The 43,044-nt window shown below is 64.0% G+C and carries 57 protein-coding genes and 1 tRNA gene; 11 read left to right on the top strand and 47 right to left on the bottom strand.

Annotation, left to right across the window (positions count from 1 at the left end; translation table 11 throughout):
* Window positions 1–28: 28 nt before the first annotated feature.
* Window positions 29–1,051 carry a diguanylate cyclase domain-containing protein gene (locus RSW2DRAFT_RS15390; protein WP_332250919.1) on the top strand — a complete coding sequence of 341 codons (1,023 nt, stop codon included), beginning with the start codon at window positions 29–31 and terminating at the stop codon, window positions 1,049–1,051.
* Window positions 1,052–1,169: 118 nt separating this feature from the next.
* Here the strand turns inward: RSW2DRAFT_RS15390 and RSW2DRAFT_RS15395 are convergent.
* From RSW2DRAFT_RS15395 to RSW2DRAFT_RS15405, 3 genes are all read right to left on the bottom strand, one after another.
* A tRNA-Arg gene (locus RSW2DRAFT_RS15395) sits at window positions 1,170–1,246 on the bottom strand.
* Window positions 1,247–1,323: 77 nt separating this feature from the next.
* Complete coding sequence (locus RSW2DRAFT_RS15400; protein ID WP_008032604.1) at window positions 1,324–2,754, bottom strand: sensor histidine kinase; 1,431 nt, start codon at window positions 2,752–2,754, stop codon at window positions 1,324–1,326.
* 158 nt (window positions 2,755–2,912) lie between these two features.
* Window positions 2,913–3,629 (bottom strand): TVP38/TMEM64 family protein, encoded by a 717-nt coding sequence (locus tag RSW2DRAFT_RS15405; protein WP_040672423.1) that lies wholly within the window; start codon window positions 3,627–3,629, stop codon window positions 2,913–2,915.
* 260 nt (window positions 3,630–3,889) lie between these two features.
* Here RSW2DRAFT_RS15405 and rpmH point away from each other — a divergent pair, with 260 nt between their 5' ends.
* From rpmH to yidD, 3 genes are read left to right on the top strand one after another with little or no spacing between them, the layout of a single operon-like run.
* Window positions 3,890–4,024 carry a 50S ribosomal protein L34 gene (gene rpmH, locus RSW2DRAFT_RS15410; RefSeq protein WP_008032609.1) on the top strand — a complete coding sequence of 45 codons (135 nt, stop codon included), beginning with the start codon at window positions 3,890–3,892 and terminating at the stop codon, window positions 4,022–4,024.
* A 27-nt stretch (window positions 4,025–4,051) separates the two neighbouring features.
* A complete protein-coding gene (rnpA, locus tag RSW2DRAFT_RS15415; RefSeq protein WP_008032611.1) occupies window positions 4,052–4,486 on the top strand; it encodes a ribonuclease P protein component in 435 nt (144 codons plus the stop codon).
* Complete coding sequence (gene yidD / locus RSW2DRAFT_RS15420) at window positions 4,483–4,737, top strand: membrane protein insertion efficiency factor YidD (protein WP_008032613.1); 255 nt, start codon at window positions 4,483–4,485, stop codon at window positions 4,735–4,737. Before rnpA ends, yidD begins: the two co-directional genes overlap by 4 nt.
* On the opposite strand, the gene RSW2DRAFT_RS15425 is transcribed toward yidD, so the two are convergent.
* Window positions 4,719–5,669: an alpha/beta hydrolase gene (locus RSW2DRAFT_RS15425; RefSeq protein WP_008032615.1), complete on the bottom strand. Its 951-nt coding sequence runs from the start codon at window positions 5,667–5,669 to the stop codon at window positions 4,719–4,721. The genes yidD and RSW2DRAFT_RS15425 overlap by 19 nt on opposite strands.
* A 120-nt stretch (window positions 5,670–5,789) precedes the next feature.
* Here RSW2DRAFT_RS15425 and ttcA point away from each other — a divergent pair, with 120 nt between their 5' ends.
* The 4 genes from ttcA (at window position 5,790) to yihA (ending at window position 11,048) form a co-directional block, all read left to right on the top strand.
* The gene (gene ttcA, locus RSW2DRAFT_RS15430; RefSeq protein ID WP_008032618.1) at window positions 5,790–6,653 is read left to right on the top strand and encodes a tRNA 2-thiocytidine(32) synthetase TtcA; all 864 of its coding nucleotides are present in this window, start codon (window positions 5,790–5,792) and stop codon (window positions 6,651–6,653) included.
* A gap of 78 nt (window positions 6,654–6,731) precedes the next feature.
* Window positions 6,732–8,279: a putative bifunctional diguanylate cyclase/phosphodiesterase gene (locus RSW2DRAFT_RS15435; protein ID WP_008032620.1), complete on the top strand. Its 1,548-nt coding sequence runs from the start codon at window positions 6,732–6,734 to the stop codon at window positions 8,277–8,279.
* Window positions 8,280–8,460: 181 nt separating this feature from the next.
* Window positions 8,461–10,401 (top strand): membrane protein insertase YidC, encoded by a 1,941-nt coding sequence (yidC, locus tag RSW2DRAFT_RS15440; RefSeq protein WP_008032623.1) that lies wholly within the window; start codon window positions 8,461–8,463, stop codon window positions 10,399–10,401.
* On the top strand, window positions 10,398–11,048 hold the full coding sequence (gene yihA, locus RSW2DRAFT_RS15445) for a ribosome biogenesis GTP-binding protein YihA/YsxC (RefSeq protein ID WP_008032625.1): 651 nt from the start codon (window positions 10,398–10,400) through the stop codon (window positions 11,046–11,048). The genes yidC and yihA overlap by 4 nt, the downstream gene beginning before the upstream one ends.
* A gap of 55 nt (window positions 11,049–11,103) precedes the next feature.
* Here yihA and RSW2DRAFT_RS15450 read toward each other — a convergent pair whose 3' ends face one another.
* Complete coding sequence (locus tag RSW2DRAFT_RS15450; RefSeq protein ID WP_008032628.1) at window positions 11,104–11,835, bottom strand: SDR family NAD(P)-dependent oxidoreductase; 732 nt, start codon at window positions 11,833–11,835, stop codon at window positions 11,104–11,106.
* A 127-nt stretch (window positions 11,836–11,962) separates the two neighbouring features.
* On the opposite strand from RSW2DRAFT_RS15450, the gene argB reads away from it, so the two are divergent.
* From argB to RSW2DRAFT_RS15465, 3 genes are read left to right on the top strand one after another with little or no spacing between them, the layout of a single operon-like run.
* Complete coding sequence (gene argB / locus RSW2DRAFT_RS15455) at window positions 11,963–12,859, top strand: acetylglutamate kinase (RefSeq protein WP_008032630.1); 897 nt, start codon at window positions 11,963–11,965, stop codon at window positions 12,857–12,859.
* Window positions 12,856–13,500, top strand: a complete 645-nt coding sequence (locus RSW2DRAFT_RS15460) for a hypothetical protein (protein ID WP_008032632.1) — start codon at window positions 12,856–12,858, stop codon at window positions 13,498–13,500. Before argB ends, RSW2DRAFT_RS15460 begins: the two co-directional genes overlap by 4 nt.
* Complete coding sequence (locus tag RSW2DRAFT_RS15465; RefSeq protein ID WP_008032635.1) at window positions 13,497–14,003, top strand: SixA phosphatase family protein; 507 nt, start codon at window positions 13,497–13,499, stop codon at window positions 14,001–14,003. Before RSW2DRAFT_RS15460 ends, RSW2DRAFT_RS15465 begins: the two co-directional genes overlap by 4 nt.
* 131 nt (window positions 14,004–14,134) lie before the next feature.
* Here the strand turns inward: RSW2DRAFT_RS15465 and RSW2DRAFT_RS15470 are convergent, their stop codons facing one another.
* From RSW2DRAFT_RS15470 to RSW2DRAFT_RS15675, 42 genes are all read right to left on the bottom strand, one after another.
* A complete protein-coding gene (locus RSW2DRAFT_RS15470; protein ID WP_008032636.1) occupies window positions 14,135–14,503 on the bottom strand; it encodes a 2Fe-2S iron-sulfur cluster-binding protein in 369 nt (122 codons plus the stop codon).
* A 231-nt stretch (window positions 14,504–14,734) separates the two neighbouring features.
* Complete coding sequence (locus RSW2DRAFT_RS15475; protein ID WP_008032638.1) at window positions 14,735–15,514, bottom strand: amino acid ABC transporter ATP-binding protein; 780 nt, start codon at window positions 15,512–15,514, stop codon at window positions 14,735–14,737.
* A 10-nt stretch (window positions 15,515–15,524) separates the two neighbouring features.
* A complete protein-coding gene (locus RSW2DRAFT_RS15480; RefSeq protein ID WP_008032640.1) occupies window positions 15,525–16,829 on the bottom strand; it encodes an amino acid ABC transporter permease in 1,305 nt (434 codons plus the stop codon).
* 1 nt (window position 16,830) lies between these two features.
* Entirely contained in the window at window positions 16,831–18,108 is a 1,278-nt protein-coding gene (locus tag RSW2DRAFT_RS15485) for an amino acid ABC transporter permease (protein ID WP_008032643.1), read from the bottom strand.
* Between the two features lie 138 nt (window positions 18,109–18,246).
* Window positions 18,247–19,266 (bottom strand): amino acid ABC transporter substrate-binding protein, encoded by a 1,020-nt coding sequence (locus RSW2DRAFT_RS15490; RefSeq protein WP_008032645.1) that lies wholly within the window; start codon window positions 19,264–19,266, stop codon window positions 18,247–18,249.
* A gap of 231 nt (window positions 19,267–19,497) precedes the next feature.
* On the bottom strand, window positions 19,498–20,208 hold the full coding sequence (locus RSW2DRAFT_RS15495; protein WP_008032646.1) for an ATP12 family chaperone protein: 711 nt from the start codon (window positions 20,206–20,208) through the stop codon (window positions 19,498–19,500).
* Window positions 20,205–21,254: an RluA family pseudouridine synthase gene (locus tag RSW2DRAFT_RS15500; RefSeq protein ID WP_008032649.1), complete on the bottom strand. Its 1,050-nt coding sequence runs from the start codon at window positions 21,252–21,254 to the stop codon at window positions 20,205–20,207. Before RSW2DRAFT_RS15500 ends, RSW2DRAFT_RS15495 begins: the two co-directional genes overlap by 4 nt.
* Window positions 21,251–21,628 (bottom strand): fluoride efflux transporter CrcB, encoded by a 378-nt coding sequence (gene crcB, locus RSW2DRAFT_RS15505; RefSeq protein ID WP_008032650.1) that lies wholly within the window; start codon window positions 21,626–21,628, stop codon window positions 21,251–21,253. The genes RSW2DRAFT_RS15500 and crcB overlap by 4 nt, the downstream gene beginning before the upstream one ends.
* A gap of 45 nt (window positions 21,629–21,673) precedes the next feature.
* Window positions 21,674–22,984: a replication-associated recombination protein A gene (locus tag RSW2DRAFT_RS15510; RefSeq protein ID WP_008032652.1), complete on the bottom strand. Its 1,311-nt coding sequence runs from the start codon at window positions 22,982–22,984 to the stop codon at window positions 21,674–21,676.
* 111 nt (window positions 22,985–23,095) lie between these two features.
* The gene (locus tag RSW2DRAFT_RS15515; protein WP_008032653.1) at window positions 23,096–24,493 is read right to left on the bottom strand and encodes a trypsin-like peptidase domain-containing protein; all 1,398 of its coding nucleotides are present in this window, start codon (window positions 24,491–24,493) and stop codon (window positions 23,096–23,098) included.
* A gap of 69 nt (window positions 24,494–24,562) precedes the next feature.
* Window positions 24,563–25,153 (bottom strand): acyl-homoserine-lactone synthase, encoded by a 591-nt coding sequence (locus tag RSW2DRAFT_RS15520; RefSeq protein WP_008032654.1) that lies wholly within the window; start codon window positions 25,151–25,153, stop codon window positions 24,563–24,565.
* A gap of 51 nt (window positions 25,154–25,204) precedes the next feature.
* Window positions 25,205–25,816, bottom strand: coding sequence for a helix-turn-helix transcriptional regulator (locus RSW2DRAFT_RS15525; RefSeq protein WP_008032655.1), 612 nt, complete (start codon window positions 25,814–25,816; stop codon window positions 25,205–25,207).
* Window positions 25,817–25,999: 183 nt separating this feature from the next.
* Complete coding sequence (gene rplQ, locus RSW2DRAFT_RS15530) at window positions 26,000–26,419, bottom strand: 50S ribosomal protein L17 (RefSeq protein ID WP_008032656.1); 420 nt, start codon at window positions 26,417–26,419, stop codon at window positions 26,000–26,002.
* A gap of 126 nt (window positions 26,420–26,545) precedes the next feature.
* The gene (locus RSW2DRAFT_RS15535) at window positions 26,546–27,562 is read right to left on the bottom strand and encodes a DNA-directed RNA polymerase subunit alpha (protein WP_008032657.1); all 1,017 of its coding nucleotides are present in this window, start codon (window positions 27,560–27,562) and stop codon (window positions 26,546–26,548) included.
* 114 nt (window positions 27,563–27,676) lie between these two features.
* A complete protein-coding gene (rpsK, locus tag RSW2DRAFT_RS15540; protein ID WP_008032659.1) occupies window positions 27,677–28,066 on the bottom strand; it encodes a 30S ribosomal protein S11 in 390 nt (129 codons plus the stop codon).
* Between the two features lie 12 nt (window positions 28,067–28,078).
* Window positions 28,079–28,447, bottom strand: a complete 369-nt coding sequence (rpsM, locus tag RSW2DRAFT_RS15545; RefSeq protein WP_008032660.1) for a 30S ribosomal protein S13 — start codon at window positions 28,445–28,447, stop codon at window positions 28,079–28,081.
* Window positions 28,448–28,631: 184 nt separating this feature from the next.
* The gene (locus RSW2DRAFT_RS15550; RefSeq protein WP_008032663.1) at window positions 28,632–29,285 is read right to left on the bottom strand and encodes an adenylate kinase; all 654 of its coding nucleotides are present in this window, start codon (window positions 29,283–29,285) and stop codon (window positions 28,632–28,634) included.
* 11 nt (window positions 29,286–29,296) lie between these two features.
* Complete coding sequence (gene secY / locus RSW2DRAFT_RS15555; protein ID WP_008032665.1) at window positions 29,297–30,655, bottom strand: preprotein translocase subunit SecY; 1,359 nt, start codon at window positions 30,653–30,655, stop codon at window positions 29,297–29,299.
* Between the two features lie 100 nt (window positions 30,656–30,755).
* A complete protein-coding gene (gene rplO, locus RSW2DRAFT_RS15560) occupies window positions 30,756–31,253 on the bottom strand; it encodes a 50S ribosomal protein L15 (RefSeq protein ID WP_008032667.1) in 498 nt (165 codons plus the stop codon).
* Window positions 31,254–31,346: 93 nt separating this feature from the next.
* Window positions 31,347–31,547, bottom strand: coding sequence for a 50S ribosomal protein L30 (rpmD, locus tag RSW2DRAFT_RS15565; protein WP_008032668.1), 201 nt, complete (start codon window positions 31,545–31,547; stop codon window positions 31,347–31,349).
* Between the two features lie 2 nt (window positions 31,548–31,549).
* The gene (gene rpsE, locus RSW2DRAFT_RS15570; protein ID WP_008032671.1) at window positions 31,550–32,116 is read right to left on the bottom strand and encodes a 30S ribosomal protein S5; all 567 of its coding nucleotides are present in this window, start codon (window positions 32,114–32,116) and stop codon (window positions 31,550–31,552) included.
* Between the two features lie 10 nt (window positions 32,117–32,126).
* On the bottom strand, window positions 32,127–32,486 hold the full coding sequence (rplR, locus tag RSW2DRAFT_RS15575) for a 50S ribosomal protein L18 (protein ID WP_008032673.1): 360 nt from the start codon (window positions 32,484–32,486) through the stop codon (window positions 32,127–32,129).
* Window positions 32,487–32,498: 12 nt separating this feature from the next.
* Window positions 32,499–33,032 carry a 50S ribosomal protein L6 gene (gene rplF, locus RSW2DRAFT_RS15580; protein WP_008032676.1) on the bottom strand — a complete coding sequence of 178 codons (534 nt, stop codon included), beginning with the start codon at window positions 33,030–33,032 and terminating at the stop codon, window positions 32,499–32,501.
* 10 nt (window positions 33,033–33,042) lie between these two features.
* Window positions 33,043–33,441, bottom strand: coding sequence for a 30S ribosomal protein S8 (rpsH, locus tag RSW2DRAFT_RS15585; RefSeq protein WP_008032679.1), 399 nt, complete (start codon window positions 33,439–33,441; stop codon window positions 33,043–33,045).
* Window positions 33,442–33,453: 12 nt separating this feature from the next.
* A complete protein-coding gene (gene rpsN, locus RSW2DRAFT_RS15590) occupies window positions 33,454–33,759 on the bottom strand; it encodes a 30S ribosomal protein S14 (RefSeq protein WP_008032681.1) in 306 nt (101 codons plus the stop codon).
* Window positions 33,760–33,779: 20 nt separating this feature from the next.
* The gene (gene rplE, locus RSW2DRAFT_RS15595; RefSeq protein ID WP_008032684.1) at window positions 33,780–34,340 is read right to left on the bottom strand and encodes a 50S ribosomal protein L5; all 561 of its coding nucleotides are present in this window, start codon (window positions 34,338–34,340) and stop codon (window positions 33,780–33,782) included.
* Complete coding sequence (gene rplX / locus RSW2DRAFT_RS15600; RefSeq protein WP_008032686.1) at window positions 34,340–34,645, bottom strand: 50S ribosomal protein L24; 306 nt, start codon at window positions 34,643–34,645, stop codon at window positions 34,340–34,342. The genes rplE and rplX overlap by 1 nt, the downstream gene beginning before the upstream one ends.
* Window positions 34,645–35,013, bottom strand: a complete 369-nt coding sequence (rplN, locus tag RSW2DRAFT_RS15605) for a 50S ribosomal protein L14 (protein WP_002722508.1) — start codon at window positions 35,011–35,013, stop codon at window positions 34,645–34,647. Before rplN ends, rplX begins: the two co-directional genes overlap by 1 nt.
* A 61-nt stretch (window positions 35,014–35,074) precedes the next feature.
* A complete protein-coding gene (rpsQ, locus tag RSW2DRAFT_RS15610) occupies window positions 35,075–35,314 on the bottom strand; it encodes a 30S ribosomal protein S17 (RefSeq protein ID WP_008032703.1) in 240 nt (79 codons plus the stop codon).
* Window positions 35,315–35,324: 10 nt separating this feature from the next.
* Complete coding sequence (gene rpmC, locus RSW2DRAFT_RS15615) at window positions 35,325–35,528, bottom strand: 50S ribosomal protein L29 (protein WP_008032704.1); 204 nt, start codon at window positions 35,526–35,528, stop codon at window positions 35,325–35,327.
* A 186-nt stretch (window positions 35,529–35,714) separates the two neighbouring features.
* Window positions 35,715–36,035 carry a type II toxin-antitoxin system death-on-curing family toxin gene (locus RSW2DRAFT_RS15620; protein ID WP_008032705.1) on the bottom strand — a complete coding sequence of 107 codons (321 nt, stop codon included), beginning with the start codon at window positions 36,033–36,035 and terminating at the stop codon, window positions 35,715–35,717.
* 478 nt (window positions 36,036–36,513) lie between these two features.
* Window positions 36,514–37,410 (bottom strand): DMT family transporter, encoded by an 897-nt coding sequence (locus RSW2DRAFT_RS15625; RefSeq protein WP_008032706.1) that lies wholly within the window; start codon window positions 37,408–37,410, stop codon window positions 36,514–36,516.
* A gap of 186 nt (window positions 37,411–37,596) precedes the next feature.
* On the bottom strand, window positions 37,597–38,010 hold the full coding sequence (rplP, locus tag RSW2DRAFT_RS15630) for a 50S ribosomal protein L16 (RefSeq protein ID WP_008032707.1): 414 nt from the start codon (window positions 38,008–38,010) through the stop codon (window positions 37,597–37,599).
* Between the two features lie 12 nt (window positions 38,011–38,022).
* A complete protein-coding gene (gene rpsC / locus RSW2DRAFT_RS15635; RefSeq protein ID WP_008032708.1) occupies window positions 38,023–38,733 on the bottom strand; it encodes a 30S ribosomal protein S3 in 711 nt (236 codons plus the stop codon).
* Entirely contained in the window at window positions 38,733–39,113 is a 381-nt protein-coding gene (rplV, locus tag RSW2DRAFT_RS15640) for a 50S ribosomal protein L22 (RefSeq protein ID WP_008032709.1), read from the bottom strand. The genes rpsC and rplV overlap by 1 nt, the downstream gene beginning before the upstream one ends.
* 3 nt (window positions 39,114–39,116) lie before the next feature.
* The gene (rpsS, locus tag RSW2DRAFT_RS15645) at window positions 39,117–39,395 is read right to left on the bottom strand and encodes a 30S ribosomal protein S19 (protein WP_008032710.1); all 279 of its coding nucleotides are present in this window, start codon (window positions 39,393–39,395) and stop codon (window positions 39,117–39,119) included.
* 3 nt (window positions 39,396–39,398) lie between these two features.
* On the bottom strand, window positions 39,399–40,235 hold the full coding sequence (gene rplB / locus RSW2DRAFT_RS15650) for a 50S ribosomal protein L2 (protein ID WP_008032711.1): 837 nt from the start codon (window positions 40,233–40,235) through the stop codon (window positions 39,399–39,401).
* Between the two features lie 126 nt (window positions 40,236–40,361).
* Window positions 40,362–40,658, bottom strand: a complete 297-nt coding sequence (locus tag RSW2DRAFT_RS15655) for a 50S ribosomal protein L23 (RefSeq protein ID WP_008032713.1) — start codon at window positions 40,656–40,658, stop codon at window positions 40,362–40,364.
* On the bottom strand, window positions 40,655–41,275 hold the full coding sequence (rplD, locus tag RSW2DRAFT_RS15660; RefSeq protein ID WP_008032716.1) for a 50S ribosomal protein L4: 621 nt from the start codon (window positions 41,273–41,275) through the stop codon (window positions 40,655–40,657). The genes RSW2DRAFT_RS15655 and rplD overlap by 4 nt, the downstream gene beginning before the upstream one ends.
* Complete coding sequence (gene rplC, locus RSW2DRAFT_RS15665) at window positions 41,272–41,997, bottom strand: 50S ribosomal protein L3 (RefSeq protein ID WP_008032718.1); 726 nt, start codon at window positions 41,995–41,997, stop codon at window positions 41,272–41,274. Before rplC ends, rplD begins: the two co-directional genes overlap by 4 nt.
* A gap of 15 nt (window positions 41,998–42,012) precedes the next feature.
* Complete coding sequence (rpsJ, locus tag RSW2DRAFT_RS15670; RefSeq protein ID WP_008032720.1) at window positions 42,013–42,321, bottom strand: 30S ribosomal protein S10; 309 nt, start codon at window positions 42,319–42,321, stop codon at window positions 42,013–42,015.
* Between the two features lie 80 nt (window positions 42,322–42,401).
* The coding region (locus tag RSW2DRAFT_RS15675; protein ID WP_008028250.1) for an EF-Tu C-terminal domain-related protein at window positions 42,402–43,044 on the bottom strand (643 nt) is incomplete at its 5' end.

Consider the following 43,044-nt stretch of genomic DNA (forward strand, 5'->3'; position numbering starts at 1 on the left):
GCGGGCGGGCTGAGCGATGGATGGGTCGGTGCGCGAAACCGAAGTCAGCATGACCACCCAGGCGCTGGACCGGCTGATGCCGATGCATCTGTGCCTGTCAGCGACCGGCCATATCTTTGCCTGCGGCCCGACCCTGCGCAAGCTGGTGCCGGATGGGCGGCTGATCGGGCGCGGCTTCTTCGACTTGTTCGAAATCAGGCGCCCCGGCGGCATCGCCTCGGTGCAAGACCTGCATCGCCGTGCGGGCAACCGGCTTTATCTGTCGCTGCGCGGCCCCGGCGGCCAGGCCTTTCGCGGCATCGCCATCCCGCTGGCCGACGGGCTGGGGATATTGCTCAACCTGTCCTTCGGCATCGAGATCATTGACGCAGTGCGCCATCACGCCCTGACCGACGCCGACTTCGCCGCCACCGATCTGGCGGTGGAACTGCTGTATCTGGTCGAGGCCAAGTCGGCGGTGATGGAGGAATTGCGCCAGTTGAACCTGCGGCTGCACGGCGCCAAGGCCGCGGCCGAGGAACAGGCCCTGACCGACATGCTGACCGGCTTGCGCAACCGCCGGGCGCTGGATCACGCGCTTGTCCAGACCATCGAGCGGGACATTCCGTTCGGGCTGATGCACATTGATCTGGATTTCTTCAAGACGGTGAACGACACGCTGGGCCATGCGGCGGGCGACCATGTGCTGCGACAGGTGGCGCGGGTGCTGGTGGATGAAACCCGCACCGGCGACACCGTGGCGCGGGTCGGCGGCGACGAATTTACCGTGCTGCTGCCGCGCCAGACCGATCCGGCCCGGCTGCTGACCATCGCCAACCGCATCATCGCCAAGCTGAAACAGCCGATGGATTTCGAGGGCAATCCCTGCCGGATTTCCGCCAGCATCGGCATGACGATTTCGACCCTTTACCCCACGCCGACCCCCGAACAGATGGTCAGTGACGCCGATCTGGCGCTTTACGCCGGCAAACACGCCGGGCGCGGCGTGGCCCGCATGCATCCGGCATCGGAAAAAACCAGTCTGACGGAAAAGCCGCTGCGTACCGGGTAATACAGGGAACTGTCAGCAACCCTTGGTCAGACAGGCGCCGCACAGCGGAAACGTGACGCATCGCCCAACAGGCAATCGCCCGCTGTTCAAGGCAAAAACGATTTGTTGCGGAAAGATGTGGTGCACCCGGAGCGATTCGAACGCCCGGCCCTCAGATTCGTAGTCTGATGCTCTATCCAGCTGAGCTACGGGTGCACGGTGAGGCGGATTTAGCGACAGGGGCCGGGCTTTGCAAGGGCGAAAAACCGCAGCCCCTGACAAAACCGCAGGGCTCAGGTTTCCTCGGCCAGCCCCTCGGCCCGCGGCAGCCGGATCATGAACTCGGTGCCCTCGGCGTCGGATCGCACCAGGTCAAGCCGCCCGCCATGGCCGCGCACCAGCTCAGCGGCGATGGCCAGCCCAAGCCCCGAGCCGCCCTTGCGGGTGCCGCCCTGAAACGCCGCGAACAGATGCTCGCGGGCTTTCGCAGGCAGGCCGGGGCCGGTGTCGCCCACCCGGATCCACCAGGCGGTGTCATCCTCGCCCGCGGCAATCTCGATGGTGCCGGGGGTGCCGGTGGCCTCGATCGCCTGCCGGGCGTTGCGCACCAGATTGGACAGCACCCGATACAACTGCTCGGCGTCGGCGCGGATCGTCAGGCCCGCGGCCACGTCGATCAGACAGGCCGGGTTTGACGCCCCGTCCAGCCCCTCGCCCGCCGCCACATCCTCGACCAAGGGACGCAAGGCCAGCCGCGCCAGCTTCGGCGGATGCTCCTCGGCCCGCCCGAACGCGAGCGTCGATTCGCACAAGCTGACCGCCCGGCTGATCGAGCCGACCAGCTTGGGCGCCGCCCGCGCCACCGCCGGATCGGCGCTGGTCTCGATCCGGTCGGCAAACAGTTGCGCCGTGGTCAGGATGTTGCGCAGATCGTGGCTGATCTTGGCCACCGCCGACCCCAGTTGCGCCAAGCGCTCTTTCTGCCGCAAAGCGCCGGTCAACTGGGTCTGCAGCGTCTGTAACGCATCCTCGGCGGCGCGCAATTCGGCCACCTTGGCGGTGGGGGCGATCACCCGGCGGCCATCCTCGGGCGCCTCGGCATAGGATTGCATGTGCCGCACCACCCGGCGGATCGGAAGCACCATCAGCCGCCGCACCGCAAGAAACAACAGCCCCGCCGTCACCGCCGAAATCAGCGCCGACAGCCCCAGAATCCGCTGTCCATAGTCCAGCATCGCCTGCCGCAGCGGTGCCGAGCGCAGGGTGATCTCGATCAGCAGCCCGGCCTGCTGCACCGGATTGCCGATCACCCGCACCACCCGGTCCTCCGGATCGGCCAGCCCGGCCAGCGCATCGCGGATCATCTGCCAGGATCCGGCGCTGCGCAGGTCATAGGTCGCCGCCACCGGCGTCGGAATCGGTGACGACAGCACCAGTTGCCGCACCTCGTCGCGCCGCAGCACCACGTTGAACACCCCGGCATTGGCCAGCAGTTCCGTCTCCAGTTCCGGCGTGATCATCCCGTCATTGGCCAGCAGCGCCAGCGAGGCGATCTGCGCCTTTTCCAGCCGCAGCGACAGGTAATCCACCCGGAACCGGGCAATTGACGGCACGAAGATCAGCACTTCGGCCAGCATGACGAAGCCCACGGTCAACAGCAGGAACCGCCCCGACAGCGTGTTCAGAAAGCCGCCCCTGCCCCGCACCGCCCGCTGCCCTTTCATCTGTTCTCAAATATCCTCGGGGGGTCCGGGGGGCAGACAGTCCCCCGGCTCTGCCGCCGATATGCCCTCGGGCAGCCCGAAAAGACCGCCTGCACCCAGAGGTAGCAAAGATTTTCAGGGAAAAACAGTGTTCTGCACGACCATTGCCAAGTGCAGGCTCAACCCGCCCGCCGCCAAAACCGCAGCAGCATCGGCAAGGCCGCCAGCGCCGCCAGCCCCAGCATCGGCAACAGCACCTGCGGCGCGAAGATCACGCCCAGATCGGGCGTCTCGCCGCGGTCGAACACCGCCCCCAGCCCCGATCCGACCGAGGTGAACACCAGCGCGCCCGGAATGATGCCCAGCGCGGTGCTGATGACAAAGCGGTGCAGTCGCACCCCCAGAAACGCCGGGATCAGATTGGCCATAAAGAACGGCACCACCGGAACCAGCCGCATCAGAAACAGCACCGACCATTCATTTTCACGCAATCCGGCCTGCAATCTGGCCACCTGACCACCAGATTCTTGCAGTTTTGCAACAAACCGGTCGCCAAACCCCATCCGCGCCGCCGCAAAGATCGCCACCGCCCCCAGCGTGGCTGCGACCACATTATAGACCACGCCGGGAAACAGCCCGAACAGAAAGCCGCCAGTCAGCGTCGCCACCGTGGCACCGGGCAGGCTGAATCCCACGATCAGCACATAGGCCAGCACGAAGCCCAGCGCCGCCCCCATGGGATGCTGGTCGCGCAGCGCCAGCAGGGCGTCGCGGTGTTCGGCCAGTTGCGCGAAACTCAACTGGTCGCGCAAAAGGAAGGCCCCCAGCCCGGCCACCAGCAGAATCAGCAGGAACGGCAGCTTGCGCCAGGGCGAGGCTGACGGGTTTGCGGGCATTTCGGTCAAAATCGGCTCCTGAAGCACAAGAGAACAGGATGGCCGATCGATTGCCGCGGCGATAGGGGCCTCACACGACCTTGATCGGCGGTGATCGCGCCACCAGACGCGGCAAAACCCCGCCCCGCGCGCGAAATCCTGCAAATATGCGCCGCGGGCGAATTGACTTGCCCCCGATCCGACCGTAAAGGACGGGCTTCGAATATGAAGCTTGGCCGAATCCGCTGGGGTTTGGGCGATATGTCTGATGGAGACCCGCGATGAAGCGCACTTTTCAACCGTCGAACCTGGTTCGCGCCCGCCGTCACGGCTTTCGCGCCCGCATGGCCACCAAAGGCGGCCGTCTGGTTCTGGCCGCCCGTCGCGCCAAGGGCCGCAAAAAGCTGTCGGCCTGACACTTTTCCCTTTCCAGGGGCAATGAGATGACACCGCCGGAGGCAGAGGGCGCAGGCAGCGATGCCGGGGCACCCGCAGCGCCTCCGGCGGTTTCCGTTTGTCTGCCGAAGCTTGCCATCATCGGCAAACGTGCCGATTTCCTGCGCGCCGCCTCGGCCCGCCGTCAGGGCACACCGGGGTTCCTGCTGCAGGCGCGCAACCGCGGCGACAGCCAGCCCGGCGTGCGCGTCGGCTTTACCTGTTCGAAAAAGATCGGCAACGCCGTCGCCCGCAACCGCGCCAAGCGGCGGCTGCGCGAGGTGGCGCGGGCGGTGCTGCCGAAACTGGCGCAGCCCGGCTGGGACTATGTGCTGGTCGGCCGCCCCAGCGCCACCATCGCGCGGGATTTCAAGGCCTTGCTGGCCGATCTTGCCACCGCCATGGGCCAGATTCACAACGCCAAGCCGCAGGCCCGGCCATGACTCCGCTGGCGCAAATCCTGGCGCTGCCCGTGCGGGCTTACCGTCTGTTCCTCAGCCCCTGGCTGGGCAATGGCTGCCGGTTCCAGCCCACCTGCAGCGCCTATGCGCTGGAGGCGCTGGAGCGGCATGGCGCTGCCAAGGGCGGCTATCTGGCGGTGCACCGCATCTGCCGCTGCCACCCCTGGGGCGGCCATGGCTACGACCCGGTGCCCGGCGCCGACCCCGAGTTCGATCAGTCAACCCGCAGGTAAAGCTTGTCATTGGCCAGGAACCGCGTCGGGATCGAGTCGCGGTCGATCTCGCCCTGCAAGGTCAGGTGCACGTCCTTAAGCCATTGGGCATCGTGGAAATACCAGGAATGGTCCGGGTTCACGATACCGGCAAACTCGGCGCGGTGTTCGTCGTAATAGATGCCGACATCGACATTTACCGCCTTGGCCGGGGCGCTGACCGGCAGCCCGATCCGCCCCACCCGCGGCGAAACCCCCACCCGCTTCATGTTGGAGATCGACAGCACGGAATCGAACGGGTTCGAATAGTTGGTCAGCCGCGCGCAATGCCGATACAGCGACGAGCTTTTCGGGCTGGTGCCCATCGAGTCGGCCGACACGTCGGCTGCGGCCAGAATCACCTGGCTGACCATCCAGCTGGTCGCCGCCACGGCGGGGCGGTCGTCGGCATCGTCAAAGGCCTCGCGCACGACATAGGCCCCCATCGAATGGGCCAGCAGATGCACCGAAATCTCGCAGCCCTGGTCGATCAGCCGCGAGAAGGGTGCCACGCCGTCATCAACCAGCCGGATCGCGGTCAGCTTGGCGTCGGTGCGGTCTTCCAGATAGTTCAGCGCCGCCTCGGCGCAGGGCCAATCGAAGCTGACCACAACACCTTGATATCCCAGCGCCTCCAGGCCTGCGCGGATCAGCCGGTGGCGTTGCAGCATCAGCGATTGCGCGGTGTTGTAGCCATGCACATAGATCAGCACGTCACCCACGGCCCGCCCGGTGCGCGGATTGCGCCGCACCTCGGCCTCGGCGATGACTGCATCGAACCAGTTGCGGCGGGTGATGGCGTGCGACGGGTCAGGTGTGGCGGCGGCTTGCGGCACTTGCAGAAACCGGGTCGGCCCCGGCTCGCTGCCAAAAGCGCCGTTGTGCAGGTTGCGGGTGCAGAAGACGAAATCCATCGGCGTCCTCCTGACGGTTCAGGCAATGCGCCTATGCTACCACGGGTTGCGCCGCGGCCAAAGCCTTTGCATCGGCCCGGCGGCTCTGGCATCCAGCCGGGATCCAGCCGAAGGTTTGCCATGCCAGATGATCCGATCCACCCGCTGTTTGCCGGCGCCCCCGACACCGACGATTTTGCCAAGCTGCGCAAACGCCTGGTGCGCGAGGTGCGGGCGGCGATCGACACATATGGCATGGCGCGGCGCGGCGACCGTTGGCTGGTGTGCCTGTCGGGCGGCAAGGACAGCTATACCCTGCTGGCGGTGCTGCACGAGTTGAAGTGGCGCGGGCTGCTGCCGGTCGATCTGCTGGCCTGCAACCTTGATCAGGGTCAGCCCGGTTTTCCGGAGACGGTGCTGCCGGAATTTCTGACCCGCATGGGGGTGGCGCACCGTATCGAGTATCAGGACACCTATTCCATCGTGATGGACAAGGTGCCCGCCGGTCAGACCACCTGCGCGCTGTGCTCGCGGCTGCGGCGCGGCAACCTGTATCGCATCGCCCGCGAGGAGGGTTGCTCAACGGTTGTGCTGGGGCATCACCGCGATGACATCCTGGAAACCTTCTTCATGAATCTGTTCCACGGCGGGCGACTGGCCACCATGCCGCCGCGGCTGCTGAACGAGGAGGGCGATCTTTTTGTCTGTCGCCCGCTGGCCATGGTGGCCGAGGCCGATTGCGACGCCTTTGCCCGGGCGATGGCCTACCCGATCATCCCCTGCGATCTGTGCGGCAGTCAGGAGCAGTTGCAACGCAAGCAAATCAAGGCCTTGCTGGATGGATGGGAGGCGCGCAGCCCCGGGCGGCGGCAGGTGATGGCGCGGGCGCTGGCCAATGTGCGGCCCTCGCACCTGCTGGACCCGGGGATTTTCGACTTTGCCGGCCTTGCGAACGAAAGCGGAACATTTAATGAAAATGCGCTGCAACTTGGCGGGGAAAATTAACGAAGAGATCAGGGTCGGTCCTTAGGGTCTGGCGTTGGAAGGGCAGCTGTCGGCCCTTTGCAGCGCGAGGTCAGGGCGATGAGCGATCGGAACGGGGCGGGAGTATCGGGGCGGCTGATCTGGCTGATGGCACAGTTCCGGCGGCCCGAACTGATGGTGTTCCTGCCCGCCTTGACGCTGGCGACCTTCTGGCTGGGCGGCGAAAAGGCGCTTATACTGGTGGCACTGGGGCTGCCGCTGGCCTTTGCCGTGGCGGGTGCCTTCCGGTTTCACGACCTGGTGCCAACGGCGCTGCCCGAGGGGCTTTCCGGGCTGGCGATGCGGCCACAGATCGTGTCGGTGCTGGATGGGGTGATGCGCGACAGCGCCTTCACCGGCAAGACCACCGCCTGCGTGGTGATCCAGTTCGACGATGCCGATGTGCTGCTGGACCGGCATGGCCGCGCGGCGCAGACCGAAGTGCTGGCCCGCAGCGCCGAACGCATCTGTTCGGCCCTGCGCGCGGGCGACACCATCGCCCGGCTGGAGGGCGGCGGCTTTGCCGTGGCGCTCAGCCCGCAGCGGCGGATTGATCTGGAAACCCTGGTGCAACTGTCGGCGCGGCTGCAAGCGGCGATCTCGCCGCCGATCAGCATCGACGCGGTGCGGCTTTACGTGACCTGCTCGGTCGGGTTCTGCCTCGGCGTTCGGTCGCCCGAACCCAGTGGCGCCGCCCTGCTGGATGCCGCCCAGGTGGCCGCCGACGAGGCGCTGCGCAACGGCCCCGGTGCCATCCGCGGCTTTGCCCCCGACATGGCGCGCAACCGTGCGGACCGCGACGCCCTGCGCGGCCTGCTGGAAACCGCGCTGGATGAAGGCCAGATCCGGCCGTATTTCCAGCCGCAGGTGTCCACCGATACCGGGGCGATTTCCGGGTTCGAGGCGCTGGCGCGCTGGCACCACCCCGACCGCGGACTCGTCTCGCCGGCGGAATTCCTGCCCGCACTGGAAGAGGCCGGGCTGATCGAACGGCTGGGAGAGGTGATGCTGTATCACGCGCTGGCAGCCCTGGTGCGCTGGGACAAAAGCGGGCTGCAGGTGCCCACTGTCGGCGTGAACTTCTCGGCCGCCGAGTTGCGCAACCCGCGGATGGTGGAAAAGCTGAAATGGGAACTGGACCGCTTCGGCCTGACACCCGAACGGTTGTCGGTCGAGATTCTGGAAACCGTGGTGGCCGAAACCGACAATGACGTGATCGTGCACAATATCGCGGCGCTGGCCAAGCTGGGCTGCGGCATTGATCTGGATGATTTCGGCACCGGACACGCTTCGATCACCAATATCCGCCGCTTCACCGTGCGGCGGCTGAAGATCGACCGCAGCTTCGTGACCAAGGTGGACGAGGACCGCGAGCAGCAGAAAATGGTCTCGGCCATCCTGTCGCTGGCCGAGCAACTGGGGCTGGAGACCCTGGCCGAAGGCGTGGAAACCCCGGGAGAACATGCCATGTTGGCGCAACTGGGCTGCGGCCATGTGCAAGGCTTCGGCATCGCCCGACCGATGGCCTTCGAAGCCACCGCCGACTGGATCGCCCAGCATCGCACCAAGGTGGCCACCACCCCGCGCATCGGCCATCGCGCCCGTTAAGCCCAAGGATCGGCGCTGCGGCAGCCAACCTCTGCGCTGCCCGCCCGCCGCAAGCCGAATAACCGCCCAAGACCGGGGCAAAGCGCCTCGGATGCCAGCAAAACCGGGAAAACCGCTTGACCTTTGGTGCCCCCTTCTGTTGAACCACGCCAAACCCTGAACAGGAACGGTGGTGGTCCAGATGGACGGTCAGAACAAGAACCTCATCCTTGCAACGGCGCTCAGCTTCCTGGTGATCCTGGTCTGGTTCGTGTTGTTTCCGCCGCCCGAGCCGGTGGTCGATCCCAACGCCCCCGCCATTTCGGCCACCGAAGCCCTGACGCCTCCGGTGGCAGACCAGACCACGGCCGCCACCACCGAACCTGCCGCTGCCGTGCCGGAAACCCCGCGCCTGACCATCGACACGCCGCTCCTGCAAGGCTCGATCTCGATGCTGGGCGGGCGGATCGACGATCTGTCGCTGAAGGGCTACAAGGAATCGCTCGATCCTGCCTCTGACATTGTGCGGCTGCTGTCGCCAGTGGGCAAGGACAGCGCCTATTACGCACTTTACGGCTGGGCTCCGGGCGGCGATCTGGCCAATGAAGACGTGCCGGGTGCCAATACCGAATGGAAACTGGCCGCGGGCACTTCGCTGGCGCCCGGCCAGCCGGTCACCCTGGCCTGGGACAATGGCAAGGGCCTGAACTTCACCCGCACCATCGCGATTGACGACCATTACATGTTCACCGTGACCCAAGGCGTGGAAAACACCACCGGCGCCGAAGTCCGGCTGGCCCCCTATGGCATCGTCGCCCGCCACGGCAAACCGGCCGGCCTGCAGAATTTCTATGTGCTGCACGAAGGCGTGGTCGGCCGCACCGATGGCAAGCTGGAAGAGGTCAAATACAAGGATCTGGTCGATCTGCCGGTGGTCGAACGCGAAGGCGCGCAGGCCGAAGTGGTCGAGGCCACCACCGACGGCTGGATCGGCTTCACCGACAAATACTGGATGACGACGCTGATCCCGGCACAGGGCAAACCCTTCACCTCGGTCACCAAATACGTCGCCTCCGCCGACATCTATCAGGTGGAAACCCGGGAGCCGGTGCTGGTCGTGGCCCCCGGCGCCAAAGCCGAAACCACCTCGCGGCTGTTCGCCGGTGCCAAGGAATGGGCCACCATCCGCGGCTACCAGAATGACGCGGGCGTGCCGGGCTTCATCGATTCGATCGACTGGGGCTGGTTCTTTTTCCTGACCAAACCGATGTTCTGGGTGCTGCACAACCTCAACGCCCTGATCGGCAACATGGGTCTGGCGATCATCGGCCTGACGCTGGTGCTGAAGGTCATCGTCTTCCCGCTGGCCTACAAATCCTACGTCTCGATGGCCCGGATGAAGGAATTGCAGCCGGAAATCGAGGCGATGAAAGAGCGGGTCGGCGACGACAAGCAAAAGGTCCAGGTAGAGATGATGAAGCTCTACAAGGAAAAGAAGGTGAACCCGGCGGCGGGCTGTCTGCCGGTGCTGATCCAGATTCCGATCTTCTTCTCGCTTTACAAGGTGATCTTCGTCACGCTGGAGCTGCGCCACGCGCCGTTCTTCGGCTGGCTGACCGACCTTTCGGCGCGTGACAGCTCGTCGCTGTTCAACTTCTTCGGGCTGGCCCCCTGGGCCGCACCGGAACACGGCACCCTGCTGGCCACCATCTTCATCGGACTGCTACCGATCCTGCTGGGCATCTCGATGTGGTTGCAGCAGAAACTGAACCCGGCGCCCGCTGATCCGACGCAGCAGATGATCTTCGCCTGGATGCCCTGGGTGTTCATGTTCATGCTGGGCAGCTTTGCCAGCGGTCTGGTGCTGTACTGGATCACCAACAACGTGATCACCTTCACCCAGCAATACATCATCATGCGCAGCCACGGCCACCATCCCGACATCTTCGGCAACATCAAATCGGGGTTCAAGAAAAAGCCCGCCGCGGTAAAGCCGGTGTCGGTGCGGGTGACGCCGCCGAAACCCGCCGTGGCCAAGGCAGCAGCCCCGAAACCGGCGCCCAAGCCCGCGCCGAAGCCGGTGGCCACCAAGCCCGCCAATTCGCGCAAGGCCCCGACGAAGAAACCGCCGGCCAAGACATGAGCTTGCCCTTCCCGCTGGCCGATGAGCCCGAATTTGCCGCCCGCGAGGCCGGGCGGCTCTTGTTCGCGGGGCCGGTGGATTTCGTCAAGGGCGTGGTGGCGATGCCCGGCCTGCCGCCCGCCGACCGGCTGGAGGTCTGCTTTGCCGGCCGCTCCAATGTCGGGAAATCCAGCCTGATCAACGCCTTGACCGGGCGCAAGAGTCTTGCGCGCGCCTCGAACACGCCGGGCCGCACCCAGGAAATCAACTATTTCGCGCTGGGAACCGAGCGCTATCTGGTCGATCTGCCCGGCTATGGCTATGCCGAGGCGCCGGTGGCGGTGGTGGAAAAGTGGCAACGGCTGCTGAAAAACTATCTGCAAGGCCGCCAGACCCTGCGCCGCGCCTTCGTGCTGATCGACACGCGGCACGGGGTCAAGGCGGTGGACGAAGAGATTCTGACCCTGCTCGACCGCTCTGCCGTGACCTTCCAGGCGGTGCTGACCAAGGCCGACAAGGTGTCGAAAGCCGAGCGTGATGCGATCATCGACCAGGTGCGCGGTGCGCTGGCCAAGCATCCCGCCGCCTATCCCGAACTGGTGGTGACCAGCGCCGAAAAAGGCGACGGAATCGAGACGCTGCGGGCGATCATCGCCACGCTGCAGTAAGACCAAAATCCTTCCAAGGATTTTGCAAAAGTTTTCCTAAAACTTTTGGCTCCCGTCAGACATGCTGCGCGCCATTCACTTCAATCTCGGCGCCGGAAATGTAGCTCGACTGATCCGAACACAGGAACCAGATCGCGTCCGCCACCTCGCGGGGCTGGCCCAACCGGCGCAGCGGCAACTGGTCAACGATCTTGTCAGTGCCCGGCGACAGGATCGCGGTTTCCACCTCGCCCGGCGCAATCGCGTTGACCCGCACCCCCAAGGGCCCGAAATCATGCGCCATTTCGCGCGTCAGCGCCGCCAGCGCCGCCTTGGATGTCGCATAGGCCGCCCCGGCAAACGGATGCACCCGCGATCCGGCAATCGAGGTGACGTTCACGATCGAGCCTTTGGCCGCCGCCAGTTCGTTCATCAGCCCGCGCGCCAGCACCACGCAGGAAAAGAAGTTTACATGAAACACATGGCCCCAGGTCCGCAGGTCGGTATCCAGCGTCGAAAGCCGCGCCCCACCCGGGCCTTTCGGTGAAATCCCGGCATTGTTGACCAGCGCGTGCAGCTTGCCGTTGATCTTGCCCTTGATGGTCTCGATCGCGGCAATCGTCATCTTGGGGTCGGCAAGGTCGATCTGGATGTGGCTGGCCTCGCCATTCGGCCAGGGGCATCGCGGGTCGAACGGATAGCGCGAGCAGGTCAGCACCCGCCAGCCCTCGATCTCGAAGCGTTTGACGGTGGCATGGCCGATGCCGCGGCTGGCCCCGGTCAGCACCAGTGTTTTCTGTTCCGTCATGCTGCACTCCTTGCGTTACCGGCAAAGACTTACCCTTATTGTCGGGAACGACAAGGCCAGCCGCGCGGTCTTGGCAGCGCGCCGCAAAGCGGCTACCAAAGCGGCCAACCCAAACCGGGGGCACCCCATGAAAAAGCAGCTTGCCGACATGAACGCATCCATCACCACCGCCCGCACGCTTTCGGAAGCCCTGCCCTATCTGCAACGCTATGCCGGTGCCGTGGTGGTGGTGAAATTCGGCGGCAACGCCATGGGCGACGAGGCGGCGATGGCCGAATTTGCCCGCGATATCGTGCTGATGCGGCAGGTGGGGGTGAACCCGGTGGTGGTGCATGGCGGCGGGCCGATGATCAACGACCTGCTGAAGCGGCTGGGCATCGAATCGCGCTTCGTGCGCGGCAAGCGGGTCACCGACAAGGCCACGGTCGAGGTGGTCGAGATGGTGCTGACCGGCCTTGTCAACAAGCGCATCGTGCAGGCGATCATGGACGAGGGCGGCCGCGCGGTGGGCCTTTCCGGCAAGGACGACGACATGATGGTCTGCGTCGCCGACGACCCGGAGCTGGGCTTTGTCGGCCGCCCGGTCGAGATGAACGTGCAGGTGCTGCGCGATCTGTTCGGCGCGGGCATAATCCCGGTGGTGGCGCCGGTCGCTACCGGCATGGGCCCGAACGAGACCTTCAACGTCAATGGCGACACCGCTGCCGGGGCGATCGCCGGGGCGCTGAAGGCCGACCGGCTGCTGCTTTTGACCGATGTTTCCGGCGTGAAGAACGCGGCGGGCGAGGTGATGACGCAACTGACGCCGCAAGAGGTGCGCGACCTGACCGACAGCGGCGTGATTGCCGGGGGGATGATTCCCAAGACCGAAACCGCGCTGCTGGCGCTGGAACAGGGCGTGCGCGCCGTGGTCATCCTCGATGGCCGCATCGCCAACGCTTGTCTCTTGGAGCTGTTCACCGACCACGGTGCAGGCTCGCTGATCCGCTCGACCGAGCCGCGGGTAAAGCCGCGCGAGACATGACGTTGGCCCAAATAGAGGCCCTAGCCGACGGCCATTGCCTTGCGGTTCTGGGCGGGTTTGCCACCAACGCCGAAGATGCGCTTCCCGAAGGCACCCGGACCCTGATGCTTCTTGGCCCGCGCGAGCCGGGGTTCTGGCCACATCTCACCAGCCAACCCGAATGGGACGGCACCCCCGACCCGGTGGACCGCTGGTCGCGCCGCGCCATCACCGACATCGCCGCAACCCTCGGCGCCACGCCGCTGTTCCCCTTCGGCGGCCCGCCCTGGCAGCCGTTCTACCAATGGGCGCTGCGCACCGGCCGCGCCTGGGAAAGCCCGATCCGGCTGCTGGTTCATGCCGAGGCCGGGCTGATGGTGTCGTTCCGCGGCGCACTGGCCCTGCCCGAGGCCATCGACCTGCCCACCGCCACCCGCCCCTGCGACACCTGCGCGGGCCAACCCTGCCGCACCGCCTGCCCGGTATCGGCCCTTGGCGCGCAAGGCTACGATCTGGCCGCCTGCCACGGCCACCTTGACGCACCTGCCGGAAAAGACTGCCTGACAAGCGGTTGTGTGGCCCGGCGCGCTTGCCCCCTCTCCCTTGCCTATGCAAGGATGCCACAGCAATCCGCATACCATATGGGGCAGTTCCACCGATGACCAAGCGCCTGATCCTGACGCGCCACGCCAAGTCCAACTGGGACGACCCGCTGACCCCCGACCATGACCGGCCGCTGAACGAACGCGGCAAGGCGGCGGCGGCCGATCTGGGCGACTGGCTGGCCTCGCGCGGCTATGTGCCGGAAAAGGTGCTGTGCTCGGACGCGCTGCGCACCCGCGCCACCTGGTCGGGCATCGCCCCCGCCCTGCCCGGCACGGTGACCGTGCAGTTGAAACCCGCGCTCTACCACGCCAGCGCCGATGTGATGCTGGCGGTGCTGCGCCATGCCACGGTCGATACGGTGATGATGATCGGCCACAACCCCGGCATCGCCGAGTTCGCCCATCGGCTTGTCGCCCATGCCCCGATCAACCCCGAGTTCCAGCGTTACCCCACCGGTGCCACGCTGGTCGTCGATTTCGCCATTGACGCTTGGGAGGACGCCAACTGGGGCCTCGCCGCCGCGCTCGACTTCATCGTGCCGCGCGAACTGGCCGTCTGAACCGCATCTTCTCTGGAAAAATATCCTCGGGGGTGATGAACGCCCGGAAAACCTTCCAGTGGAAGGTTTTCAGTGAAGAACGCCCGGCCAGCAATGGCCGGGCTGGGGGGTGTGAAACCCCCCGGCTTCTTTCACGCCCCACCCGGCTCGCCGGTATAGGAAATCGTCACATCCTCGTCGCGCACGATGAACTGGCAGGCCAGCCGGTAATGCGGCGGCAGGTCGCGCACCTCGGCGTCTTCCAGTTCCGCCGCCGTCAGCTTGCCCAACTCGCGCAGCTTCGTCTTTTCCTTTTCGGTCAGCGCAATCGCCTTGCGGTTGGCGGGGTCGGCATAGGTCACCTTGATCAGGCACGAGGCGCAGTTGCCGTCGCGGCAATCGAAGGGGATCGGAATGTGGTTGGCCAGCGCCAGCGCCAGCACGGTGTGGGTGTCGCCCGCCACGGCGTAGATCGTCTTGCTGGGATGCAGCATCGGCGAAGAGAAAGTCACGTTTGCCATGTCTCATTTCCTAAAAGGGCCACCCGCACCGCCCTGCGACGGTCAGGCGGAATTGGCCGGCCGGGCCGGTTTCACGCAGACAGCTTGGGGGAAGCACAGATCGTGCCAAGGCCGGAAAGCCTGTATCCACGGGGCCCTTCGGCAGGGTGTGTCGCAAAGCCGACAAAGCCCGCCCGCCGGACATGACAAAGGCGGACCCGCAGGCCCGCCTTCCGCCCGTGCAAACCGCCGTCAGTGCCCGAGGATCTGGCTCAGGAACAGCTTGGTGCGTTCCGATTTCGGGTTGTTGAAGAACTCGCGCGGCTCGTTCTGCTCGACGATCTGGCCCTGGTCCATGAAGATCACCCGGTTGGCCACCGCCTGCGCAAAGCCCATCTCGTGGGTCACGCACAGCATGGTCATGCCCTCTTGCGCCAGCTCGATCATGGTATCCAGCACTTCCTTGATCATCTCGGGGTCCAGCGCCGAGGTCGGTTCGTCGAACAGCATGATCCGCGGCTTCATGCACAAGCTGCGCGCAATCGCCACCCGCTGCTGCTGACCGCCCGACAACTGGCCGGGGTATTTCGCCGCCTGCTCGGGGATTTTCACCTTGCGCAGGTAGTGCATCGCCACTTCCTCGGCCTCTTTCTTCGGGGTCTTGCGCACCCAGATTGGCGCCAGCGTCAGGTTTTCCAGAATCGTCAGATGCGGGAACAGGTTGAAGTGCTGGAACACCATGCCAACTTCCGACCGCACCTTGTCGATGTTCTTCAGGTCGCTTGTCAGTTCGGTGCCATCGACGACGATCTGCCCGGTCTGGTGTTCTTCCAGCCGGTTGATGCAGCGGATCAGCGTCGATTTGCCGGACCCGGACGGGCCGCAGATCACGATCCGCTCGCCGCGCCGCACCGTCATGTTGATGTCGCGCAGCACGTGGAAGGTGCCATACCACTTGTTCATCGCGGTGATCTGGATTGCCACCTCGTCGGAGACCTGCATCTTGCCGGGGTCGCGGGCGGTTTCGGCCATGGAAAGCTCCTTACTTGTGGTCGGTTTTCAGCTTGCGCTCGAGATACATCGAATAGCGCGACATGCTGAAACAGAGGACGAAGAACACGGCGCCGACGAACAGGTAGGGCTCCCAATAGACGCCCTTCCAGGCCATGTCGGCCCGCACGATGGTGCTGATGCCCTTCAGCGGGTCCAGCAGGCCGACAAAGGAGACCAGCGTGGTGTCCTTGAACAGGCTGATGAAGGTCGAGACGATCGAGGGGATCGAGATCTTCAGCGCCTGCGGCAGGATGATCAGGCGTTCGGCGCTCCAGTAATCCAGCCCCAGCGCGTCGGCGGCCTCGTATTGGCCGCGCGGCAGGGCTGCCATGCCGCCACGCACCACTTCGGCCAGATAGGCGGCGGCGAAGATGGTCACCAGAATATCGACCCGCAGGATCAGGTCGAAACTGGTGCCGGGCGGCAGGAAATATTGCAGCAGCAGGGATGCGGTGAACAGCATGGTGATCAGCGGCACGCCGCGGATGAACTCGATGAAGGCGACCGACAGGGTTTTCACCAGAAACATGTCCGACCGCCGCCCCAGCGCCAGCAGGATGCCCAGCGGCAACGAGGCGGCAATCGAGGTGACGCCGATCACGATCGACAGAAGGAACCCGCCAAAACGGTCGGATTCCACCGGCACCAGCCCGACGGGCATCACGCCGGCCAGCAGCCCCGCCACCGGACCTTGGGCAAACAGCCACCACAGCACGGCGGCCACGAAGCCCAGGCCCCCGGCCACCGGCACGCCCAGCAGCGGTCGCAGCAACTTGAACACCAGCGCCAGCAAGCCAAAGCCCGCCATCGCCACCACCGGCCCCCAGATCGACCCACCCCACAGCAGCCAGTAGCCCAGCGCCGGGTAGATCACCGTGCCCCACAGCAGCAGCCGCGGCACTTCGGTAAACAGCACTGGCGCCAGCGCCACGAACAGCAGAACGAAGGCCAGCCCGACCCGCCAGTAAGCCTCGGGCGGGTAGAAGCCGAAGATGAACTGGTGCCAGCGCTCGCGCAGCATGGCCCAGCAGGCGCCCTGCGCCCCCTCGCCGAACTCGGCGGCGATGATGCTGCGACATTCGCCCAGCGAGTTGGCATCCCAGACCCCGTGCAGGAACCACGGCAGCGAGGCCGCCAGCAGCCACCACACCGCCGCCAGCCCCGCCAGCGTCAGGAAGGTGTTCAGCACGCCCGAGAACAGGTTTTCGCGGATCCACTTGATGATGCCGCGATCCACCAAGGGCGGCGGCAGTTGCGGCAACACGGTGTCGCGCAGATAGGAAGGCTCGGTCATCCTAGCGCTCCTTCAGCTTGACGGAACTGTTATAGACGTTCATCACCGCCGAAATGATCAGGCTGATGATCAGATAGATCAGCATCATCAGCAACATGCACTCCAGCTCGCGCCCGGTCTGGTTCAGGGTGATGCCGCCCAGCGTGCCGCGCAGGTCCAGATAGCTGACCGCGATGCCCAGCGAGGTGTTCTTGGTGATGCTGAGGTATTGCGAGATCAGCGGCGGCACGATTACCCGCAGCGCCTGCGGCAGGATGATCAGTCGCGTGGTGCGGCTCGGGCGCAGGCCCAGCGCAAAGGCGGCCTCGGTCTGGCCATGCGACACCGCCATCACGCCCGCACGGACGTTTTCGGCGATGTAGGTGGCAGAATACAGCGACAGGGCCAGCAGCAGTGCTGTGAAGGAATGTGCAAGGTTGATGCCGCCCTTGAAGTTGAAGCCCTTGAACACCGGGTAGTCCAGATGGAAGCCCAGCGCGAACAGCAGGGCGACGAAGGGCACCACCAGCACGATCAGACTTTTCCACCAGGTGGCCGGGCGCACCCCGGTCGCCTCTTGCACCGCACGGGCGCGGCGCAGCAGCAGGCGATGCACCAGCACGCTGCCGATGATCACCGCCAGCATCGCCAGAAAGCTGAAGTTCAACGTGATCAGCCCCAGATCAAGGCTGCCCAGCGGTCGCGACAGCAGCGGTGCGGGGATGTTGGTGCCGCGGTTGGTCAGCGCCACCGCACCGTCGAACAGCATCGCGGCCTTGGGCGCCTGCCCCGCCGCGATCATCGCATCGGTGACCTTGAAATCCTTCGGCTCGGGCATGGTTTCCGACAGGATGGTGGCGGCCACGAAAATCCACAGCAACACCGGCACGTTGCGGAACACCTCGATGTAAACGGTCATCAGGCGGCCAACCAGCCAGTTCTTCGACAGCCGCAGGATGCCGACGAACACCCCGATCACCGTCGCCAGCACACAGGCCAGCCCCGCCACCACCAGCGTATTGAGCAGCCCGACGACCGCGGCGCGGCCATGGCTGCTGTCGTTGGTATAGGGGATCAACTGCTGGTCGATGTCGTAACCGGCGCGGTTCCACAGGAAGCCGAAGTTGATGTCCTTGTCCTTGGCGGCCAGGTTGACCATGGTGTTGTGAACCAGCCAACTGACGCAAAGCAGCACCAGAATCAGCACGATGACCTGAATGGTGATCGCGCGATACCGCGTGTCATAGATAAGCATACTGGGCCGAAAGCCGCCTTTCGGCGCGTCGCTGGCCATCGCCATTGGTCTACCCCCTGCGCCTGCCCATGATCCCGGAACCTGCCGGAAAACAGGGGTCTTTTGCCCCATGTGGTTCAGGTCGTCTTTACGTCAAAGGAAAAAACGGGCGCGCCGTTGCAGCGCGCCCGTTTCGGGATCAGATCACCGGAACGGCGGGGCGTATTGCAGCCCGCCTTGGGTCCACAGCGCGTTCAGGCCGCGGGCCAGGCCGATCGAGGTGGATTCGCCCAGGTTGGCGGCGAAAATCTCGCCATAGTTGCCTTGGGCTGCGATGGCGCGCTTGGCCCATTCCTTGTCCAAGCCCATCATCGCACCCAGATTGTCATCGCTGGCGCCCAGCAGGCGCTTGATTTCCGGGTTGGTGGTGGTGGAAGCGGTTTCCTCGACATTGGCGGCGGTTATGCCGTTTTCCTCGGCCGAGACCAGCGCGTAATAGGTCCAGCGCACGATATCGCCCCAGTTGTTGTCGCCATGGCGCACAACCGGCCCCAGCGGCTCTTTCGAGATGATCTCCGGCAGGATGATGTGGTTTTCCGCATCCGGCAGCGTGGCGCGCACCGCGGCCAGACCCGAGGCGTCGGTGGTGTAGGCGTCGCAGGCCCCGGCGACATACTGGCGCTGGCCTTCGCTGTCGTCGGCGATGGTCACCGGCGTGTAGCTCATGTTGTTCGACTTGAAGAAGTCGGCCAGGTTCAGCTCGGTCGTGGTGCCGGTCTGGATGCAGACGGTCGCGCCATCCAGTTCCTTGGCCGAGGAAACCCCAAGCTCTTTCTTCACCATGAAGCCCTGGCCGTCATAGTAGTTGACCGCCACGAAATCGAACTTCAGGTCGGTATCGCGCGAGAAGGTCCAGGTCGAGTTGCGGATCAGCACGTCCACCTCGCCCGAAGCCAGCGCGGTAAAGCGGGTCTCGCCGGTCAGCGGCACGAATTTGACCTTGGACGCGTCGCCCAGCACGGCGGCGGCAATCGCCTTGCACAGGGCGGCGTCGAAGCCCTGGTAGTTGCCGTTGGCATCGGGGGCGGCAAAGCCGGTCAGACCGTTGTTGGAGCCGCAGTTCAGAATACCGCGCGCCTTCACGTCGTCCAGCGTGCCGGCGGCTGCCATGCCGGCCAGCAGGCCGGAGACTGCCAGCGTACCGAGGAATACAGATTTTTTCATACGTACCTCTTCCTGAGTTGGCGCCCGTTTCGGGCGTCTTCTTGTGGATGCCCCGCCGCTGGCGGGGCCGAAACTGATGGAGGGGAGCCCCCTCAGCAGAGGGCAGTTTCCGACGAGCGGTTTGCTTGGTCAAGCGAAAGGAACCGCGCAGCCGGAATTAGTGCAAACACACTGAAATATAGGCGAAATCTGGAAAGATGCTGTTGCCGCAGGCGCAATTGCGAAAGATTGTCACCCACACAATCCATAGAATCGCCCGGCATGGATCAGGGCGGCATGGCGCAGGCCTTCGGATTGCGCGGCCTCCTCGTCCTCGCCCCAAAGCTCGGCCTGCCAGCGTTCATCGACGCGCGAGATATCCCACAGCGTCTGCGCGTCCATCCAGCCGCGGCTGACCGCCAAGCCGCCGACCAGCGAGCCGGAAATCATCACCAGATCATGCAGCGCCGCCAGTTGGAACGGCGTGCAGGCCTGCACTTCTGCGGCCAGCCGCGCGATGCTGGCGTGCGGTTGTTCGACATGCATCACGCCCGCGGTGGTGATCAGCGGCGCTTCCAGCAGCGACGCCGACCACGCCAGCAGCGGATCCCAGGCCGCAGCCTGCCGCGCCAGCAGCTTTTCCGGCCCGTTGGCGCGGTAGCAGATCAGGTCCGAGGCCCCGTAAGCCGCGATCAGCCCCGCCACTTCGGCAAACTGCGGCGCCACCTTGTCCAGCGCCGAATTGGCCATGCGGGTGAAGGGCATGGCGTCGGGCTTGATCACGCCCTGCTGCGCATCCCATTCGGCGGCAATTTCCTGCGCCAGCGCCAGCGTCGGCACCTCCAGCAGCGTCTTGGCCGGGGTTTTCACCGCCCGCCCGTCCAGCCGCACGGTGAAAGCCGCGCCAACCGGCTCGGCTGTAGCCTGCTTCCAGAACCGTTTCGCCACCCAACCGCCGCTCATTTTTCCTCGGTCACGAAGGGGTCGGCGGGCACGTCTTTCTCGTTCCAGTCGAAGGTTTTCCAGGTCTTGGCCATGTGTTCCGGCAGCTGCGCCACGAAGGTCATCATCGCTTTGGTAATGGGGTGCTCGACCGACAGGCTGCGGGCGTGCAGGTGCAGCTTGCGGGAAATGTCGCCACCAACCTGCGCGCCCCAGCCATCGCCCAGATTGTCGGCGCCACCGCCGCCATACTTGCCGTCGCCCAGGATCGGATGCCCCATCTCGGCCATATGGGCGCGCAACTGGTGGGTGCGGCCAGTGATCGGCTCCAGCGCCACCCACGAGAGGCGACTTCCAAGGAACCACAGCACGAAATAATCGGTCTGCGCCCGCTTGGCGTCGGGGTAATCGGCGGTCTTGGCGGGGTGGATGCACAGCATCTTCTCGCCCTCGCCGCCCCGGCCATGGCCCGGCGCCTTCATCAGCGCGTATTTGATCGACCCCTGCCGCGGATGCGGCACGCCCGCCACCAGGGCCCAGTAAATCTTGCGGGTGTTGCGATGGCGGAAGGCCTCCGACAGCGCCCGCGCCACCCGGTCGGTGCGCGCGAGAATCAGCACGCCCGAGGTGTCCTTGTCCAGCCGGTGCACCAGCTTCGGGCGCTCCTTGTAGCCGAACTTCAACGCCTCGGTCAGGCCGTCAACATGCCGGTCGCCCTGCCCCGAACCGCCCTGCGACGGCAGGCCCGGCGGCTTGTTCAACACGATGATATGCTCATCCTTGAACAGCACGCAGGACTGGATCATCTTGGTATCCGCCGCCGAAACCCCATCGCGCAGCGGCCGCGACGGCGCCTCGCTGTCGGGCAGCGGCGGCACCCGGATCTCCATGCCGGGAACAACCCGGTCCGAGGCCTTGGCCCGCGCACCATCGACCCGCACCTGGCCCGTGCGGCACATCTTTTCCACCGCGCCTTGGGTCAGTTGCGGAAAGCGGCGCTTGAACCAGCGGTCCAGCCGCTGTTCGCCCTCGTCGCCCGACACCGTCAGCAATTTCACCGCACTCATGCAAATATCCCCCGCGTGACCCAGACCCCGGCCACGATTGCCGCCAGCGACAGCGCCACCGAGCCCAGCACATAAGCCGCAGCCAACCCGACCTGCCCGCGTTCCCACAACGTCAGCGCGTCCAGCGAGAACGCCGAAAACGTGGTGAAGCCGCCCAGGATGCCGGTCATCAGGAACGGCGCAAACCGCGTGCCGCCCTTTTGTGCCAGCACCACCACCAGCACGCCCATGGCGAAAGAGCCGAGGACGTTGACCAGCATGGTGGCCATCGGAAAGCCGGGACCAAAGGCGCGCATCGCCGCCACATTGGTCACATAGCGCAAGGACGCGCCAATGGCGCCGCCCAGTGCCACTTGAGGAAGGGTGTTGATCATCCGGCCCTGATGTGCCGCGCGGGCGGTTTTGTCAACCGCAGCCGGTCAGGGCGCCTGCCGCTTGGCCCGCAGCTTGGCGAAATAGTCGATGCGCTTCTTCAACTCGCGCTCGAAACCCCGCTCGGCGGGCTGGTAATACACCGGACGTTTCATGGTTTCGGGGAAGTAGTCCTGACCGGAAAAGCCATCCTCGGCATCATGGTCATAGGCGTAGCCGTCGCCGTAACCGATGTCCTTCATCAGCTTGGTCGGCGCGTTCAGGATATGCCGCGGTGGCGGTTCCGACCCGGTGGACCGCGCCGCCGCCCGCGCCGCCTTGTAGGCGGTGTAAACCGCGTTCGACTTGGGCGCGAGAGCCAGATAGACCACCGCCTGCGCCAGCGCCAACTCACCCTCTGGCGAGCCCAGCCGTTCATAGGTCTGCCAGCCCTGCAAGCAGACCTCGACCGCCTGCGGATCGGCCAGACCGATGTCCTCCACCGCCATGCGGGTGATGCGGCGGGCCAGAAACCGCGGGTCTTCGCCACCCTCCAGCATCCGCGCGAACCAATAAAGTGCTGCATCCGGGTCCGACCCCCGCACCGATTTGTGCAGCGCCGAGATCAGGTTGTAATGCTCCTCGCCGGACTTGTCGTATTTCGCCGCCCGCCGCATCAGCCGCTTCGAAAGCGTCTCGCGGTCCAAGGGCTTGTCCAGCTTCCAGGCCGCCACCTGCTCGATCAGGTTCAGCGCGGCGCGGCCATCGCCATCGGCCATTTCCAGCAGCGCCTCGCGCGCCTCGGCCTTCAGGGGAAGCGCCCGGCCCATGTCCTGCTCGGCGCGCTGTGCCAGCCGTTCCAGATCGTCCAGGCTAAGGCGTTCCAGCACGATCACCTGCGCCCGGCTCATCAAGGCGGCGTTCAGCTCGAAACTGGGATTTTCGGTGGTGGCGCCGACCAGCAGGATGGTGCCATCCTCCATATAGGGCAGAAACCCGTCCTGCTGCGCCTTGTTGAAGCGGTGAATTTCGTCAACGAACAGCAAGGTGCCCTGGCCGTTCGCCCGCCGGATCCGCGCCTGTTCGAACACCTTGCGCAGATCCTGCACCCCGGTGAAGATCGCGCTGATCTGCACGAAGGCCATGTCGGATTCATGTGCCAGCAGCCGGGCGATGGTGGTCTTGCCCACCCCCGGCGGCCCCCAGAAGATCAGCGACGACAGGCTGTGCGCCGCCAGCATCGCCCCCAGCGGCCCCTCGGGCGACAAAACCTTGCCCTGCCCGATCACCTCGGCCAGCGTCTTGGGGCGCAAACGATCAGCCAAAGGCCGCGGCGCCACGGGTTGCGGTGTGTCAGCACTGTCGAACAGATCGGCCATGGCCGCAGCCTACGCGGATGCGCCGACTTGCGAAAGGTGCTGTCGCATCGGCTTCACCTTTGCACAAATATCCCCGCCGGAGGCTCCACCGCCACAACCCGAACCACCACCTCAGACCCGGAACCGCAATTGCAGCACCTGATCGCCGCGCTGCACCACGATCTGCCAGCGCCGGGGCAAAGGCCCCTCCAGCGCGGTTTTCACATCCGCAGGGCTGGTGACTTTCAACCCATTGATCGCAATCAGAATATCCCCTGCTTGCAAGCCAACCTCGGCGGCCAGATCCTCCGCCGCCAGCACCGCCACGCCCTCGGCCGCACCGCGCAGGTCCAGTTCGGCCATAACGGCGGGGTTGATCCGCGCCACTGTGAGGCCGCGCAGCACCGCATTGCCCTGCACCATCACCGTGTCGCGCGGCGGCTCGTCCGGCGGCAGGGCAAGGGTGACTTCCGCCTCCTGCATGTCGCCATCATGCAGCCAGCCTACCGTGACCTGCTTGCCGACGCCGATCGCGGCCAGCCGGAACACCACCTCTTGCGGCGTGTCGGCGGGCTTGCCGTCCAGGCTCAGCAGCACGTCGCCCGCTTCCATCCCGGCGGCGCGGAACGGGCTGAGCGGGTGCAGGTCGGTCAGCACCACGCCTTCGGGGCGCGCAAGTCCCATCGCCTCGGCAATGGCGGCATCCATGGTCTGACCGGAAATCCCCGCCCAGGGCCGCTGAAACCGGGTCTGGCCGTCGCGGGCCTGATCGACAAACCGCTGCACCAGATTGGCAGGGATCGCAAAGCCGATGCCGTTCGAGCCGCCGCCGCGGGTCAGGATGGCGGTGTTGATGCCCACCAGCCGCCCCGCGCCATCGACCAGCGCCCCGCCCGAGTTGCCGGGGTTGATGGCGGCATCGGTCTGGATGAAATAGCCGCGCCCGTCGCCCACCGACAGCGCCGACCGCGCCAGCCCCGACACGATGCCCAGCGACACCGTCTGGCCAACGCCGAACGGGTTGCCGATCGCCAGCACCAGTTCGCCCACCTCGACCTCGTCGGAATTGCGCAGCGCCAGCGCCGGCAGATCGTCAGCGCCTTCCAGTTGCAGCACCGCCAGATCACTGTCCTGATCGGCCAGCAGCACATGGGCGGTGTATTCGCGCCGGTCGGCCAGTTGCACCCTGATCTCGGTGGCCTGCGCCACCACATGGTAGTTCGACACCACCACCCCGTCGGGTGCCACGATCACCCCGGACCCCAGCGAGTTTTCCAGCCGCGGCGTCGCCGGGCCGAAATCCTTGAAGAACTGCTCGAAAAACGGATCGCCCGCGAAGGGGCTGGAGCGGTCGGCCACCAAGACGGTGGCGTAGATGTTGACCACCGCCGGGGTGGCCTGACGGACCACCGGGGCAAAGCTGAGCGTGATCTCAGCCTGCCCGCCCGGAACGGCGGTTTCGCCGGCGGCAGGAACCGCCAGCACCAAGGCAAGGAACGGCCCGGCAAGGGCCAGCAGCGGCAAACGCATCACACCTCCGAAAGGCTGTTTCCGCCACCAATATCGGGGATCGGTGGCGGTCAGACAACCCAAAGCGCGTCAGTGCAGTTGTGCTGCGAAATCCATCGCCACCACCTGATTGTCGATGCCCTCGATCTCCATCACCGGGCCCATCGCCTTCATGCCGACGCCGACCCGCGCCGCCCAACGCGGCCAGTTGGCGTTCAAGAGCGTCAGGCATTGCGTCGCCCCCAGCGCCCGCGACGCCACCGCAATCTCGCTGATCAGCGTCGCATGCACCCGGCGGCGCAGATGTGCCGGCACGTCATGCGACACGAACAGCCGCGAGCTTTCCCAGATGGTGTCGGACACCGGCGCCTCGGCATACAGCAGATGCGCCGGAATGGTATCCAGCAGCCCGCGCTGCGCGTCGCGGATCATGTAGCTGTAGATGCCGCATTTGGCGGTGGTGGGCGTCAGCCGGTTGCCGGCCATAACGCGGCCTTCCTCGTCATGCACCACGATCCAGCGGCTGGCCGGGGTGTCATACTGGTCAAACTCCATGCCCATGGCTTCGGGCAGCGCCCATTTGTTCAGGACGATGAACAATTCGCGCCGGGCGCGCAGCATATTGGCGAATAACTCGCCATGATTGTGCATGTTGGCGAAAGAAAGGGTGGTGGTCTGCATATGTGCCTCCTGCAGGGTTGGTAACAACAAAACCTTACGGAGGGGTTACGGTCAGATCAGCCGGTAATCCTTGGCGCGTTGAATGGCCTCAGCCGTGGTGCGCGCCATCAGCCGGATGCGCGCCGAGGAAATTCTCGCCTTCAGCGCGCTTTCCGAAATCCCCAGTTTCTCCGCCGCCGCCGCATGACGGTCGCCCCCCGCAATACATCTCAATGCTTCGATCTGCGCCTTGGTCAGTTCTTCCGGGGGCTGGGTCATGTCGTGCAATCTGTGCACGATCAGGGAAAGTGCTGCGATCTCGTCATCCCGCACCTCCCTGTCCTTGCGCGCGAAACTGCCGATGGTGCGGGAATTGATCGGCCCGCAGGCGACCGTGACCCCATAGCAAAGACCGAATTTTCTGGCCTCGTCGAACAGATGGAACGGGTCGAGCAGACCTTCGTCGCTCCAGCGGATGCTGCCGGTGGTCGAGAACCCCCAGGCAATCATCGGGTCGCGCAGCACGAAACCGTTTTCGGTGTAATGATCGACCCAAGCCTGATCATAGGTCTGAAATGTCATCAACGGCGAGGTGAAACGAATGTGCAGGCCCAGGAAATATCCCTGGGGGGCCAGCAGGGAAAGCTGGTGCAGTTCAAGGTCAAGGCCGGTCTTTATGGACATGTCTTTTTGTATAGGTTCCGATTCTGAAGCAACCATAAATTGCATCGGGGTTTTGCGCCATAGGGTCTGGCGCGAATCGCAAACTATTGCCGGATTTCGGTTTTTCTGCGGTGAACCTGCGGCGTTCCAATTGCAAAAGGCCCGCCAGAAGGCGGGCCTTTAACCATGCAGGTCAGGAAAACCTTACGCTTCGACCGCCTCGGCGGCGGCAACGCGGGCCTTGTCGGCGGCGCCTTTGGCGGTCGGGTCACGATCGACGAATTCGATGATCGCCATCGGCGCCATGTCGCCATAGCGGAAGCCCGCTTTCAGCACCCGCACATAGCCGCCCTGACGGGTGGCATAGCGCGGCCCGAGGATGGCGAACAGCCGTTCGACATACTGGTCCTGCTTCAGCTGGCTGGCGGCCTGGCGACGGGCGTGCAGATCGCCGCGCTTGGCCAGCGTGATCAGCTTTTCGATGATCGGGCGCAGTTCCTTGGCTTTCGGCAAGGTGGTCTTGATCTGCTCATGCTCGATCAGCGAACCTGCCATGTTGGCAAACAGCGCCTTGCGGTGCTCGTGGGTGCGGTTCAGGCGGCGATAGCCGGCTCCGTGGTTCATGGTGTTCTCCTACGTTCGTTTTGCTTTGTCCGGCCGCCCTCGAATGGGTGGCTCACCTTGGGGCATCATGCCCATGTCTTCCCCGGCAATCCGGGCATTGGAGGGGCGTTGCCGCCCCCCTTGGCCTTAGAACTGGTCTTCGAAACGCTTGGCCAGGTCTTCGATGTTTTCCGGCGGCCAGTCTTCCACGTCCATACCCAGATGCAGCCCCATGCCCGACAGCACTTCCTTGATTTCGTTCAGGGATTTGCGGCCAAAGTTCGGGGTGCGCAGCATCTCGGCTTCGGTTTTCTGGATCAGGTCGCCGATATAGACGATGTTGTCGTTCTTCAGGCAGTTGGCCGAGCGCACCGAAAGCTCCAGCTCGTCCACCTTCTTCAAGAGCAGCGGGTTGAACTCCAGCCCGTCATCGACATCGTGACGCAGCGCCGATTCCGGCTCGTCGAAGTTCACGAACACCGAAAGCTGGTCCTGCAGGATGCGCGCGGCATAGGCCACGGCGTCATCGGGCGTCAGGCTGCCGTCGGTCTCGATCTTCATCGTCAGCTTGTCATAGTCCAGCACCTGACCCTCGCGGGTGGGCTGCACTTCGTAGCTGACTTTCTTGACCGGCGAGTAGATCGCGTCGATGGCAATCAGGCCGATCGGCGCATCTTCCGGCTTGTTCTTGTCGGCGGCAACATAGCCCTTGCCGGTGTTGACCGTCAGTTCCATGAACACGTCGGCGCCATCGTCGAGGTGGCAGATCACGTGGTCCTTGTTCAGAACCTCGATGCCGTTGCTTTCGGAAATGTCGCCCGCGGTCACGACGCCCGGACCCTTGGCCGAAATCGACAGCCGCTTCGGGCCTTCGACTTCCATCTTCAGCGACACGCCCTTCAGGTTCAGCACGATGTCGGTCACGTCTTCGCGCACGCCCGCCACCGAGGAGAACTCGTGCAGCACGTTGTCGATTTGCACCGAGGTGATGGCCGCGCCCTGCAGCGACGACATCAGCACGCGGCGCAGCGCGTTGCCCAGCGTCAGGCCGAAGCCGCGCTCCAGCGGTTCGGCGATCACGGTTGCCGTGCGCGAGGCGTCGGGCCCCGGCTTGACCACCAGTTGCGTTGGCTTGATAAGTTCGGCCCAATTCTTGTGGATCATGCTGTCGCCTCCATACTAGTCATCTGCCCATGTCCTTAAGCAGGTGACGCCCGAGGATCAGAAATAGCGAAAATCGGGCCGCGCCAACGCGCAGCCCGACCTTGAAAATTGGCCTCAGACGCGGCGGCGCTTCGGCGGACGGCAGCCGTTGTGGGCCATCGGGGTCACATCACGGATCGAGGTGATGTTGAAGCCGACAGCCGCCAGCGCGCGCAGCGCCGACTCGCGGCCCGAACCGGGGCCCTGCACTTCGACTTCCAACGTTTTCACGCCGTGTTCCTGCGCCTTGCGGCCGGCATCTTCGGCGGCCATCTGGGCGGCATAGGGGGTCGATTTGCGCGAGCCCTTGAAGCCCATGGTCCCCGAGGACGACCAGGCAATCGCATTGCCCTGCACGTCGGAAATCAGGATCTTGGTGTTGTTGAACGACGAATTCACATGCGCCACGCCGGCGGCGATGTTCTTGCGTTCCTTGCGCTTGATGCGCGTCTTGTCGCGTGCCATGTCCTGCGCCCCTTATTTCTTCTTGCCGGCAATGGCCTTTGCGGGGCCCTTGCGCGTGCGTGCGTTGGTATGGGTGCGCTGACCGCGAACCGGCAGGCCGCGGCGATGACGCAGGCCGCGATAGCAGCCCAGGTCCATCAGACGTTTGATGTTCATCGCGGTTTCGCGCCGCAGATCGCCTTCAACCGTCAGGTTGGCGTCGATATGCTCGCGGATCGCCAGCACTTCGGCGTCGGTCAGGTCGTTGACGCGACGGGCGCGGTCGATGCCGACAGCTTCGCAGATCTGTTCCGCGATGTGCGGGCCGATCCCGGTGATATAGGTCAATGCGATGGGGACGCGTTTCCCCGTCGGAATGTTGACGCCAGCAATACGTGCCAAACGTGTCTTCCTTTTGGTTGCGGTTCCGTAGTGCCAGAACCTTTTTTCACAACTCCGGTCGCGGGCGCGGGGCCTTTGCCGGTTCGAATGCCTCGAAATCCGAGGCCGCCCATAACGGACGATTCCCCTGCGGGACGCCGTGACTTATGGGGTTTTCACCCGCCCGTCAAGGCAGGCGGCAGGGTTATTTCGATCTGTCAAGCACTTTTGCGATGGCCGCGGCAACTGCGTCCATTTCCGCCAGCCCATCGACCGAGGAAAGCTGCTGCTTGGCATAGTAGTAGCCGATCAGCGGCGAGGTTTTCTTGTAATATTCCATCAGCCGCTGCCGCAGCGCCGCCTCGTTGTCGTCGGCGCGATGCACAAGATTGGTGCTGCCGCAGGCGTCGCAAACCCCCGCCACTTTGCTGGGCCGGGTGACGTCGTGATAGACCGCGCCGCAATCGCCACAGTTGTAGCGCCCGGTGATGCGCGCCACCAAAGCGGCGTCATCGACCTGCATCTCGATCACCGCATCCAGCTTTTGCCCCAGCTTGGCCAGCAAGGCCCCCAGCGCATCCGCCTGCGGCAGGGTGCGCGGAAAACCATCGAAGATGAAACCTCCAGCCGACGGCTGTGCCAGCTTTTCGCCGATCAGACCGATCACGATCTCGTCGGTGACCAGCTCGCCACGCGCCATCACCTCGGCCACCTTGCGGCCCATTTCAGAGCCGGAGGATTTCGCCTCGCGCAGCATGTCGCCGGTGGAAAGCTGCACCATGCCGCGGTCCTCGACCAGACGCTTGGCCTGCGTGCCCTTGCCCGCCCCCGGCGGCCCCAGAAGGATGATATTCACCATTGCCTGCGGCCTTAGCGCCGGGTCGGAGCGCGCGGCCCCGTGCGTTTCTTGCCGCGCAGTTGCGACTTCTCGATCAGGCCTTCGTATTGATGTGCCAGCAGATGCGACTGCACCTGGTTGATGGTGTCCATCGTCACCGACACCACGATCAGAACCGAGGTGCCACCAAAGTAGAACGGCACCGCGAACTGGCTGCGCAGAATCTCCGGCAGCAGGCAGACGGCGGCCAGATAGGCCGAACCCAGCACCAGCACCCGGTTGACGATGTAATCCAGATGCTCCTGCGTGGCCTTGCCGGGGCGGATGCCCGGAATGAAGCCGTTCTGGTTCTTCAGGTTCTCGGCCACATCATCGGTCTTGAAGGCGACGTTGGCAGTATAGAAATAGGTGAAGAACACGATCATCGCCGTGAAGAACAGCAGATACAGCGGCTGGCCTGGGCCGAAATAGGCCAGGATCGTGGACATGATCGGCCCGGTCTGCGCCCCCGAGAAGGTGGAAACCGTAATCGGCAGCAGCAGCAGGCTGGAGGCAAAGATCGCCGGGATGACGCCCGCCGGGTTGACCTTGATCGGCAGGTGCGACGAGCCGCCGTCATAGACCTTCATGCCGACCTGGCGGCGCGGATACTGGATGTGGATCTTGCGCAGCGCGCGTTCCATGAACACCACGAAGGCAATCACCGCCACCACCATCACCAGCACACCGATGATCACCGCAGGCGACAAGGCGCCGGAACGGCCCTGGCTGAAGAATTGCGCCAGCGCCCGCGGGATTTCCGCGACGATGCCGACAAAGATGATCAGCGAGATGCCGTTGCCGATGCCGCGGGCGGTGATCTGCTCGCCCAGCCACATCAGGAACATGGTGCCACCGACCAGGGTAATCACCACCGCCAACCGGAAATACAGACCCGGATCCTGCGCCAGATCGCCCGCTTCCAGCGACATCGCAATGCCCCAGGCCTGGAACGTGGCCAGGAACACCGTGCCGTAGCGGGTGTATTGGTTGATCTTCTTGCGGCCCTGCTCGCCTTCCTTCTTCAACTGCTCCAGCGCGGGCAGCATCGAAGTCATCAACTGCACGATGATCGAGGCCGAAATGTAGGGCATGATGCCAAGGGCAAAGATGCCCATACGGCTGATGGCACCACCGGTGAACATGTTGAGTATGCCGCCGATGCCAGCGCCGACATTCGCCATGAACTCGCGCAGCGCGGTGCCGTCAATGCCGGGGACCGGGATATAGGTGCCCAGGCGGTAGACGATCAGCAGGCCGACGGTGAAGAAAATCCTTTGGCGAAGGTCTGTCGCCTTGCCCAGTGCGCCCCAGCTAAGGTTCGCCGCCATTTGCTCTGCAGCAGATGCCATGCCCGATCTCTTTCATGACTGCGTCGCCGAACCGTTCTCCGGTTGGCGACGCGGGAAAACATGCCGTTATGTAAGCGGTCTTGCGACCGCTCACAACCGGTTATTGCGCCTTGCGCACCGACTTGCCATGCGGCGCAAGCGCCGGGGCGACGGTCAGGGTGCCGCCAGCGGCAGCCACGGCTTCGACAGCCGCCGCCGAGGCGCCGGTGACGTTCAGCGTGACGGCAGCGGTGATCGCGCCCTTGTTCAGCACGCGGATACCGTCAAGCTTGCTTTTGGTCAGACCGGCCGCAATCAGCGCGTCTTCGCTGATGGGGGCGGTGACGTCCAGCTTGCCTTCGGTGATGAATTTCTGGATCAGCCCGAGGTTGATCACGGCATAATGCTTGGCGTTCGGCTTGTTGAAGCCACGCTTCGGCAGACGCCGATACAGCGGCATCTGGCCGCCCTCGTAGCCACCGATGGCCACGCCCGAGCGGGATTTCTGACCCTTGATACCCCGGCCGGCAGTCTTGCCCTTGCCCGAGCCCGGACCACGCGCCACGCGCTTCTGCTTCTTGGTGGCGCCGGGATTGTCGTGCAGTTCATGCAGTTTCATGTCGCTTCTCCTTTTACCGGAACTGCCCCGGAAAGCGACTTCCGGGGCAAACGCGGTGTGATGAAAGAAGGCCGCGAACGGCCTTCAGCGGGCTTACCCGCGCTCTTCGATGATCGTCACCAGGTGGGCGATCTTGTTGACCATGCCGCGCACGGAAGGCGTGTCTTCCAGCTCGCGGGTGCGGTTCATCTTGTTCAGGCCCAGACCCTTCAGGGTCGCGGTCTGCTTGGCCGGACGGCGGGCGGCCGAGGCCACCTGCTTGACCACGATGGTTTTCTTGACGGTGTCGGTCATGCTCAGGCCTCCACGGTTTCGGCTTCGGGCTTGCGCAGGATCTCGGCAACCTTCTTGCCGCGACGCTGCGCGACCTGACGGGGGCTGGTTTCCTGCTTCAAGCCGTCGATGGTGGCGCGGATCATGTTGTAGGGGTTCGAGGAACCGATGGATTTCGCCACCACGTCCTGCAGCCCCAACATCTCGAACACGGCGCGCATCGGGCCACCGGCGATGATGCCGGTGCCGGCCACGGCAGTGCGCATCACGACCTTGCCCGCACCATGGCGGCCTTCCATGTCGTGGTGCAGCGTGCGGCCATCGCGCAGCGCGACACGGATCATCTGCCGTTTCGCCTGTTCGGTGGCCTTGCGGATCGCTTCGGGCACTTCTTTCGCCTTGCCCTTGCCATAGCCGACACGGCCGCGCTGATCGCCGACAACCACCAGGGCTGCAAAGCCGAAGCGCTTGCCGCCTTTCACGGTTTTCGACACGCGGTTGATCGCCACGAGACGATCGGCGAATTCCGGGGTTTCTTCGCGCGGCGCACGGTCGTCGCGGCGTTCCCGGCGGGGTTCACGTTCTGCCATCATCGTCTCCTTAGAACTTCAGGCCGCCTTCACGGGCAGCCTCGGCCAAAGCCTTGATCTTGCCGTGAAAGAGGAAACCACCGCGGTCGAAATAGCAGGCGTCGATGCCCGCTGCCTTCGCCCGCTCGGCGATCACAGCCCCGACCTTGGTCGCGGCTTCGACGTTGTTCTTGCCCAGGAAGCCCAGATCCTTTTCGAGGGTCGAGGCCGCGGCCAGCGTCACGCCGTTCACGTCGTCGATCAGCTGCACGCTGATGTTCTTGTTCGAACGGTGCACCGACAGGCGCGCACGCCCGTTGGCCATCGCCTTGATCTTGTTCCGCACGCGCTGACGGCGCTTGAGGAACAGCTCTCGCTTGTTGTTCGCCATTTCTCTCGCCCCTTACTTCTTCTTGCCTTCCTTGCGGAACACGAACTCACCCTTGTAGCGGATGCCTTTGCCCTTGTAGGGCTCGGGCTTGCGCCATTCGCGGATGTTCGCGGCGACCTGACCAACAAGCTGCTGGTCAATGCCTTCCACAGTGATTTCGGTTTGCTTCGGGGTGGCGACGGTCACACCGTCGGGCACTTCGAAGTTCACATCATGGCTGTAGCCGAGCGACAGTTTCAACACATTGCCAGCCATCGCAGCGCGGTAACCAACGCCTTGAATCTCCAGCTCTTTCTTGAAGCCGACCGTGACGCCCGTCACCAGGTTCTCGACCTGGCTGCGCACCATGCCCCATTGCTGGCGCGCCCGTTTGGACGTGCCGCGCGGGGTCACCTTCACCGATCCGTCTTCCAGGGTCAGCGTCACGTCGTCGGTCGCGTGGAAGCTGCGGGTGCCTTTCGGCCCCTTCACTTCGACGGACTGACCGCTGATCGAGGCCGACACGCCTTGCGGCAGCGGAACGGGTTTTTTGCCGATACGAGACATTATACCCTCCTCAGAACACGGTGCAGAGCACTTCGCCGCCAACATTGGCAGAGCGTGCAGCTGCATCGGACATGACACCTTTCGGCGTCGACACAATGGAAACGCCAAGGCCGTTCCGGACCACAGGAATATCCTGCACGCCCATGTAGACCCGACGCCCGGGCTTCGAGACACGCTTCAGTTCACGAATGACCGGCGTGCCTTCAAAGTATTTCAGGCTGATCGTGATTTCGCCCTGACCGTTGTCGGTCGTGGCCTTCTCGTAGCCGCGAATGTAGCCTTCCGCCGCCAGCACATCCAGCACCCAGGCGCGCAGCTTCGAGGCCGGCGTCTTGACAGTGGACTTGCCGCGCATCTGCGCGTTGCGGATGCGGGTCAGCATATCGCCGAGGGGATCGTTCATCATCATATCCCGATCTCCTTACCAGCTGGACTTGACCATGCCGGGGATCTGGCCGAACGAGGCCAGGTCACGCAGCATGATGCGCGAAAGTTTGAGCTTGCGATAATACGCATGCGGACGACCGGTCAGTTGGCAGCGGTTGTGCAGCCGGGACGCAGCCGAATTGCGGGGCAGACCGGCCAGCTTGAGTTGCGCCTTGAAACGCTCCTCCATCGGCAGGTCCTGGTTGCGCGCGATCCCCTTCAGCGTGGCACGCTTGGAAGCATAGACCTTCACAAGGTGTTGACGCTTCAGTTCGCGTTCGATCATGGATTTCTTCGCCATATCTTCTTTTCCTCCCGCGATCAGCTGGTGAAGGGCATGTTGAATTGCTTCAACAGCGCCTTGGCTTCCGCGTCGGTCTTCGCGGTGGTGCAAATGATGATGTCCATGCCGAGCACTTCATCGACCTTGTCGAATTCGATCTCGGGGAACACGATCTGTTCCTTCAGGCCCATCGCGTAATTGCCGCGACCGTCGAACGAGGTGCCTTTGACGCCGCGGAAGTCGCGGACGCGGGGCAGAGCCACGGTGATCAGACGGTCAAGGAATTCATACATGCGGTCGCCACGCAGCGTGACCTTGCAGCCCAGCGGCATTTCCTCGCGCACGCGGAAGCCGGCGATCGACTTCTTGGCATGGGTGATCACGGCTTTCTGGCCGGCGATCAGCGTCAGTTCCTCGGCCGCGGCTTTCACCTTCTTGGTGTCCTTCACGGCCTCGCCGACGCCCATGTTGATCACGATCTTGTCCAGACGCGGGATCTGCATGTCGTTGGTATAGCTGAATTCCGTCTTCAGGGCGGCGCGCACGCGGTCCTTGTAGTCGGTCTTCAGCCGCGGGGTATAGGCGGTCTTGTCAAGCATCAGATCGCCTCCCCGGTGGTCTTGGCAAAGCGCACTTTCTTGTCGCCCTCGAAACGGAAGCCGACGCGGGTCGCCTTGCCGTTGGCGTCAATCAGCGCCAGGTTCGACAGATCAATCGGCATCGCTTTCGGGATGCGGCCGCCCTGGCTTTGCTGGCTTTGCTTGGTGTGACGGATGGCGATGTTCACGCCCTCAACCACGGCCTTGTTGGCGCTGGGGTTGACCGAGACGATCTCGCCCTGCTTGTCCTTGTCCTTGCCGGCAAGAACGACGACCTTGTCGCCTTTTTTCAGCTTTGCGGCCATCAGAGCACCTCCGGAGCCAGCGAGATGATTTTCATGAAGTTCTTGGCGCGCAATTCACGCACCACCGGCCCGAAGATGCGCGTGCCGACCGGTTCGCCCTGGTTGTTCAGGATGACGGCGGCATTGCGATCGAAACGGATGGTGGTGCCGTCTTCACGGCGAACTTCCTTGGCGGTGCGCACGACAACGGCCTTGCGGACGTCGCCCTTCTTCACACGGCCACGCGGAATGGCCTCCTTGACCGACACCACGATGATGTCGCCCACGGAAGCATAGCGGCGATGCGAGCCACCCAGAACCTTGATGCACTGAACCCGGCGCGCGCCAGAGTTGTCAGCCACATCCAGATTGGTCTGCATCTGGATCATTTGGTTTCTCCCGACCTTTGGGCAGCACGCCCAGGGTTTCGATGGAGCCTTGGGGGGTTACTTACGCAGTTGCGTCGGTAACCACCGTCCAGCGTTTGGTTTTCGAGATCGGCGCACATTCCTCGATGCGGACGGTGTCACCGGTCTTGAACTTGTTCTCGGCGTCGTGGGCCCGGTATTTCTTGGACTTGCGGACGGTCTTTTGCAGCAGCGGGTGCTTGAAGCGGCGCTCGACCAGAACCGTGATGGTCTGCTCGTTCTTGTCCGAGGTCACGACACCTTGCAGGATACGTTTGGGCATCAGTAACTCCTCAGTTCGCCGCCGCTTCGGCGGCTTTCTGGTTCAGGACCGTCTTGATACGCGCCACGTCACGACGGACGGCACGCATGCGGGCGGTGTTCTCAAGCTGACCGGTGGCTTGCTGGAAGCGCAGGTTGAACGCCTCTTTCTTCAGCGCAACCAGGCTGTCGCGCAGCTGGTCGGGCGTCTTGGTCTTCAGTTCCGTGGCGTTCATGCGCCGTTTTCCTTTTCAATCACCAGAGCGCCCCTGCCAAATTCGCAGGGTTACACTGAACCCGGTGGATCAATGATGAACCCCGATTCCGAGTCGCCCCGGAGCCGTGGATGGCGTCGTATAGGTTATGCGCGGGGGCGGGGCAAGCGGGAAGTTCGGAGGGCAGCGGATGGCGGGACAAGCGCGCTATTGCCGCACAAGCCGGTCCTTGAACCACAGGGTCAGCGCATCGAAGTCGATCTGCCCGGTGGCGACGGCAACCACCAGATCGTCAATCGGTTCGTCATCGGGGATGTTCAGGAAATAGCCGCTGCGGTCGATCAGGATTTCAACCAGCAGCCAGGCTGTGCGCTTGTTGCCATCGACGAAGCCATGATTTCCAACCAGACTGTGCAGCGTGGCCGCCGCCTTTCGGGCAATCGAGCGGTGATACCCCGAATAGGCGCGCGCCAAGGCGGATTCGATCAAGTGCAGACTGGCGACGCCATCGCGGCCGCCATAGGTCATGGCTTCATCATGCGCGGTGAAGGCGTCGGCCAGCGTCAGCCGGTAATGCCGCCTAGCGATCTGCCAACCGCTTCAGCGCCGAACTGCGCTTTGACGAAGCCTCCCTGACCGAGGATTGCGATTTCGGGCTGGACATAACCTGACAATTTCGGGTCTCGACCGCCAAAAACTTACCCGACCCTGCCTCACGCACGATCCATCCACCCTTTACGGCAGTTTTCGAATTCGGCCTTTTCTTAAAGGGATCCAAAATTTTAACCTCCGACCTTCTTGCGAAAGCACGTCGGTGATGCGCTCGCACCTTCCCAATATGCGGCTTCCCTAAATAATTCTCAAGGTCACAGACCGGGTCTGCCTCACCCCCCCCAAACGAAAAAGCCCCCGCCGTTTCCGGCATGGGCCAATTTCGTAGGTCGGGGTTCACCCCGACTCGCTCACCAATCCTCGCGGATCACGCCTCACGTTGTGACCGGCAGTTTCATCGCCCCAAGGCGCTGCGCCTCGCGGGCCAGACCTCCAGCACTCCGGCACACAACACCAGCGCGCCGCCGATGATCTCCAGTCGTGCCAGGTGTTCGTTTGCCAGCAGCGCCGCCGAGGCCGCCCCGACCAGAACCTCGGTCATCAGCAGGATGCCGACGCGCGCCGGTTCAAGCCGGACCGTCGCCCACATCAGGCTGGCCACCGACAGTCCCCACCAGAAGCCGCCGGTCACCAGCGCCAGACCGATCATGCGACCGGCGTTTTCAAGGGGGATGCCAACCGGCCAAGGCTCCAGCACCGGGGCAAGCATCAGCGCGGCAACCGCGGCGCCGAGGGCAAAGATGAAGGCAGCCGCCACCGGATCAAGCGTCGATTTCGCCCGTATGCCGGTGGTCGCCACCGACCACAGCAAACCTGCAAGCAATGCCATCCACTCTCCAGCGCCGCGGGGCACCGGGATGTCGCCATCCGCACTCAGCATCACCGCCAGTCCGACCAACCCGACAGCAATGGCAACGATCCGCAGCCGTGGTGTGTGCCAGCCCATCACATAGCGACCGATCAGCGTGCTCCAGACCGGCGTCAGGAAATAAAGCAGGATGATGATCGCTACCCGGCCATAGACGAATCCGATCGAGTATAGCGCGAAAGCGGCACCACCCAACGCAACCGAGGCCAGGGCAGCCCTGTTGGCCCGCGCGATCTGGTACCGCCTGCCAATTGCCAAGGGTGCCAGAAGAACCAGGGCCGCAACAGTGATCAGCGCCGTTCCCCATGCTCCGGGCAGCCCCATCCCGGCAAGCGCACGCACCGGCAGCCAGTAAAAGCCCCAGAGAGCCCCGGTGCCGACAACGATTGCCGTCGCCACCAATGTGATCCGGTCCTGTGTCATGGTTCAGCACTTAGCCGACAGGCGTGCGACAGACAAAGCAATCTTGCTGGCCACGCAGCGCCTGCGCCGCTTCTGCCCACTTCACGACACCCCGGCGTCAAGGCCGACCGCCCTGCCCCCAAAGAAAAAGCCCCCGCCGTTTCCGGCAGGGGCCAATTTCGTAGGTCGGGGGTCACCCCGCCCGGCTTACCAGTCTTCGCGGATCACGACGCGGGTGGTGACCGGCAGTTTCATCGCCCCAAGGCGCAGCGCCTCGCGGGCCACGGCTTCGGCCACACCGTCGATCTCGAACATGATCCGGCCCGGTTTCACCTTGGCCGCCCAGTAGTCGGTCGAGCCTTTGCCCTTACCCATCCGCACTTCGGTGGGCTTGGACGAGACCGGGACATCCGGGAAGATTCGGATCCAGACCCGGCCCTGACGCTTCATGTGGCGGGTGATCGCGCGGCGGGCCGCTTCGATCTGCCGCGCGGTGACGCGCTCGGGTTCGGTGGCTTTCAGGCCGAAGGTGCCGAAGTTCAACAGGAAGCCGCCCTTGGCCTCGCCGTGAATCCGACCCTTGAACTGCTTGCGGAACTTTGTCCGTTTTGGTTGCAGCATCTGTCTTACTCCTTACGCGCGTTCGCGGCGCGGTTGGCGCGGTGCGGCGCCTTCCTGTGCCTCGGCGTGACGGCGATCATGGGCCTGCGGATCGTGCTCAAGGATTTCGCCCTTGAAGATCCAGACCTTGACGCCGATGATGCCATAGGCGGTCATGGCTTCCGACAGCGCATAGTCGATGTCGGCGCGCAGCGTGTGCAGCGGCACCCGGCCTTCGCGATACCATTCCACCCGGGCGATCTCGGCACCGCCAAGACGACCCGAGACGTTGACCCGGATACCCAGGGCGCCGATGCGCATGGCGTTCTGCACTGCACGCTTCATGGCGCGACGGAACGACACCCGACGTTCCAACTGCTGGGTGATGCTTTCAGCCACCAGTTGCGCGTCAAGCTCGGGCTTGCGCACTTCGACGATGTTCAGGTGCAGTTCGGACTTGGTGAACACCGTCAGCTTCTTGCGCAGGGTTTCGATATCCGCGCCTTTCTTGCCGATGATCACGCCCGGACGCGCGGTGTGGATCGTCACGCGGCACTTCTTGTGCGGCCGCTCGATGATCACCTTGCTCACACCAGCCTGCTTGCACTCTTCATGGATGAAGGCGCGCATTTTCAGGTCTTCCAGCAGCAGGTTGCCATAGTCTTTCGACTCGGCGAACCAGCGGCTGTCCCAGGTGCGGTTGACCTGAAGACGCATGCCGATCGGATTGACTTTCTGACCCATTATGCAGTCTCCCCGACTTGCCGCACCAGAATGGTGATCTCGGAAAATGGTTTCATGATCTTGCCAAACCGGCCACGGGCGCGCGGGCGACCGCGTTTCATCACCAGGTTCTTGCCGCAATAGGCTTCGGCAACCACCAGTTCATCCACGTCGAGGTTGTGGTTGTTCTCGGCGTTGGCAATGGCCGATTGCAGGCACTTCAGCACGTCCTGGCTGATGCGCTTTTTCGAGAAGACCAGCTCGGCAATCGCCTTGTCGACCTTCTTGCCGCGGATCAGACCGGCGACCAGATTGAGTTTCTGCGGCGAGGTGCGAAGCATCTTGGATTTCGCCATGGCTTCGTTGTCGGCCACGCGGCGGGGGTTCTTTTCCTTGCCCATGGCTTACTTCCTCTTGGCTTTCTTGTCGGCAGCGTGACCGTAATAGGTCCGGGTCGGCGAATATTCACCGAACTTCTGGCCGATCATTTCTTCGGTAACCGCAACCGGGATGTGCTTCTTGCCGTTGTAAACGCCAAAGGTCAGCCCGACGAATTGCGGCAGGATGGTGGAGCGACGCGACCAGATCTTGATCACTTCGTTTTTGCCCGATTCTTTCGACTTCTCGGCCTTTTTCAGGACGTAGCCATCGACGAAAGGGCCTTTCCAGAGAGAACGTGCCATGGATCAGCGCCCCTTCTTCGCGTTGCGCGAGCGGACGATAAGCTTGTCCGTTGTCTTGTTCTTGCGGGTCTTGTTCCCCTTGGTGCCTTTGCCCCAGGGAGTAACAGGATGACGGCCGCCCGAGGTGCGGCCTTCGCCGCCGCCATGCGGGTGGTCGATCGGGTTCATGGCCACACCGCGCACCGTCGGGCGCACGCCCTTGTGGCGCATGCGGCCGGCCTTGCCGAAGTTCTGGTTCGAGTTGTCGGGGTTGGACACGGCACCGATGGTGGCCATACATTCCTGACGCACCATCCGCAGTTCGCCCGACGACAGGCGAATTTGCGCATAGCCACCGTCGCGGCCGACGAACTGGGCATAGGTGCCCGCCGCGCGGGCCAACTGACCACCCTTGCCGGGCTTCAGTTCGACGTTGTGGACGATCGTGCCGATCGGCATGCCCGAGAACGGCATGGCGTTGCCCGGCTTCACGTCGGTCTTGGCGCCCGCGATGACAGAGTCACCGATCGCCAGACGCTGCGGTGCCAGGATATAGGCCAGCTCGCCATCGGCATATTTGACCAGGGCGATGAAGGCGGTGCGGTTGGGATCGTATTCGATCCGCTCGACCACAGCCGCGATGTCGAATTTCGTGCGCTTGAAATCAACGATGCGATACAGGCGTTTCGCCCCACCGCCGTGATGCCACATCGTGACGCGTCCGGTATTGTTCCGACCACCCGATTTCGTCAGACCCTCGGTGAGGGCTTTGACGGGGCGGCCTTTCCACAGTTCCGAACGGTCGATCAGAACCAACCCGCGTTGGCCAGGCGTCGTCGGCTTATACGACTTGAGTGCCATGCTTTCTGTCTTCCGTCAGTTGAAGGATCCATCGTTGGGATCCGGTTTGCAGGGCTCCGAAGATCCCCAGTTCGAAAAAACCCTGCGGCCCCGGAAAACCGGGGCCGCGAGATTCGTCGCCTTCTATCAAAGGCCGGTGGAGACGTCGATGCTGTTTCCCGCCTCGAGCGTCACATAGGCCTTCTTCTTGTCCGAGCGCACGCCGGGGCGGCCCTTGAACTTCTTGGTCTTGCCCTTGGTGATGGTGGTGTTGACCGCCTTCACCTTCACGTTGAAGATCGCCTCGACGGCTTCCTTGATCGCGGGCTTGGTCGCATCCATCGCCACCTGGAACACCACGGCATTGGCATCGCCAACCATGGTGGCCTTTTCAGTGATGATCGGCTTGCGGATCACGTCGTAATGTTCGGGTTTCACGGTCATTTCAGACGCGCCTCCAAAGCTTCGACACCGGCTTTGGTGATCACCAGTTGATCACGCTTCAGGATGTCATAGACGTTCGCACCCATCGACGGCAGCACGTCGATGCCCTCGATGTTGCGGGCGGCCAGCGCGAAATTCGCGTCGACCTCGGCGCCGTCGATGATCAGGACACGCTTCCAGCCCAGTTCCTTGGCGGCTTTCGCCAGGATCGAGGATTTGGCGTCGGCCATGGTGGCCACGTCCAGAATGATCAACTCGCCGGCCTGGGCCTTGGCCGACAGCGCATGCCGCAGACCCAGTGCCCGGAACTTCTTGGGCAGGTCATGGGCGTGGCTGCGCGGGGTCGGACCCTTGACAACGCCACCGTGACGGAAGATCGGCGCCTTCTTGGAACCGTGACGCGCGCCGCCGGTGCCTTTCTGCTTGTAGATCTTCTTGGTCGAGTAGGACACTTCGGCGCGGGTCAGCGTCGAGTGGGTGCCGGCCTGGGCCTTCGCCCGCTGCCAGCGCACCACGCGGTGCAGGATGTCGGCGCGCGGCTCAAGGCCGAACAGCGCTTCGTCCAGAGTGATGGAACCGGCTTTGCCGCCGTCCAGCTTGATCACGTCGAGTTTCATGCTTCACCCCCTTCGACTGCCACTTCGGCAGCCGGAGCAGCAACCTGCGCCGAACGGATGGCGGCAGGCAGCGGCAGACCGGCGGGCGCCGCTTTCTTGACCGCATCCTTGATGGTGACCCAGCCGCCCTTGGAACCGGGGACCGCGCCCTTGATCATGATCAGGCCACGGTCGGCATCGGTGCGCACCACTTGCAGGTTCTGCGTGGTGCAGCGCACGGCGCCCATGTGACCGGCCATCTTCTTGCCCTTGAACACCTTGCCCGGGTCCTGGCACTGGCCCGTCGAGCCGTGCGAGCGGTGCGACACCGAAACCCCGTGCGAAGCCCGCAGGCCGCCGAAGTTGTGGCGTTTCATCGCCCCCTGAAAACCCTTGCCGATCGAGGTGCCGGCGATGTCAACGAATTGACCCGCCAGATAGTGATCAGCGGTGATTTCCGCGCCCACGTCGATCAGGTTGTCAGGCGAAACCCGGAACTCGGCAATCTTGCGCTTGGGCGCAACATTGGCGGCGGCGAAATGGCCGCGCATCCCGGCGGTGGTCCGCTTGGCCTTGGCGGCGCCCGCGCCCAACTGGACGGCGGTATAGCCATCCCGCTCGGCGGTGCGTTGCGCCACGACTTGCAGCGCGTCCAGTTGAAGAACGGTCACAGGAACCTGCTTGCCGTCTTCCAGGAACAGCCGGGTCATGCCCAGCTTCTTTGCGATAACTCCAGAGCGCATCTTGGTCATGCCCCCTTACACTTTGATTTCGACATCGACGCCGGCAGCGAGGTCGAGCTTCATCAGCGCGTCAACGGTCTGCGGGGTCGGGTCGATGATGTCGAGAAGACGCTTGTGCGTGCGGATCTCCCACTGGTCGCGCGACTTCTTGTCGATGTGCGGACCACGCAGAACCGTGAACTTCTCGATCTTGTTCGGCAGCGGAATCGGGCCGCGCACTTGCGCCCCGGTCCGCTTGGCGGTGTTGACGATTTCCAGCGTGCTGGCATCCAGCACACGGTAATCGAAGGCTTTCAGCCTGATACGGATAGTCTGACCTTGCATATTCGTGCCCTCGGGCTTGGCGGGTAGCGGGGGAGACCGGTCTTGCGATCGGGGCCCCCGCCCCTCTTCCAATCAAGTGATTAAGCGATGATTTTCGAAACGACGCCGGCGCCGACGGTGCGGCCGCCTTCGCGGATGGCGAAGCGCAGCTTTTCTTCCATGGCGATCGGCTGGATCAACTCGACGTTGAACTTCAGGTTGTCGCCCGGCATCACCATTTCCGTGCCCTCGGGCAACTGGACAGTGCCAGTCACGTCGGTGGTGCGGAAGTAGAACTGCGGCCGGTAGTTGGCGAAGAACGGCGTGTGACGGCCACCCTCTTCCTTGGTCAGGATGTAGGCTTCAGCCTCGAACTTGGTGTGCGGCTTCACCGAACCCGGCTTGCAGATCACCTGGCCACGCTCGATGCCCTCGCGGTCGATGCCGCGCAGCAAGAGACCGACGTTGTCGCCCGCCTGGCCCTGGTCCAGCAGCTTGCGGAACATTTCCACGCCGGTGCAGACCGATTTCTTGTTGGCGCGGATGCCGACGATCTCGACTTCCTCGCCGACCTTGACGATGCCGCGCTCGATCCGGCCGGTGGCAACGGTGCCGCGGCCCGAGATCGAGAACACGTCTTCGACCGGCATCAGGAACGGCTGGTCAACGGCGCGGGCGGGCGTCGGGATATACTCGTCCACCGCCTTCATCAGCGCGCGCACCGAGCTTTCGCCGATTTCCGGG

The sequence above is a fragment of the Rhodobacter ferrooxidans genome, assembly GCF_000176015.1.
GTDB classification, from domain to species: domain Bacteria; phylum Pseudomonadota; class Alphaproteobacteria; order Rhodobacterales; family Rhodobacteraceae; genus Pseudorhodobacter_B; species Pseudorhodobacter_B ferrooxidans.

Coding starts and splice junctions, on each gene's coding strand:
- RSW2DRAFT_RS15400 (WP_008032604.1), bottom strand. CDS start 2,754: ATGAAAGGGCAGCGGGCGGTGCGGGGCAGGGGCGGCTTTCTGAACACG.
- RSW2DRAFT_RS15405 (WP_040672423.1), bottom strand. CDS start 3,629: ATGCCCGCAAACCCGTCAGCCTCGCCCTGGCGCAAGCTGCCGTTCCTG.
- rpmH (WP_008032609.1), top strand. CDS start 3,890: ATGAAGCGCACTTTTCAACCGTCGAACCTGGTTCGCGCCCGCCGTCAC.
- rnpA (WP_008032611.1), top strand. CDS start 4,052: ATGACACCGCCGGAGGCAGAGGGCGCAGGCAGCGATGCCGGGGCACCC.
- yidD (WP_008032613.1), top strand. CDS start 4,483: ATGACTCCGCTGGCGCAAATCCTGGCGCTGCCCGTGCGGGCTTACCGT.
- RSW2DRAFT_RS15425 (WP_008032615.1), bottom strand. CDS start 5,669: ATGGATTTCGTCTTCTGCACCCGCAACCTGCACAACGGCGCTTTTGGC.
- ttcA (WP_008032618.1), top strand. CDS start 5,790: ATGCCAGATGATCCGATCCACCCGCTGTTTGCCGGCGCCCCCGACACC.
- RSW2DRAFT_RS15435 (WP_008032620.1), top strand. CDS start 6,732: ATGAGCGATCGGAACGGGGCGGGAGTATCGGGGCGGCTGATCTGGCTG.
- yidC (WP_008032623.1), top strand. CDS start 8,461: ATGGACGGTCAGAACAAGAACCTCATCCTTGCAACGGCGCTCAGCTTC.
- yihA (WP_008032625.1), top strand. CDS start 10,398: ATGAGCTTGCCCTTCCCGCTGGCCGATGAGCCCGAATTTGCCGCCCGC.
- RSW2DRAFT_RS15450 (WP_008032628.1), bottom strand. CDS start 11,835: ATGACGGAACAGAAAACACTGGTGCTGACCGGGGCCAGCCGCGGCATC.
- argB (WP_008032630.1), top strand. CDS start 11,963: ATGAAAAAGCAGCTTGCCGACATGAACGCATCCATCACCACCGCCCGC.
- RSW2DRAFT_RS15460 (WP_008032632.1), top strand. CDS start 12,856: ATGACGTTGGCCCAAATAGAGGCCCTAGCCGACGGCCATTGCCTTGCG.
- RSW2DRAFT_RS15465 (WP_008032635.1), top strand. CDS start 13,497: ATGACCAAGCGCCTGATCCTGACGCGCCACGCCAAGTCCAACTGGGAC.
- RSW2DRAFT_RS15470 (WP_008032636.1), bottom strand. CDS start 14,503: ATGGCAAACGTGACTTTCTCTTCGCCGATGCTGCATCCCAGCAAGACG.
- RSW2DRAFT_RS15475 (WP_008032638.1), bottom strand. CDS start 15,514: ATGGCCGAAACCGCCCGCGACCCCGGCAAGATGCAGGTCTCCGACGAG.
- RSW2DRAFT_RS15480 (WP_008032640.1), bottom strand. CDS start 16,829: ATGACCGAGCCTTCCTATCTGCGCGACACCGTGTTGCCGCAACTGCCG.
- RSW2DRAFT_RS15485 (WP_008032643.1), bottom strand. CDS start 18,108: ATGGCGATGGCCAGCGACGCGCCGAAAGGCGGCTTTCGGCCCAGTATG.
- RSW2DRAFT_RS15490 (WP_008032645.1), bottom strand. CDS start 19,266: ATGAAAAAATCTGTATTCCTCGGTACGCTGGCAGTCTCCGGCCTGCTG.
- RSW2DRAFT_RS15495 (WP_008032646.1), bottom strand. CDS start 20,208: ATGAGCGGCGGTTGGGTGGCGAAACGGTTCTGGAAGCAGGCTACAGCC.
- RSW2DRAFT_RS15500 (WP_008032649.1), bottom strand. CDS start 21,254: ATGAGTGCGGTGAAATTGCTGACGGTGTCGGGCGACGAGGGCGAACAG.
- crcB (WP_008032650.1), bottom strand. CDS start 21,628: ATGATCAACACCCTTCCTCAAGTGGCACTGGGCGGCGCCATTGGCGCG.
- RSW2DRAFT_RS15510 (WP_008032652.1), bottom strand. CDS start 22,984: ATGGCCGATCTGTTCGACAGTGCTGACACACCGCAACCCGTGGCGCCG.
- RSW2DRAFT_RS15515 (WP_008032653.1), bottom strand. CDS start 24,493: ATGCGTTTGCCGCTGCTGGCCCTTGCCGGGCCGTTCCTTGCCTTGGTG.
- RSW2DRAFT_RS15520 (WP_008032654.1), bottom strand. CDS start 25,153: ATGCAGACCACCACCCTTTCTTTCGCCAACATGCACAATCATGGCGAG.
- RSW2DRAFT_RS15525 (WP_008032655.1), bottom strand. CDS start 25,816: ATGTCCATAAAGACCGGCCTTGACCTTGAACTGCACCAGCTTTCCCTG.
- rplQ (WP_008032656.1), bottom strand. CDS start 26,419: ATGAACCACGGAGCCGGCTATCGCCGCCTGAACCGCACCCACGAGCAC.
- RSW2DRAFT_RS15535 (WP_008032657.1), bottom strand. CDS start 27,562: ATGATCCACAAGAATTGGGCCGAACTTATCAAGCCAACGCAACTGGTG.
- rpsK (WP_008032659.1), bottom strand. CDS start 28,066: ATGGCACGCGACAAGACGCGCATCAAGCGCAAGGAACGCAAGAACATC.
- RSW2DRAFT_RS15550 (WP_008032663.1), bottom strand. CDS start 29,285: ATGGTGAATATCATCCTTCTGGGGCCGCCGGGGGCGGGCAAGGGCACG.
- secY (WP_008032665.1), bottom strand. CDS start 30,655: ATGGCATCTGCTGCAGAGCAAATGGCGGCGAACCTTAGCTGGGGCGCA.
- rplO (WP_008032667.1), bottom strand. CDS start 31,253: ATGAAACTGCATGAACTGCACGACAATCCCGGCGCCACCAAGAAGCAG.
- rpmD (WP_008032668.1), bottom strand. CDS start 31,547: ATGACCGACACCGTCAAGAAAACCATCGTGGTCAAGCAGGTGGCCTCG.
- rpsE (WP_008032671.1), bottom strand. CDS start 32,116: ATGGCAGAACGTGAACCCCGCCGGGAACGCCGCGACGACCGTGCGCCG.
- rplR (WP_008032673.1), bottom strand. CDS start 32,486: ATGGCGAACAACAAGCGAGAGCTGTTCCTCAAGCGCCGTCAGCGCGTG.
- rplF (WP_008032676.1), bottom strand. CDS start 33,032: ATGTCTCGTATCGGCAAAAAACCCGTTCCGCTGCCGCAAGGCGTGTCG.
- rpsH (WP_008032679.1), bottom strand. CDS start 33,441: ATGATGATGAACGATCCCCTCGGCGATATGCTGACCCGCATCCGCAAC.
- rpsN (WP_008032681.1), bottom strand. CDS start 33,759: ATGGCGAAGAAATCCATGATCGAACGCGAACTGAAGCGTCAACACCTT.
- rplE (WP_008032684.1), bottom strand. CDS start 34,340: ATGCTTGACAAGACCGCCTATACCCCGCGGCTGAAGACCGACTACAAG.
- rplX (WP_008032686.1), bottom strand. CDS start 34,645: ATGGCCGCAAAGCTGAAAAAAGGCGACAAGGTCGTCGTTCTTGCCGGC.
- rplN (WP_002722508.1), bottom strand. CDS start 35,013: ATGATCCAGATGCAGACCAATCTGGATGTGGCTGACAACTCTGGCGCG.
- rpsQ (WP_008032703.1), bottom strand. CDS start 35,314: ATGCCCAAACGTATCCTGCAAGGTGTCGTGACCTCGGACAAGAACGAG.
- rpmC (WP_008032704.1), bottom strand. CDS start 35,528: ATGAACGCCACGGAACTGAAGACCAAGACGCCCGACCAGCTGCGCGAC.
- RSW2DRAFT_RS15620 (WP_008032705.1), bottom strand. CDS start 36,035: ATGACCTATGGCGGCCGCGATGGCGTCGCCAGTCTGCACTTGATCGAA.
- RSW2DRAFT_RS15625 (WP_008032706.1), bottom strand. CDS start 37,410: ATGACACAGGACCGGATCACATTGGTGGCGACGGCAATCGTTGTCGGC.
- rplP (WP_008032707.1), bottom strand. CDS start 38,010: ATGCTGCAACCAAAACGGACAAAGTTCCGCAAGCAGTTCAAGGGTCGG.
- rpsC (WP_008032708.1), bottom strand. CDS start 38,733: ATGGGTCAGAAAGTCAATCCGATCGGCATGCGTCTTCAGGTCAACCGC.
- rplV (WP_008032709.1), bottom strand. CDS start 39,113: ATGGGCAAGGAAAAGAACCCCCGCCGCGTGGCCGACAACGAAGCCATG.
- rpsS (WP_008032710.1), bottom strand. CDS start 39,395: ATGGCACGTTCTCTCTGGAAAGGCCCTTTCGTCGATGGCTACGTCCTG.
- rplB (WP_008032711.1), bottom strand. CDS start 40,235: ATGGCACTCAAGTCGTATAAGCCGACGACGCCTGGCCAACGCGGGTTG.
- RSW2DRAFT_RS15655 (WP_008032713.1), bottom strand. CDS start 40,658: ATGACCGTGAAACCCGAACATTACGACGTGATCCGCAAGCCGATCATC.
- rplD (WP_008032716.1), bottom strand. CDS start 41,275: ATGAAACTCGACGTGATCAAGCTGGACGGCGGCAAAGCCGGTTCCATC.
- rplC (WP_008032718.1), bottom strand. CDS start 41,997: ATGCGCTCTGGAGTTATCGCAAAGAAGCTGGGCATGACCCGGCTGTTC.
- rpsJ (WP_008032720.1), bottom strand. CDS start 42,321: ATGCAAGGTCAGACTATCCGTATCAGGCTGAAAGCCTTCGATTACCGT.